At 75.2% G+C, this 57,671-nt stretch carries 37 protein-coding genes; 11 read left to right on the plus strand and 26 right to left on the minus strand.

The features are described 5' to 3' along the window. Positions 1–121: 121 nt before the first annotated feature. From ACGF5C_RS23675 to ACGF5C_RS23690, 4 genes are all read right to left on the minus strand, one after another. Positions 122–766, minus strand: a complete 645-nt coding sequence (locus ACGF5C_RS23675; protein ID WP_350711819.1) for a response regulator transcription factor — start codon at positions 764–766, stop codon at positions 122–124. Beyond that, on the minus strand, positions 757–1,884 hold the full coding sequence (locus tag ACGF5C_RS23680) for a sensor histidine kinase (RefSeq protein WP_393304874.1): 1,128 nt from the start codon (positions 1,882–1,884) through the stop codon (positions 757–759). The genes ACGF5C_RS23675 and ACGF5C_RS23680 overlap by 10 nt, the downstream gene beginning before the upstream one ends. Before the next feature lie 22 nt (positions 1,885–1,906). Further along, positions 1,907–2,719: a DedA family protein gene (locus tag ACGF5C_RS23685; RefSeq protein ID WP_393304876.1), complete on the minus strand. Its 813-nt coding sequence runs from the start codon at positions 2,717–2,719 to the stop codon at positions 1,907–1,909. Positions 2,720–2,853: 134 nt separating this feature from the next. Next, positions 2,854–6,318, minus strand: coding sequence for a BTAD domain-containing putative transcriptional regulator (locus tag ACGF5C_RS23690; RefSeq protein WP_393304878.1), 3,465 nt, complete (start codon positions 6,316–6,318; stop codon positions 2,854–2,856). Between the two features lie 171 nt (positions 6,319–6,489). Here ACGF5C_RS23690 and ACGF5C_RS23695 point away from each other — a divergent pair, with 171 nt between their 5' ends. Then, positions 6,490–7,368 (plus strand): alpha/beta fold hydrolase, encoded by an 879-nt coding sequence (locus ACGF5C_RS23695; RefSeq protein WP_393304880.1) that lies wholly within the window; start codon positions 6,490–6,492, stop codon positions 7,366–7,368. A 117-nt stretch (positions 7,369–7,485) separates the two neighbouring features. Here ACGF5C_RS23695 and ACGF5C_RS23700 read toward each other — a convergent pair whose 3' ends face one another. The 6 genes from ACGF5C_RS23700 to ACGF5C_RS23725 form a co-directional block, all read right to left on the minus strand. After that, entirely contained in the window at positions 7,486–9,057 is a 1,572-nt protein-coding gene (locus ACGF5C_RS23700; RefSeq protein WP_393304882.1) for a protein kinase, read from the minus strand. Positions 9,058–9,188: 131 nt separating this feature from the next. Further along, complete coding sequence (locus tag ACGF5C_RS23705; RefSeq protein ID WP_393304884.1) at positions 9,189–9,392, minus strand: hypothetical protein; 204 nt, start codon at positions 9,390–9,392, stop codon at positions 9,189–9,191. Between the two features lie 2 nt (positions 9,393–9,394). Then, positions 9,395–10,450 (minus strand): LacI family DNA-binding transcriptional regulator, encoded by a 1,056-nt coding sequence (locus tag ACGF5C_RS23710; RefSeq protein WP_393304886.1) that lies wholly within the window; start codon positions 10,448–10,450, stop codon positions 9,395–9,397. Positions 10,451–10,622: 172 nt separating this feature from the next. Further along, the gene (locus ACGF5C_RS23715) at positions 10,623–11,471 is read right to left on the minus strand and encodes an SAM-dependent methyltransferase (protein WP_393304887.1); all 849 of its coding nucleotides are present in this window, start codon (positions 11,469–11,471) and stop codon (positions 10,623–10,625) included. Between the two features lie 109 nt (positions 11,472–11,580). Next, complete coding sequence (locus ACGF5C_RS23720; protein WP_393305015.1) at positions 11,581–12,462, minus strand: helix-turn-helix domain-containing protein; 882 nt, start codon at positions 12,460–12,462, stop codon at positions 11,581–11,583. Positions 12,463–12,601: 139 nt separating this feature from the next. Further along, the gene (locus ACGF5C_RS23725) at positions 12,602–12,841 is read right to left on the minus strand and encodes a DUF397 domain-containing protein (protein WP_350684094.1); all 240 of its coding nucleotides are present in this window, start codon (positions 12,839–12,841) and stop codon (positions 12,602–12,604) included. A 265-nt stretch (positions 12,842–13,106) separates the two neighbouring features. Here ACGF5C_RS23725 and ACGF5C_RS23730 point away from each other — a divergent pair, with 265 nt between their 5' ends. After that, a complete protein-coding gene (locus tag ACGF5C_RS23730; protein WP_393304889.1) occupies positions 13,107–13,757 on the plus strand; it encodes a GGDEF domain-containing protein in 651 nt (216 codons plus the stop codon). Between the two features lie 31 nt (positions 13,758–13,788). Here ACGF5C_RS23730 and ACGF5C_RS23735 read toward each other — a convergent pair whose 3' ends face one another. After that, the gene (locus ACGF5C_RS23735) at positions 13,789–14,811 is read right to left on the minus strand and encodes a phosphotransferase enzyme family protein (protein WP_393304891.1); all 1,023 of its coding nucleotides are present in this window, start codon (positions 14,809–14,811) and stop codon (positions 13,789–13,791) included. A 70-nt stretch (positions 14,812–14,881) separates the two neighbouring features. On the opposite strand from ACGF5C_RS23735, the gene ACGF5C_RS23740 reads away from it, so the two are divergent. Beyond that, positions 14,882–15,376, plus strand: a complete 495-nt coding sequence (locus ACGF5C_RS23740; RefSeq protein ID WP_393304893.1) for a flavodoxin family protein — start codon at positions 14,882–14,884, stop codon at positions 15,374–15,376. Between the two features lie 44 nt (positions 15,377–15,420). On the opposite strand, the gene ACGF5C_RS23745 is transcribed toward ACGF5C_RS23740, so the two are convergent. Then, positions 15,421–15,903, minus strand: a complete 483-nt coding sequence (locus tag ACGF5C_RS23745; RefSeq protein ID WP_393304895.1) for a type II toxin-antitoxin system PemK/MazF family toxin — start codon at positions 15,901–15,903, stop codon at positions 15,421–15,423. Between the two features lie 90 nt (positions 15,904–15,993). Between ACGF5C_RS23745 and ACGF5C_RS23750 the strand changes: the two genes are divergently transcribed. From ACGF5C_RS23750 to ACGF5C_RS23765, 4 genes are all read left to right on the plus strand, one after another. Then, a complete protein-coding gene (locus ACGF5C_RS23750) occupies positions 15,994–16,596 on the plus strand; it encodes a DUF4291 domain-containing protein (RefSeq protein WP_393304897.1) in 603 nt (200 codons plus the stop codon). A 169-nt stretch (positions 16,597–16,765) separates the two neighbouring features. Beyond that, on the plus strand, positions 16,766–18,256 hold the full coding sequence (locus tag ACGF5C_RS23755; RefSeq protein ID WP_393304898.1) for a glycerophosphodiester phosphodiesterase family protein: 1,491 nt from the start codon (positions 16,766–16,768) through the stop codon (positions 18,254–18,256). 90 nt (positions 18,257–18,346) lie between these two features. Beyond that, the gene (locus ACGF5C_RS23760; RefSeq protein ID WP_393304900.1) at positions 18,347–18,862 is read left to right on the plus strand and encodes an NUDIX hydrolase; all 516 of its coding nucleotides are present in this window, start codon (positions 18,347–18,349) and stop codon (positions 18,860–18,862) included. A gap of 96 nt (positions 18,863–18,958) precedes the next feature. After that, positions 18,959–20,230 (plus strand): hypothetical protein, encoded by a 1,272-nt coding sequence (locus tag ACGF5C_RS23765; protein WP_393304902.1) that lies wholly within the window; start codon positions 18,959–18,961, stop codon positions 20,228–20,230. Between the two features lie 13 nt (positions 20,231–20,243). Here the strand turns inward: ACGF5C_RS23765 and ACGF5C_RS23770 are convergent, their stop codons facing one another. From ACGF5C_RS23770 to ACGF5C_RS23835, 14 genes are all read right to left on the minus strand, one after another. Next, on the minus strand, positions 20,244–21,530 hold the full coding sequence (locus tag ACGF5C_RS23770; protein ID WP_393304904.1) for an RNA-guided endonuclease InsQ/TnpB family protein: 1,287 nt from the start codon (positions 21,528–21,530) through the stop codon (positions 20,244–20,246). 56 nt (positions 21,531–21,586) lie between these two features. Then, on the minus strand, positions 21,587–27,094 hold the full coding sequence (locus tag ACGF5C_RS23775; protein WP_393304906.1) for an amino acid adenylation domain-containing protein: 5,508 nt from the start codon (positions 27,092–27,094) through the stop codon (positions 21,587–21,589). Then, entirely contained in the window at positions 27,094–30,213 is a 3,120-nt protein-coding gene (locus ACGF5C_RS23780) for an amino acid adenylation domain-containing protein (protein ID WP_393304908.1), read from the minus strand. The genes ACGF5C_RS23775 and ACGF5C_RS23780 overlap by 1 nt, the downstream gene beginning before the upstream one ends. A gap of 55 nt (positions 30,214–30,268) precedes the next feature. Next, positions 30,269–30,457 (minus strand): MbtH family protein, encoded by a 189-nt coding sequence (locus tag ACGF5C_RS23785; protein WP_393304910.1) that lies wholly within the window; start codon positions 30,455–30,457, stop codon positions 30,269–30,271. 2 nt (positions 30,458–30,459) lie between these two features. Continuing rightward, complete coding sequence (locus ACGF5C_RS23790) at positions 30,460–31,410, minus strand: TauD/TfdA family dioxygenase (RefSeq protein WP_393304912.1); 951 nt, start codon at positions 31,408–31,410, stop codon at positions 30,460–30,462. Positions 31,411–31,439: 29 nt separating this feature from the next. Continuing rightward, a complete protein-coding gene (locus tag ACGF5C_RS23795; RefSeq protein WP_393304914.1) occupies positions 31,440–36,905 on the minus strand; it encodes an SDR family NAD(P)-dependent oxidoreductase in 5,466 nt (1,821 codons plus the stop codon). Between the two features lie 14 nt (positions 36,906–36,919). Continuing rightward, the gene (locus tag ACGF5C_RS23800) at positions 36,920–40,426 is read right to left on the minus strand and encodes an amino acid adenylation domain-containing protein (protein ID WP_393304916.1); all 3,507 of its coding nucleotides are present in this window, start codon (positions 40,424–40,426) and stop codon (positions 36,920–36,922) included. Beyond that, entirely contained in the window at positions 40,423–42,732 is a 2,310-nt protein-coding gene (locus tag ACGF5C_RS23805; protein ID WP_393304918.1) for a lantibiotic dehydratase, read from the minus strand. The genes ACGF5C_RS23800 and ACGF5C_RS23805 overlap by 4 nt, the downstream gene beginning before the upstream one ends. Continuing rightward, positions 42,729–45,854, minus strand: a complete 3,126-nt coding sequence (locus ACGF5C_RS23810; RefSeq protein ID WP_393304920.1) for a thioesterase domain-containing protein — start codon at positions 45,852–45,854, stop codon at positions 42,729–42,731. The genes ACGF5C_RS23805 and ACGF5C_RS23810 overlap by 4 nt, the downstream gene beginning before the upstream one ends. Then, complete coding sequence (locus tag ACGF5C_RS23815; protein ID WP_393304922.1) at positions 45,851–49,321, minus strand: AMP-binding protein; 3,471 nt, start codon at positions 49,319–49,321, stop codon at positions 45,851–45,853. The genes ACGF5C_RS23810 and ACGF5C_RS23815 overlap by 4 nt, the downstream gene beginning before the upstream one ends. Positions 49,322–49,658: 337 nt before the next feature. Further along, entirely contained in the window at positions 49,659–50,063 is a 405-nt protein-coding gene (locus ACGF5C_RS23820) for a DUF2267 domain-containing protein (protein WP_393304924.1), read from the minus strand. An 87-nt stretch (positions 50,064–50,150) separates the two neighbouring features. Beyond that, complete coding sequence (locus ACGF5C_RS23825) at positions 50,151–51,584, minus strand: hypothetical protein (protein WP_393304926.1); 1,434 nt, start codon at positions 51,582–51,584, stop codon at positions 50,151–50,153. After that, positions 51,581–52,399 carry a sugar phosphate isomerase/epimerase family protein gene (locus tag ACGF5C_RS23830; RefSeq protein ID WP_357462128.1) on the minus strand — a complete coding sequence of 273 codons (819 nt, stop codon included), beginning with the start codon at positions 52,397–52,399 and terminating at the stop codon, positions 51,581–51,583. The genes ACGF5C_RS23825 and ACGF5C_RS23830 overlap by 4 nt, the downstream gene beginning before the upstream one ends. Then, a complete protein-coding gene (locus tag ACGF5C_RS23835; protein ID WP_393304928.1) occupies positions 52,396–53,436 on the minus strand; it encodes a zinc-binding alcohol dehydrogenase in 1,041 nt (346 codons plus the stop codon). The genes ACGF5C_RS23830 and ACGF5C_RS23835 overlap by 4 nt, the downstream gene beginning before the upstream one ends. A gap of 116 nt (positions 53,437–53,552) precedes the next feature. Between ACGF5C_RS23835 and ACGF5C_RS23840 the strand changes: the two genes are divergently transcribed. Genes ACGF5C_RS23840 through ACGF5C_RS23855 form a run of 4 tightly spaced genes read left to right on the plus strand, consistent with a single transcriptional unit; the run spans position 53,553 to position 57,516 of the window. Beyond that, complete coding sequence (locus ACGF5C_RS23840; RefSeq protein ID WP_393304930.1) at positions 53,553–54,947, plus strand: ABC transporter substrate-binding protein; 1,395 nt, start codon at positions 53,553–53,555, stop codon at positions 54,945–54,947. Beyond that, positions 54,944–55,906: a carbohydrate ABC transporter permease gene (locus ACGF5C_RS23845; protein WP_393304932.1), complete on the plus strand. Its 963-nt coding sequence runs from the start codon at positions 54,944–54,946 to the stop codon at positions 55,904–55,906. The genes ACGF5C_RS23840 and ACGF5C_RS23845 overlap by 4 nt, the downstream gene beginning before the upstream one ends. After that, on the plus strand, positions 55,906–56,772 hold the full coding sequence (locus ACGF5C_RS23850) for a carbohydrate ABC transporter permease (protein ID WP_393304934.1): 867 nt from the start codon (positions 55,906–55,908) through the stop codon (positions 56,770–56,772). Before ACGF5C_RS23845 ends, ACGF5C_RS23850 begins: the two co-directional genes overlap by 1 nt. Before the next feature lie 48 nt (positions 56,773–56,820). Further along, positions 56,821–57,516, plus strand: a complete 696-nt coding sequence (locus tag ACGF5C_RS23855) for a phosphoesterase PA-phosphatase (RefSeq protein ID WP_393304936.1) — start codon at positions 56,821–56,823, stop codon at positions 57,514–57,516. Positions 57,517–57,671 lie beyond the last annotated feature (155 nt).

Here is a 57,671-nt window from a genome sequence, read left to right on the forward strand (position 1 = left end):
GTGTGGCCCGCCGTGCCCGGCGCAGGGATCAAGCCTGACCGCCCGGAGCCGGGCACGGCGGGCCACACCCCCACACCCCACCACCACGCACCGCAAGACAAAGGCAGGAGGAGAGAAGAACTCAGACCCCGAGATACCGAAGCACCGCGAGCACCCGTCGGCTGTAACCCCCCGCCCGCGACAGCTCCAGCTTGTCGAAGATCGTGTTGATGTGCTTCTCCACCGCGCTCTGCGACACGTGCAGTCGCCCGGCGATCGTGGCGTTGGTGTGGCCCTGCGCCATGTGGTGCAGCACGTCCCGTTCGCGCGGTGTCAGCCGCGCCAGCGGGTCGGTGCGGTCGGCGCCGGCCAGGACCTGCCGCACCACCTCGGGGTCCAACGCCGTCGCGCCCTCGGCCACCCGGTCCAGGGCGTCGAGGAAGTCGTCCACCTGGGCGACCCGGTCCTTGAGCACGTAGCCGACGCCCTCGGGGCGGTCGGCGAGCAGCCGGGTGGCGTACCGCTTCTCGACGTACTGGGAGAGGACCAGGACTCCGGTGCCGGGCCAGCGCCGCCGGATCTCCAGGGCGGCCCGCAGCCCGTCGTCGGTGTGGGTGGGCGGCATCCGTACGTCGGTGACGACGACGTCGGGCCGGTGCCGGGCGACGGCGGCGACCACGTCGTCGGCGGTGGCGACGGCGGCGGCGACCTCGTGGCCCTCCTCGGTCAGCAGCCGGGCCAGGCCCTCACGCAGCAGCGTGGAGTCCTCGGCGAGCACTATCCGCACGGCAGCTCCACCGACACCGTGGTGGGCCCGCCGGCCGGGCTGTCGACCCGCAGCCGCCCGTCCTGCGCCGCGACCCGTCGCGCCAGGCCGGACAGCCCGCGCCCGGCGGGGTCGGCCCCGCCGACGCCGTCGTCGTGCACCGTCATCCGGACGAACTCCTTCCCGGCCCCGATCTCGACGGTGATCAGGGTAGCGGCGGCGTGCTTCGCCGCGTTGGTCAGCGCCTCGCACGCGACGAAGTACAGCACGGTCTCGACCTGCCGCTGCGGGCGTACCGGCAGGTCGCAGCGGACGCGGACGGGAACGTCGGAGCGCTGTGCGACCATCTCCAGCACCTGACCGAGGTCGGCGTCGTCGAGCGCGGACGGGTACACCCGCCAGGCCACCTCGCGCAGCTCCGCGACGGCCTGCTGCGCGTCGGCGTGGGCCTGGGCGAGCAGCGCGGCGGTGCGCTCGGCGTCCCGGCTGCGGCGGGCCCGGCCGAGCAGCATGCCGAGGGCGACCAGGCGCTGCTGGAGACCGTCGTGCAGGTCCCGCTCGATGCGCTGCCGTTCGGCGTCCACGGCGGCGATGACGCCGGCGCGGCTGGCGGCCAACTCCCGGACCCGGTTCTCCAGCAGGGTGCGGGCGTTCGGGCCGAGCAGGCGCCGGGCGAGCCGGACGTCCAGCGCGGCCACGCTCACCACGGCCTGCACGTTGACCAGGAGCAGCGCCGCGCCGACGACGGCCTGCAGCAGCGCGTCGGTCACGCCGAGGTCGCCGCGGAACACGGCCCGCACCACGATCGACGCCAGCACCACGCCGACGGCCAGTACCCCGTACGCGAGCAGGCCGAGCGCCCCGGGCAGCAGGCGGGCGGCCAGGTAGCCGACCTCCCGCCGGCCTGCCGCCCCGGGCGGAACCTCGACACCGTGGAACCGGGCCAGCCGGTCCCGCTCGTACCGCGCCAGCGTCGCGGCGTACCGGCGGATCGCGGTGCGGACGCGGCGGCGGGCCGGCGGCACGGCCGCGGCGCCGGCCACGGCGACGGCCGCGCCGAGGAGCAACAGCGCCTCGGCGGCGGCCGTGAGGATCCCGAGGGCGACCCCGAGGGGGATCCGGGTCGGGCGTGGCGTCACCGACCGGGGCGCCTCCACCGGCTCAGCGCACCCCGTCGCGGTCCCACGGGGCGGGCTGCCCCTCGGAGTGGGCGCTGCGGTAGATGGTGCCCCGCCCGGCCGGGTCGGGCGCGTGGTGCAGTGGGGCGGGTCCGGGGGTCGGCTCCGGCTCGACGGCCGCTGCCGCGCCCCGCCGGGCGCGGATCACCCGGGAGACCACAAACCAGCCGACGGCCGCCACGCTGGCGACGATGACCACGTTCTGGAGCACGCCGACGTACCCCTCGACCAGGTGCCAGTTGTCGCCGAGCAGGTAGCCGGCCATCACGAAGGTGGTGTTCCAGATCAGGCTGCCGAGGGTCGTGTAGACCGCGAACGTCCACACGGGCATGCGCTCCACGCCGGCCGGGATGGAGATCAGGCTACGGAAGATCGGGATCATCCGGCCGAAGAAGACGGCCTTGACCCCGTGTCGCAGGAACCACGCCTCGGTGCGGTCCACGTCGCTGAGCTTGACCAGCGGCAGCCGCTCCGCGATCGCCCGGATCCGCTCCCGACCGAGCGCGGCGCCGATGTAGTACAGCGCGAGGGCGCCGAGCAGCGAACCGAGGGTGGTCCAGAAGATCGCGCTGACCACACTCATCCGCCCCTGACCGGCGACGAAGCCGGCGAGCGGCAGGATCACCTCGCTGGGGATCGGCGGGAAGAGGTTCTCCAGGGCGACGGCCAGGCCCGCGCCGGGACCGCCGAGCCGTTCCACCAGGCCGGTGACGTAGCCGACGAGGCCGTCCTCCGGTGGTGCGGCCTCCCCCGTGGCGGTTCCGGTGGCGAGCAGGGCGTGCGCGGTACGAATCATGGCCCCCACGCTACGAACTCATCCTGAGAGCCGACCATGGGGCCGGCCGCCCGGTTCCGTCGGGCGACCGCACCGGGCGGGGTGCGGAAAACCGCAGGGGCCGCACCCCGCGGACCCCGGCGGTGGCCGCCGTCCTAGCCGGCCGCCCGTGCCGCGACCGCGCGGGCGGTCCGGCGGTGCGCGGCGGCCTCGTCGGGACGGCTCAGCGCGGCGGCGAGGTCGCCGAGGTGGTGGGCCACCGGGCCGAGGGTGAGGATGCCGCTGCCGGCTCCGGCCAGCTCGTCGGCGGCCGGCGCCAGTTCGGCGTACGCCCACCGCATCGTCGCGCCGTCGCCGAGGGCGAGGGCGGCGCGGGCGGCGAGGCAGAGCCGGGCCTCGCGGAGCAGGTCGTGCGGTGACTCCGGGAGAGCGTGCAGCGCGGCGGCGGCCTCGCCCCGGTGGCCGGTGGAGAGCAGCACCAGGGGCCGGGCCCAGGGCTCGTACGGCCCGAAGTCCCCGTCCGCCCAGTCGTGCCGCCCCGGCCCGCTGGCTCCCCGCTCCCCCGGTGCGGGTGACAGGCGCAGGCACAGCAGCGCGAGGGCGAGCAGGCCGTGTTCCATGCCGGGCATCCCGCTGCCGGTGAGCGTGGACTGCGCGGCCCGGTACGCGGCCTCCGCCCCTTCCGGGTCGCCGCCGACCGCCAGCCGCAGGGCGGCGTACCACCGGGTGAAGACGCCCACCAGCGGCAGGTCGTACCGCTCGGCGAGGCGGTCCGCGGCGTCGGCGTGCGCGTCCGCGACCGTGAGGTCGGCGAGGGCGCAGTGCGCCTGCAGGAGGACGAGGTGGCCGAGGACCTCGAAGCTCACCAGCTCGTGCCGGGCGGCCAGGTCGACCAGTTCGGCGCCGATGCGGGCGCGCTCGGCGGCGAGACCGGCCCGGCCGAAGGAGTGCAGGAAGCGGGCGTTGAGCGCGTGCGCGAGCAGCGCCGGGTGCGACAGCTGCCGGGCGATGGCCTCCGCCTCGCACGCCGCCCGGTGACCCCGGTCGGTGGTCGTGCCGCGCAACTCCAGGGCGAGGGTGCTCAGCAGCCGGCTGCGCCGTTCCGGCTCGTCGTCGCCGAGCGCGGCCAGCGTGCGCTCGGCGGCCCGGGCGACCTGGCGGGAGAGGTGCTCGTCGTCGTTGCGGGTCCAGATCGCCGGGACGTCAAACGCGGTCAGCACGCTCGTGGCCAGGCCCGGATCGTCGAGCCCGACGGCCGTGGTGATCGCCGCCGACCGGAGCCGCCGCGCCTCGTCGAGGTGGCCGGTGACGGCGAGCGCCCGGCCCAGTCCCATGGCCGCGTCCAGCCGCCCGCGTACGTCGTCGCCGCCCGCACGGTCGTGGGCGGCGACCGCTTGCCGCCACAGGCGGGCCGCCTCGTGCGGGTGGAAGCGGCGTTCGGCCTGCTCTGCCGCCGCCCGGGCGTAGCGCGCGGCGCGGGGCGCGGTGGCGCGGCTCGCCGCGCGGGCGAAGTGGTGGGCGAGGGCGGCGACGTCGTGCGGGTACAGCCGCTCGATGGCGTCCCCGGCGGCGGCGTGCCAGCGGGCCCGGCGCGGCGCGGACAGGTCGCCGTAGAGCGTGTCCCGCACCAGGATGTGGGTGAACCGCAGCCGCCCGTCGGCGTCGTGCTCGCCGAGGAAGCCGGCCGCCACAGCGCGGTCCAGGGCGTCCAGCACCGGCGCGGGGTCGCCGGCCAGCGCGGCCAGCACGTCCGGGTCGACGTCGCGGCCGAGCACCGCCGCCTGCCGCAGCACGGTCTGCGCCGCGTCCGGCAACCGGGCCAGGCGGTGCCGGATCACGTCCCGCACCCCCGCCGGGACCTGGTGCAGCGCCGACTCGCCCTCGGCCGCGAGCAGCCGCGCCAGTTCCCGGACGAAGAACGGGTTCCCGCCGCTGCGACGGTGGATCAGGCGTACCACCGCGGCGTCCAGCGCGTGTCCGGCGATGGCGCGGGCCAGGTCGCCCGTCGCCGGCTCGGGCAGGCCGCCGAGGTAGACCCGGACCGGTTCGGCGCGAGCCACGCGGGCCAGCGCGGCGGTCAACTCCGGGGTGATCTCGGCGGCGCGGTACGTCCCCACGACCAGTAGCGGGCCGGCGACCGGGTCCGGCTCGCCGACCAGGGCGGTCAGCAGGTCCAGGGTGTCGGCGTCGGCGCGGTGCAGGTCGTCGACGACCAGCAGCACCGGCGCCCGGCCGGCCGCCGCCGACACCACGGCGGCGGTGGCGCGGTGTACCCGGAACCGGGCCGCCGCCGGGTCCTCGCCGGGGCCGATGGCGTACGGACCCGGGCCGGTGCCGTACGGACCCGGGCCGGTGGCGTGCGACCCCGCGTCGACAACATGCCACCCCGGGTCGGGGCCGCCGGGGGACGGCGCCTCCCGCCGGCCGGTGGCGTGCGGCGCCGGGTCGGGGGCCCCGGTGAGCGCGTCGGTGATCTGGGTCCACGGCCAGGCGGCGGGAGCGCCCTCGTATTCGGGGCTGTGGCCCCACGCCGTCGTCCAGCCGCCGGCGGCCAACTCCCGGGCGAGCGCGTCGGCCAGGGCCGTCTTGCCCGCGCCCGCCTCGCCCGAGACGAGGGCCAGCGCGGGGACGCCGCCCCGGGCGACGTGACCGGCGGCCTGCCGCAGGAGGGTCAACTCCTCGTCACGGCCGACGAACGGGCGGCGGTCGTCGCGGTCCCGGGCGCCGGTGGGCGCGGTCCCGCGCGGCGCCGCCGGGCGGTCGCGTCCCTGCTCGGTGCCGCCGCCAGCGGGCGGCACGGCGTCGGCCCGCGCCGGCGGGGGCGCTTCGGGCGGGATGAGTTCCGGCGCCTGGGCGAGGATGTCGGCCTCCAGTTGCCGCAGCCGGGGGCCCGGGTCGACGCCGAGTTCCGCCACCAGGGTGTCGCGGGCCCGCCGCAGCGCGGCCAGTGCCTCGCCCTGGCGACCCGACCGGTACAGGGCCGTGGCCAGCAACTGCCAGGCGTCCTCCCGCAGCGGGTGACCGGTGGCGTGGGCCCGCAGCCCGGTGGCCGCCTCGGCGGCCCGGCCCAGGGCCAGCAGCGCCTCGGCCCGCCGCTCGACGGCCAGCATCCGCAGCTCGTCGAGCCGGTCGATCTCGGCACGGGCCCAGGGCTGTCCGGCGAACTCGGCGTACGCGGGGCCGCGCCACAGGGCGAGCGCGCCGTCCAGGCAGGCCAGCGCCGGGCCGGGCCCGCCCGCCGCCAGCAGCTCGCCCGCCTCGGCGACCGCCGCCTCGAACCGCCAGGAGTCCACCGCGTCGGGCGCGGCACGCAGCGCGTACCCGGGCGGATGGGTCACCAACAGCCGGGCCGGCTGCCGGGGTGGCCGGCCCGGTTCCAGCGCCCGGCGCAGGTCGGCGACGAACGTCCGGATCGCCCCCACCGCGCCGTCCGAGGGCTCCTCCCACAGGTCACCGACGAGCCGGTCGACCGGCACGACCCGGCCCCGGGCGACGAGCAGGCGGGCCAGCACCGCCCGCTGGCGGGGGCCCTTCAGCGCGACGGGACCGAGGTCGTTCACCGCCTCCACCGGCCCCAGCACGCCGAAGGCCACCGCGGGTGCCGTCGACTGCCTGGTCATGGCACCAATCTAGGCACGCCCGACCGCCGGCTCTCCCACGGCCGGGTCCGCGCGCCACTCACCCGTTGCTGACCGGTCGCTGACCGGCCCCGGGCAGGCTCGACGCCGGACGACGTGGTCCCCGCAGACCACCGCTCCCGCCACCTCACCGGTACCACAGGAAGGAACACCGTGAACCCGACCATCAGGGGATTCGACTACCGGCGCGTCACCGTCGCCGACGGCGTCACGCTCACCGCGGCCGTCGCCGGCTCCGGCAGCCCGGTCGTGCTGCTGCACGGCTTCCCACAGACCCACCTCATGTGGCGGCACGTCGCCGCCGACCTCGCCGCCGACCACACCGTGATCTGCCCGGACCTGCGCGGCTACGGCGACAGCGACAAGCCCGCCGACCCCGACGGCACCGCGTACGCGAAGCGGACCATGGCCGCCGACGTCGTCGCGCTGGCCCGCGCGCTGGGGCACGACCGCTTCGCCCTGGCCGGGCACGACCGGGGCGCGCTGGTCGCCGTCCGCGCCGGCCTCGACCATCCGCGGGCGGTCACCCACCTCGCCGCGCTCGACGTGCTGCCGACCCTCGACATGTGGGACGTCCTGCACGGCACGACCGCCGCCGTCGGCTTCCACCTCTACCTGATGGCCCAGCCGCCCGGCCTGCCCGAACAGCTCATCGGTGCCAGCCCGGACGTCTTCTTCGGCCATTTCCTCGACGCCTGGACCCGGGACCCGGACGCCCTGCCCGCCGACGTGCGGGCCGCGTACCTGCGGGCGTCCCGGGAGGCCGTCACCTCGATCGTCGCCGACTACCGCGCCTCGGCCGGCGTCGACGTCGAGCACGACCGGGCCGACCGCGCGGCCGGCAACAGGCTGCGCATGCCGGTGACGGTGCTGCAGCAGGACTGGGGCGCGGCCCTCGGCTACGACGCGGCCGGGCTGTGGCGGGCGTGGGCACCGGACCTGGAGCACCGCACCGTCTCCTGCGGCCACTTCATGGCCGAGGAGTCGCCCGCCGAGGTCGTCAAGGCCCTGCGCGCCCTCCTGGTCAGGTGACCGGCCGGTGGCCGTACCGGGTTGGGGCGGCCCGGTGACCCAGCGCACCGACGGCCGGCCCGGGGTCCGTGGTCCGGGGGTCGGCTGAGCGGGGCGTCGGGATCGGCTGGGCGCGGCTCAGTCGTCGTCCTCGTCGTCGCCCGGCGACCCGGTGTCCACCCGGTCGAGCAGGGCATCGAGGCGGGCCGCCGTGTCGGGCGTGAGCCGCTGCTCCTCGACCGCCTCGGCGATCCACTCCCGCAGGTCCTCGACCCGCTTCGGCCGGTCCTTCGGCTTGCCGCGGCTCAGGTCGGCGAGCTTGTCCCGCAGCTGCTCGACCGTCTTCCGGTCGATCTCGCCCCGGGCCTGTGCCTGCACGAGCGCGGCGGCGAACTCGGCCGCGAGCTGGCGCATGCCGATCGGGGCCGACTGGGCGGTCGACGGCGGGGCGGAGGGGGTGGCCTCCGGCGTCGGCGACGTGGTGCTCGGCTCCTCGGCCGGCGTGACCGTGGACGGGGCGGCGGTCGGCGGTGGATTTCCGTTGTCGTCGAGGGCGAGCACCCCGACGAGCCCGACGAGCAGCGCGACGCCGGCGGCGACCAGCACCGCGATCGGCCGGCTCCCCCGGGCCCGCGAGCCGGTGGCGGGGACGGGACGCGGGCCGGCAGCCACGGGTCGGCCCGCCGGCACGCCGGCCCAGCCGCCCGCCGCCGGCACGCCGGCCCGGCCGGCAGTCACCAGGGACCCCGGCCGGCCGGTGGAGGCTGCCGAGGTGGGTAGCGAGCGGTCGACCAGCGTGGGCGGGTGTGCCGGCGGGACCGCGCCCGCCGCCGGGGCGGGCAGGGCCGGCAGGACCGCGGTGTGCGGGTCGGCGGGCGCCGCGCCGGCGAAGCGGGCGGCGAGCTGGGCCGAGGTGGGCCGGCGGGCCGGGTCGGCGGCGAGGCAGGCCAGGGTCAGGTCGGCGACGTCGGCGGGCAGGCCGGGGATCCGCAGGGGCGGCACGGGCGTGTGCCCGGCGTGCAGCTCCAGCGCGTCCTCCCAGGTCTGCACGGGCAGCGGGGCCCGGCCGGTGAGGGTGCGGTAGAGCAGCGCGCCGAGGGCGTAGACGTCGCTGGCCGGGTTCGGCGGGCCGGGCCGCATCCGCTCCGGCGCGAAGTAGGCGGGCGTGCCCATCAGCAGCTCGCCGGTCTGCCCGGCCAGCGGGTGGTCCGGGCCGGCGAGCGCGGCGATGCCGAAGTCGAGCACCTTGGCGCCGGTCTCGGTGAGCATGACGTTGCCCGGTTTGATGTCGCGGTGCACCACGCCGATGCGGTGGGCGGCGGCGAGCGCGGCGGCGACCTGACCGGCCAGCCGGACGGCGTCCGGCCAGGCGAGCGGGCCGTCGGCGAGCCGGTCGGCGAGGTTTCGCCCCTCCACCAACTCCATCACCAGGTACGGCACGACCGCGCCGCCGGCCAGGCTCGCCTCGCCGTAGTCGTACACCTGGGTCACGTGGGGGTGGGTGAGCCGCGCGGCGGCGCGGGCCTCGCGCTGGATGGTGGCCCGCAGCTGCGGGTCGGTGCCGAACTCCCCGGCGAGGGCCTTGACCGCGACGGGGCGGTGCAGCACCTCGTCGTCGGCGCGCCACACCTCGGACATCCCGCCGAGGCCGATGCGCTCGCGCAGGACGTACCGGTCGTGCAACCGAAGGGTGGGCGAGAACGGCGACATAGCCGTTCAGTCTGCCTGGCCCGCCGGGGCGGCCACCACCCGCCATGCCCGGTTACACGCCGGCCGTCCCGATGGTGCCGCGGCGACCGGCCGCTCGGGTGGCGCACACCACCCGGGCGGCCGGCGGCGGGTCAGGAGCAGCGCTGCGGCGCGGGCAGCGACGGCGGCTGGATCCGGTCGGCGAGCCGGCGCAGGGCGCCGGCGGCGGCCAGCCGGGTGGGGGCGAGCCGCGCGGTGCGGGGGCGCTCCGCGCGGACCGGTGCGTCCGGCCGGGCGGAGTTGACGTGTCGGGTCACCGCGTCGATGGCGACGACGAAGCCGGTGGGCTGTTCCATGGTCAGCTCCTCGGAACGGGTTCGGTGGAGGTCCGGACGACGAGTGCGGTGGGCAGCAGGACGTGGCCGTCCGCCGAGTCGGCAGGCGGGTCGAGCAGCAGCCGGGCGGCGATGCGCCCCTTCTCCTCGGCGGGTTGCCGCACGGTGGTGAGGCCCGCCGCGGCGGCCTCGGCGATGTCGTCGAAGCCGGTGACCGAGACCGGTGGCGAGCCGGCCTCGGCGAGCGCGTCGAGGACGCCGAGGGCGAGCACGTCCGAGCCGGCCAGCACCGCCGTGGGCGGCTGCGGCGCGGCGAGCGCGGCGGCGACGGCCGCGGCGCCCGCCGACCGGCTGTTGCCGGTGGCGGCGAGCAGGGTCAGCTCGGACCAGGCGACGCCGACCTCGGCGAAGGCGTCGGCGAACCCGGCGAGCCGCGCCCGGGTGGTGGGGTGCGCGACGTCGGCCACGTCGGGGAGCCGCACCTCGCCCGGGGCCGCGCCGGGCCGGACGGCGTCGCCGAGCAGGGCGACGCGGCGGTGCCCGAGCCCGGCCACGTGCGCGGCGACCGCGCGGGCGGCGGCGCGCTCGTCGATGCCGACGTAGCGGTCGTCGGGGCCCGCGCCGTCGCGGGGCGCGGTGGTGACAACGGGCAAGCCCCGGTCGCGGAGCACGTCGACGATCCAGCCCTCGTCGCCGACGCAGTAGACGCAGAAGCCGTCGACGGCGGCGTTCTCCACTGCCCGCCGCGCGGCCGCCTCGTCGGCGGGCAGGGGCACGAGCAGCAGGCTGGTGCCGTGCCGCTCGGCCGCCTCGGCGACGCCGGCCAGGAAGCGGACCGCGAAGGGGTCGGTGAAGACGTACGACAGTTGGGACTCGAAGAGCACCCCGACGGCGCCGACCCAGCCGCGCCGCAGCGACCGGGCTGTGGGGTTGGGGCCGGGGTAGCCGAGCTGCCGTGCGGTGTCGAGGATCCGCTGGCGCAGCGCGGCGGAGAGCTGGTCGGGGCGGCTGTAGGCGTTGGAGACGGTGCTGCGGGACACGCCGACGGCGTCCGCGACGGCCTGCAGGGTCGGCTTCATCGCGTGCTCGCTTCTCTGTATCGATTCAGTCTGGATCGATACAGAGACTAGTGCCGACGGGCGGCGGCGTCAATGCGACGCAGCGATCGGCGGCGTCGACACGCCGCGACGGGCGGAGAGGAGAACGCCCCGCCCGGTCAGGCCGGGCGGGGCGGCGTCGAGGCAGCGGCGGTCAGGGCTTGCGGGCGACCGCGCCGTACATGCTGACCTCGGCCGCGGTGGGCCGGGGCAGCGGGGCGCCCTCGGCGTGCCACTCGGCGACCGAGGTGACCCCGGGCTCCACCACCTCGAGCCCGTCGAAGAACCGGGTGAACTCCGCCAGGCTCCGCAGACTGATCACGCCGTGCGGGCCGTCGCCCCGGCCGGCGGCCTTCGCCTCCCGCGCGACCTCCGGGGGCAGGTAATCGTAGGTGGCGTGGGAGGCCGCCAGGTAGCTGCCGGACGGCAGCGCCTCGAGCAGCCGGGCGACCACGGCGTACGGGTCGTCGCCGTCGGGCACGAAGTGCAGGATCGCCACCAGCATCAGCGCCACCGGCCGGGACAGGTCGATGGTGCGCAGCAGGTCGGGGTGCTGGAGGATCTTCTCCGGGTCACGCAGGTCGGCGTCGATGTACGCGGTGGCACCCTGCGGCGAGCTGCTGAGCAGCGCCCGGGCGTGCGCGAGCACGATCGGATCGTTGTCGACGTAGACCACCCGCGACTCGGGGACGGTCGCCTGGGCGACCTCGTGGGTGTTGTCGGCGGTCGGGATGCCGGTGCCGATGTCGAGGAACTGCCGGATGCCCGCCTCCCGGGCCAGGTGGCGTACGGCCCGCTGGAGGAAGCGACGGTTCTCCAGGGCGGCGGTGCGGATGGTCGGGAAGGCCGCCGCCACCGCGTCGCCGGAATCCCGGTCGGCCTGGAAGTTGTCCTTGCCGCCCAGCCAGTAGTTGTACCGGCGCGCGGGGTGGGCCACCGACGTGTCGATGCGGTCGCTCGGGTGGGTGGGGCCGGTCGTCGCGCCCGGGGCGTCGGTGGTCAAGGCTGCCTCCACGACTCTGCGCCAACCGCCACCGGTGGCGTCCGTCCACTGTCGCCGGTCGGCGATCATGGTAGCCGCACCGCCGCCCCGGACAGGGCCCCGCAGCCGGTCAACCCGGATAGAGGTCGTCCAGGATCCGGCCGAGGATCTCCGGCGTACGCTCCGGTGGCTCGGCCTCGACGCAGAGTCGCTCCATCGCCACCGCGTAGTAGTCGAGGTCGTCGCGCTTGTCGAGGTAGAGCGCGCTGGTGAGCTGTTCGATGTAGACGATGTCCGGCAGGTCCTGGTCGCCGAAGCGCAGGATCGTGAAGGCGCCGCCCGCCGCGGCGTGCCCGCCGGCCGCGAACGGGATGACCTGGAGCCGGATGTGCGGCGACTTGGTCGCCTCGACGAGTGCCGCCACCTGGCCGCGCATCACCTCCCGGCCGCCGATGGGCCGGCGCAGCGCGGCCTCGTCCACCACCGCCCAGAGCAGCGGCGGGTTCTCGCGGCGCAGCAACCGCTGGCGCTGCATGCGCAGGGCGACCCGGCGCTCGATCTCGGCCGGCGCGGCCGCCCCGTGGCCGAGCAGCACCACCGCCCGGGCGTACTCCCGGGTCTGGAGCAGGCCGGGGACGAACTGGACCTCGTAGGAGCGGATGAGTGCCGCGGCGGCCTCCAGGCCGAGGTACGACTGGAACCAGCTCGGCAGCACGTCGCCGTAGCGGTGCCACCAGCCCGGGCTGTTGGCGTCCCGGGCGAGCTTGAGCAGCGCCTCGCGTTCCTCGGGCGCGGTGACGCCGTAGAGGGTGAGCAGGTCGGCGACGTCGCGCTCCTTGAAGCCGACCCGGCCCAGCTCCATCCGGCTGATCTTCGACTCGGAGGCCCGGATCTCCCAGCCGGCGCCTTCCCGCGTCACCCCGCTGGACTCGCGGAGACGACGCAACTGGGCGCCGAGCAGCATGCGCAGCACGGTGGGCCCGGTGGCCGGGCCGCCCTCGACGGGAACCATCGTCACTGCCGCCCTCCGCATGCCGGATCATGCCCGGCCGGGAGCCCCAGCCCCGGCCGACGTGTAAGCATGCCATGAACCGTGAGTGAGGAGAACTCCTAGGTAGAGGGTCCGCCAGTACCGCAGACGGGACGAGCGCTCAGCCGATGAGGTGGTCGAAGTCGCCGTCGCGGGCCCCGAGCACGAAGGCGGCGATCTCGTCCATCGTGTAGATCAGCGCGGGTCCCTCCGGGTGTCGCGAGTTGCGCAGGGCGATGCCGGCGCCGCCGGGCAGTTGGGCCAGCTCGACGCAGTTGCCGCTCGGGTTGCTCCGGCGGCTCTTCTGCCAGTTGAGCGGGGGCAACTGGTTGGCGGGAACGCCGTTCGGTGGCTGCTGCATGAGGCGTCTTTCTCTCCGCGGGCCGCCGCTGCCGGGCGGGCGGGGCTGCGGAGAGTCGCACGGCATCGACGAGAGGGGTTGGCTGCACGTGCATCTGCTCTTGCATCTGCACCGGCCAGCGAGCATGATAACCCAGGTGCGCGGTGCCCATCCGCTCACTCTGCGTCACCAACCGCTGGGCTGCCTCCAGCGACGAAAGGGCCCCGGGACGGGGCGCGACACGCCGCGCGCCGGGGCCACGGGCATCGTGGCGATGGGAGGTCTCGTGCCGGATCCGCTCACCGTCGCGTCCGGCATCTGCGCCGCGGGGGCCCTCGTCACCACCTGGCAGCTACGCAGCCGCGCGCTGCGCGCCGAGGCCGAGATCGGGCACCTCCAGGCCGAGCTGACCGCCGAGCGGCACGCCGCCAGCCACGACCCCCTCACCGGCCTGCCCAACCGCCGCGGGTTCTACCGGATCGCCGCCACGCTGCTCACCGACGCGGCCGGGCAACCGCTGATCGCCGTGGTGCTCGACCTCGACGACTTCAAGCAGATCAACGACCGCTACGGGCACGCCGCCGGCGACCAGGTGCTGATCAGCGTGGCCCAGCGGCTCGCCGCGTTCGCCGGGGACAACCTGGTGGCCCGGCTCGGCGGCGACGAGTTCGCCGGGCTGCTCACCAGCCCGACGGTGGACCGGCGATGGATCGAGCACGCCACCCGCCGGCTCTGCGAGAGCCTCGCCGCGCCGATCCCCCTCGGCGGGCTCAGCGTCCGGGTGACCGCGTCCGTCGGGCTGGCGCCGGTCACCGGGCCGGCACAGCTCACCGAGGCGCTCGACCGAGCCGACGCCGCCATGTACCGGGCCAAGAGCCTCGGGTCGGCGAGCTCGCCCCGGCAACTCGTCGACACCGCCCACCTGGCGGAGTGCTGACCGCCCCGCCGACCGGCCCGTCGGGCGTCGGTCAGCGCCGGCGGGCCAGGTCAGCCAGCGCCACGTCGGCCAGGGTGACCAGACCGTGGGGCGACACCAGCCCTCGCACGATGTCGAGCGCCTGCCGCCGGTCGGCCTCGGCGGAGGCGGCATCGAGCACCTGGCGGGACCAGTCGCCGATGTCGTCGAGGGCGCGCACGCTCAGGAACCAGGCCAGCCGGGAGGCGTCGACGTCGACCCGACCGTAGCCGGCGAAGGCGGCGGCCTGCTGCGCGGCGGTGACGGGAGCGAAGGCCAGCACACCGCCGATGAGGAACATCAGGTCGCACTCGCGCGGGGCGAGCACGGCGTCGTCCCAGTCGATCAGCCAGACCCGGCCCCGGGGCCCGAGCAGCAGGTTGCCCAGGTGCGGGTCGCCGTGGCAGACCACCGCCGGCCCGGGCCGGTCGCGCAGCTCGTCGCCGAGCCGCTCCACCCCCCGGGCCAGCGCCGCCACCGTCCCCCGTGCCCCCGACCAGATGCGGGCCAGCTCGTCCACCAGCGGATCGCCCTGGTCGCCCGACCGGGGACCGCGCAGCCGGGCGTCGACCCCGCGCGCCGCCGCCACGATCGCCGCGTGCGCGGCGCCGCCCGGAGGCAGCAGCGCGGCCAGGTCGTCGGTCACCGCCACGGCGTGCACCGCCGCCAGCAGTTCGCCGTACGCGCGCCAGTGCTCAGCCGTCATCGCGCCACCGAGCGCCCGCGCGTCGGAGACCCACGGCACCAGGGACAGCCGGCGCCCGTCCCGGTCGCTCCACAGCCGCCCGTCCCGGGTGCGTAGCGGGACGGCGATGCCCGGCACGCCCCGCGCCCCCAGGTACGCCGACACCACCAGGCCGGCCGGACTGCCGCCGCCGCTCAGCTTGACCGCGTACCGCGTACCGTCGGCGGCCCGGGCCTGCCACAGCCGCGCGTGCCGGTCCGCACCGTGCCCCACCGCCTCGGCCCCGATGAGGTCCACCCCGAAGTCCTCGCGCGCCCACGCGCGCAGCGCCTCCGGCGCGTCGTCGGTCATCCCGACACACTGCCAGTCGCCGCACCGCCCGGCCCACCCGTTTACGGCGTCGGCAGAACGTGGTTTCGACGTGCGGTTCGGGGTCTCCACCGACGAGGGCGACGGCGACGGATGGCCAGCCATCCGGGCCAAGCTGCTGGCCGCGCAGATCCTCGTCCTCGCCACACCGATCTGGCTCGGCCAACCGTCGGCCGTGTGCAAGATGGTCCTCGAGCGCCTCGACGCCGAACTGTCCGAGACCGACACCGAGGGCCGGCTGCTCACCTACAGCAAGGTGGCCGTCGTCGGCAACGAGGACGGCGCGCACCACACCATCGGCCAGGTGCAGCAGGCCCTCAACGAGGTCGGGTTCACCTGCCCGGCGGCCGGCGCCACCTACTGGGTGGGCGAGGCACTGCACAAGGTCGACTACATCGACGCCCGGCCGAAGCCGGACACCACCGGCCGCACCACGAAGGCCCTGGCACTCAACAGCGCACACCTCGCCCGGCTGCTGGCCGAGCAGCCGTACCCGCCGCCGAATGTGAAGGGCGCCGGGGTCGGGCCCAGCCGGGAGCCGGCCTGACCGTCAGCGCCCAGCGGCCGTCGGCACCGGCTGAAGCCGAGCGGTCAGCGCCAGCCGTAGCCGGCGCGCAGGGCCTGCCCGACCCGGTCGAAGCGGGCCCGGTCCAACACCGCGCCCTCCCGACGGATGCTGTCCTCCCGCATGGTCAGCACGCGGTCCAGGCGCACCCAGCTCGACCGGTTGTCCCGGTCCCACTCGCCCGGACCGAGCGCGAGCCAGTTCCGCTGGCCGTCGCGCTCGCCCTGGCTGGAGAGCATCAGCCCGAACAGGGTCCGGCTGTGCCGGCCCACCACCAGCACGGGACGATCCTTGCCCTGGCGCGGGTCGTCCTCGTACGGCACCCAGGTCCAGACGATCTCGCCCGGGTCGGCGTGCCCGTCGAGCTCCGGCGCGTACGCCAGCACGCGGCGCTGCAGCGCGGCGACCTGGCGGCGCCGGGCGACCTGCGCCGGGGCGGGACCGGGCCGCCGGGGCGACGGGATGACACCGCCGATGCGCGCCGCGACACTCCTCAGAAGACCTGCCACGAGCGGCAGCCTATCCCGCGCCGCGCCGCCCGGCCGGGCCGGGAACAATCCGGTGGACCCAGGCCCCGGTGGTCGATCAGGATCGCCGGCATGACGGTCCCCGCCCACCAGATCCGCGCCGACTTCACCGCCGACACCGTGACCGTGTACCAGGCGTACCCGCCGGAGATCGCCCGCGCGGCGCTGGCCGCCGGCCGCTTCGTGCCGCCGTTCAAGCGGGAGCGGATGACCTGGGTCAAGCCGTCGTTCCGCTGGATGATGTACCGCTGCGGCTGGGCCACGAAGCCCGGCCAGGAACGGGTGCTGGCCGTTGAGATCACCCGGTCGGGCTTCGAGTGGGCCCTGGCCCACTCGTGCCTGAGCAGCTTCGACCGCGACCGCTACCCCGACCGGGAGACCTGGTCGCGGCGGCTGCGCGCCAGCCCGGTGCGGGTCCAGTGGGACCCCGAGCGGTCGCTGCGGCTGGCCCCGCTGCCGCACCGGTCGCTCCAGGTCGGGCTGGCCGGCGAGGCGGTGCGGCGGTACGTCGACGAGTGGCTGGTCGCCCTCACCGACGCGACCCCGATGGCCCACGCGGTACGCGCGGCGCTCGACGCCGGCGACGACTCGGCCGCCGAGGCGCTGCTGCCGCCAGAGCGCCCGTATCCGCTGCCCCCGGACGTGGCCGCCGTCGTCGGCGCGACGATCTCCTGAGGATTTCGCACCGCCTCGGCGCCCTGCCCGCCGCCTGACCGTCCCTCATTCGTTACTCGGCGGCGGCTCGTGGCCGGCTGGTCGGAGCGACCGACCTTCACCGGATCGTCAGGCGGCGTCAACGCCTGGTACGCGCAGCGCGGCTGGTCCGGCCCTAGGTTCGGTGATCATGAACCGATCCCCCGTCAACCACGCCGTACGCGTCGCAACCGCGCTCTCCCTTGTCGCTGCCGGCGCTGTCGCCGGAGCAGCGCTCACGACCGGCCGGCCGGCACCTGCTGCCCTCGCCGTCGCCGCCAGTGGCGTAGGCACTCCTCCCCCGGCGCTCCTCTACGGCGGGCCGGGCCGGGGTGGCGGCACGCCGGCCGAGCGCGCCTATCATGACATCCTCGACCACAGCCCGAAGGCCAAGATCCTCACCGCCGCGCACCGCGGCCAGTGGCGTGACGCCCCGGAGAACTCCCTGCCTGCGATCGCGGCTGCCTACGAGGACGGCGCTGAGATCGCCGAGATCGACGTACGGCTGACCAAGGACGGTGTCCCCGTGCTCATGCACGACACCACCGTCGACCGCACGACGAACGGAACCGGCGCCGTCGCCGACCTCACTCTCGCCCAGGTCAAGGCGCTCCGCCTGAAGCAGGGCCTCGGCGGCGCCCAGGCGGCGGTCACCGACGAGCAGGTCCCGACTCTCGCCGAGGCCATGGAGGTCGCGAAGACGCGTGGTCTCGTCAATCTCGACAAGGGCTGGCCGTTCCGCGAGGAGATCTGGAAGGTGCTCGTCGAGACCGGGACGGTCCGCAACGGGCTCTACAAGAGCGCTGCGCCGGTGGCTGAGGTCCAGCGGTTCCTGGCCGGCCACGACGGCGCGCTCTACCTGCACATGATCGGCGACGCCAATCTCGCCGACGTCGCGGCGTTCGGCGACGACCAGCCGGTCGGCTACGAGGTCAACTTCGACAGCCAGTACGACGTCGTGGCACGCAAGCCGTTCCTCGACCGGCTGGCGGCGAACAGCAGGGTCTGGCTCAACTCGATGTGGAACGGTCTGGCGGACCACTTCACCGACGAGGCCTCGCTCATCGATCCTCGTCGAGGCTGGGAGGGGCTGGTCACCAGCTTCAACGCCACCGTCATCCAGACCGACGACGTCGAGACGCTCGAGCGGTGGCTGCAGACCGGCGACGGCGACCCGCTGCCGAACGGTAGTGTCCGGGTCCAGGCCGAGGACTTCCTTCCGGGCGCGGGCGTGGGCTACCACGACCTCGACGCCGGTAACCGCGGCGGGCTGCCGATGCGCCCCGGCGAGGACGTGGACATCAGTGACGCCGACGGCAACGTGCGGCTCTCGTGGCTGCGCGGCGGCGAGTGGCTGACCTACGCCATCGAGGTGCCTCACAGCGGCAGGTACGCCGTTTCGGCACGGGTATCCTCGCCGTACTCCCCGGCCGGCACGTACACGCTGTCGTTCGACGGAGGCCCGGAGAGCGAGCGGGTGGCGGTCCTGAACACCACGAGCCACAACAAGCAGGTGCTCCAGCCCAGTGGCGTCGTCCGGGAACTCGCGGCCGGTCGCCACACCGTGCGGGTGAGCCTGCCGGCCGACGCCTACCAGAACTGGAACCTCGACTACCTCCAGTTCGACCCGGTCCGTCCCTGAGGCGGCGGGTGACGTGCGCCGCGCGGAGGGCTGTGGCGAAGGTTGACCAGCCCGCCCTCCGCCAGCACGCGTCGCGGGCATGATGGACGAATGATCGAACTGCCGCGGGATCTGCCGGTCGTGGAGCGCAACGCGGTGCGGGTGGTGGTGCTCGACGCCGACGACCGGGTGCTGCTGTTCCACACCCGCGACCCGGACCACCCCCGCCTCGGCACGTGGTGGGAGTTGCCCGGCGGCGGCGCAGACCCCGGTGAGACGTACCTGGACACGGCGGTGCGGGAACTGCGCGAGGAGACCGGGATCGTCGCCACCGCCGCGCAGATCGGCCCGCCGACGTGGCGACGGCGGGCCAGCTTCGTGCACCGGCAGCGGCGGCACCTCCAGGACGAGGTGGTCGTCCCGGTCCGGCTCGCCGGACCCGGGCCGGACGTGGACGAGGCACACCGGCTCGACTACGAGCGGGAGGACTACTTCGGCTTCCGCTGGTGGCCGGTGCCGGAGGTGGTGGCGAGCCGGCAGCGGTTCTACCCGGGCCGGCTGCCGGAGTTGCTGACCCCGTTCCTGGGCGGCGAGGAGATCGAGGAGCCGTTCGAGCTGTGGTCTTGAGCCGGGCCCACGCCGCGCCGTGACGCGGGCGGGGCCACCGGGCGCGGACCACCGTCGGGTGGTGACGGCGGCGTCGGGAGCGGGCACAGTGGAGCGGTGACGATCGACATCCGCACCCCCCTGGCCCGGTACGCCGACCGCCTGCACGCCGTGATCGGCGACGGGCACCACGTCGCCTCCCCGCTCGGCGCGTGGCTGCTGCTGGCGCTCGCCGCGCCGGCGACCACCGACGCGACCCGCGCGGCGCTGGAGGAGGCCCTCGGCACGGACGCGAAGACGGCCGCCGAGGCGGCCCGCGCCCTGCTTGAGGCGCCGCACCCGCTGGTGCCGTCGGCGACCGCGTTCTGGCAACGACCGGGGTCCGGAACCGCCGGGCTCGACGGGTGGCGGGCGACGCTGCCCGGACCGACCGCCACCGGGCCGCTGCCGGAGCAGGCCGGGCTCGACGCGTGGGCCCGCGAGAACACGTTCGACCTCATCGAGTCGTTCCCGCTGACGGTCACGCCGGAGGTGCTGCTGATCCTGGCAAGCGCCCTGGCCACCCGGGTGTCCTGGGCGGACCCGTTCGAGGTGGCGCCCGCCGACGCCCTCGGGCCGGGCAGTGCCTGGGCCGGCCGGCTGGGCCGGGCGCTGCGCACCCCGGAGTACGGCCACCGGTGCTGGATCGCGGACACCGCGCGGGCCGGCACCGTCGCCGTGCACGCCGCCGCTGCCCGGCCGGCACGGACCGCCGACCGCGTGGCCGGGCTGCTGGTGATCTCGGTCGCCGCCGCCTCCGACGTGCCCGCCGGGGACGTCCTCGCCGCCGCCCACGAGGTTGCGGCGGTCGCCGCCGCCACGCCGGAGGACCACCCGCCGGCGTCCCGGCGTTCCCTGTACGACCTTCCGCTGGGCGACACTCCGCTGTGGACGCTGCGGGAGGAGCCGACCCACACGTTCGCGCCGGGCGGCCGGGAGGAGCGGGCGACGGCGGTGCTACCCTGCTGGTCGGCGGAGAGCCGGCACGGGCTGACGGCACCCGAGCTGGGCTTTCCCGCCGTCGCGCGGGTGTTCGGCGAGCTGCTGGGCGATGCGGGGCTGAGGTTCGAGGTGGCGCAGGCCGCGATGGCCCGCTACGGCCGGTACGGCTTCGAGGCGGCCGCGGTCACCGGCTTCGCCACACTCGAGAGCCTGCCGCCGGAGGGGGTCGTCCGGGTCGCCGAGCTGCGCTTCGGCCACCCGTACGCCGTGGTGGCGGTCGCCACCGACGGTCGGGCCGGCGGCGGCGCGGCCGGCCCGTGGGACGGGGTGCCGGTCTTCTCGGCCTGGGTCGCCGACCCGGAGGACGTGCCCGAGATCGAACTCGCCGACCGGTACGACGGCGATTGACATCCTCCCCCGCCTAAAGGCAGAGGAATCCCACCCTCACGGGTTGGGGTTCCTGGTTCACCGCAGACCGCACGGAAGGAGATCCTTCGTGTCTGACGTCCGCTCCGCAGGCGTTTTGCGTCTCGACCAGCCCGGCCGCGACGGCGATGTTCTGCGCGGCGTTGACGTCCCGGTCATGCCGGGTGCCGCAACCCGGACACGTCCAGTGGCGTGTGCCGAGAGAGAGTGTGGCGAGCAGGTGCCCACACGCCGAACACGTCTTCGACGACGGGTACCAGCGATCCACCACCGCGAGGGTGCGACCGTGGCGGTGCGCCTTGTAGGCGAGCAGGGTGCGGAACTCAGCCCAGCCGGTACGCGAGATGGATCTGGCCAGGGACCGGTTGCGGACCATGTTCGCCACCGCCAGATCCTCCACCGCGATGGCAGCGAACCGGCGCACCAGGGCGGTCGACTGCTGGTGGAGGAAGTCCCGGCGGGCGTCGCGTACCCGCGAATGCGCCCGCGCGACCTTCCGTTTGGCTTTGGCGCGGTTGGCGGAGCCTTTCTGTTTGCGGGCCATCATCCGCTGGTACCGCTTGAGTCGGCGTTCGCGCCGTTCCATGTGTTTCGGGTGGGGGATGCGCTCGCCGGTGGACAGCACCGCGAAGTCGGTCAGGCCGAGGTCCACGCCCACCGCTTCGCCGGTGGGTTCGGGTGCGGCGGGTGTGTCGACGTCGACGGCGAACGTCACGAACCAGCGGCCGTCCGGGTCACGCGACACCGTCACCATCGTCGGATCCAGTACCGTCACGTCCACGCCTGGCCACGACCACACGAACCGCAGCACACCCGGTGTCTTCCCCAGCGACAGGTTCCCGCCGGGCAGGCGGAACGCCGACCTGGTGTAGGAAGCGGACTGGCGGCCGTGCCGCGACTTGTAACGCGGATACCGGGCCCGCTTGGCAAAGAACGCCGTCATGGCGGTGTGCTGGTGCCGCAGGGTCTGCTGCAACGGCACCGACGACACCTCACCCAGAAACGCCAGATCAGGCTGCTTCTTCATCTCCGTCAACGCCCGATCCGTCTCCGCGTAGGAGGTGGACTTCCGTTCGGCGCGCCAGCGGGCGTGACGGGCGGCGAGAGTGCGGTTCCACACCACTCGGATACAACCGAACGTGCGGTTCAGCACCGCCGCCTGCTCCGGGGTCGGATACGCCCGACACCTGTACGCCGTCCGCACACGACCAGTCATACCAGAAAGGACAGACATGGCTGACAACACGTCCGCCATTCCTCCCCGCCCTGAAGGACGGGGCATCCTGGCGGTGACCCGGTGACCCGGGGGCCCGGCCGACCGGGCCCCCGGGGAAACACTCACGCCGCGACCGGCACCTTCTCGCCGTCGCGCTCGGCGGCACGGGCGGCGAGCCGCTTCTCCCGCTCCTGCGCGCCGATCAGGTCGTCGGGCAGCGAGTCCTCCACCTCGATGTCGAACCGGCGCAGCAGCCGGATCGCGAAGCCGCCGAGGGTGATCAGCACCAGCGCCACGCCGAAGCAGACGTACGCGAAGCCGATGCCGCGGCCCGGACCGGTGCCGATCACCGCGCCCACCGACCCGGCGAGCGACCCGCCCGGGGCGAGCATCGGCTCGAACAGGGCGGTCGCGCCGGGGGCGATCAGCGCGAACCCGATCGGCAGGGTCGACCAGGAGATGGTCTGGTTCAGGCTGAACACCCGGCCGTGGAAGCGCTGCGGCACCTTTACCTGGACGATGGTGGCGTAGATCGACTGCGCCGTGGTCATCGCCATCGCCAGCCAGAACGCGCCGACGCAGATCATCGCCACCGAGGCGTCCAGGCCGATCAGCATGCAGCCGACGGCCGTGCCGAGGTTGCCGATCAGCACGCCGATCATGCGCCGGTGCCGGGGGCCGCCCCAGAGCGACATGAGCACGCCGCCGGCGACCGCGCCGAGCGCCTCGGCGAGGGCCACCTGGGCCACCTGCGTCGCGGTGCCGAAGGAGAGCACGAGCGGCGTGGTGAGCACCAGGGCGGGCGCCAGGAAGATGTTGCCCAGCGCGAAGTAGCCGAGCATCAACCGGAAGCCCCGGTGCTGCCAGGAGTAGCGCATGCCGTTGGCGATGGCCACCAGCAGCCGCTCCTTGGGCCGCCACCCGAGCAGGTCGGGGAAGCGGACCACGGCCAGGGTCAGCACCGCCACCACGTAGCTCGCCACGTCGATGAGCAGGATGCCCTTGAGCTCGATGGCGGCCAGCAGGCCGGCGGCGAAGACCGGCATCAGCAGCATGGCGAAGCCGTTGGTGAGCTGGGTGATGCCCATCGCGTGGCCGAGGTAGCGCTTCGGCACGAGCTGTGGCACCGCCGACTGGAACGCGATGCGTTGGAACGACCCGGCGACCTGGCTCAACGCCACCAGCAGGTAGATGTTCCACAGCTGGAGGTTGTCGGTCCAGAGCAGCGCGGCCAGCACCAGTTGGATCGAGCCGGCGCTGCTGCTGGCGACCATCATGATCTTCCGGCGGCTGACCCGGTCGGTGATCGCCCCGGCGATCGGCAGCATCAGCACGCCGCAGATCAGGGCGAGCGCCCAGAGCAGCCCGAGGTTGGCCACCGAGCCGGTCTGCGTGAACAGCCAGATCGGCAGGGCGAACGCGGTCAGCGCCGACCCGGTGGTGGAGACCAGCTGCCCCGCGGTGACCGCCACGAACCTGGCCATGGACGGCTTGACCACCGTCTTCTCCGGCCGGTCGTCGACGCCGACGCGCTGGTGGTCGGCGACCCACCAGCCGGCGTCCTCGCCCCGGGCGGCCGGGGTGAGGGCCGAGACGTCGCCGGCCACGACCGCCGGGTGGACCCGGGTGACGATCTCGGCCAGTTCCTCGGCCCGGTACTTCAGGAAGAAGTGCCCGGCCTGGTCGAGCACCACCAGGCCGAGGGTGTCGCTGAGGGACTGCCACTCGGCGTACCGCTCGGTGTGGTAGTCGGTGACCGGGTCCTCCGAGCCGACCACCGAGATGATCGGCACGCGCAGCTTGGCCGCCTGCCGGTCCAGCAGGCCGGTGAAGTACTCCTCCGAGGCCCGGGAGTCGGCCCGCATGTTGCTGATGATCCGGTCCGCCTGCTCCGGGTCCAGCTCGTCGGTGTCGACGCCCATCGACTTGAGCCAGCTCGCGTAGTGCCGGTTGCTGCGCAGCTGCTCCATCCGGTTGCGCAGGGTGGCGAACGCGCCCTTCGGTCGGGCGAACGGGAACATCGCCCCGATGTAGAGCGCCTCCAGGTTTCGCCCGGCCGCCTCGACCTTGCGGGCCACCTCGGCGACGATGGCGCTGCCGACGCCGCAGTGGCCGTACAGGGCGATCGGCCCCTCGACGCGTTCCAGGATCTCCTCGGCGACCCGGCTGGTCAGCTCGTCGAACGGCAGGCCGTCCTCGCTGAGGCCGACGTCGTGGCCGGGGATGGCGAGGGACCACAGCGCGTGCCCGGCCGGCAGCGCGTCGGCGAGCGGCTGGTAGACGATCGCGCTGCCGCCGCCGTAGGGGACGCAGACGTACGACAGCACGCGCTTGGCCGCCGGGATCGGCTTGGTCAGCTCGTAGAGCAGCCGGCGCGGCCCGTCGGCCTCGGCGCTGCCGGACATGAAGGCGGCCAGCTCGCGGATGGTCCGCTGCTGGAACAGGTCCATCACGCCGACCGGCCGGCCGCCGTGCTCCGCCTTGCGGATCTTCGCCACGACCTGGGTGGCAAGCATCGAGTGCCCGCCGAGGTCGAAGAAGTCGTCGTCGATGCCGAGCGTGTCGACGCCGAGCACCTCCGACCAGATCCCGGCCAGCAGCCGCTCGGTGTCGTCGCGCGGCTCCACCAGCGCCACGGACGCCTCGCGGGTGACCACCGGCGCGGGCAGCGCCCTACGGTCGAGCTTGCCGTTCGGCGACAGCGGCAGCGCGTCGAGGGTGACGAACGCGCTCGGCACCATGTACTCGGGAAGTGTCTCCTTCAGCGCCGACTTCAGCGTGGCGTGCTCCGCCCCGCCGACCACGTACGCGGTCAGCCGCTTGTCGCCGGGGCTGTCCTCGCGGACGATCACCGCCGCCTCGGCCACCCCCGGCTGCTCGCGCAGCGCGCTCTCGATCTCGCCCAGTTCGATGCGCAGGCCGCGCAGCTTGACCTGGTGGTCGATGCGGCCGAGGAACTCGATGACGCCGCCCGTGCCGCCCGGGGCGGTGCGCCAGCGGGCGAGGTCGCCGGTGCGGTACAGCCGCGCCCCGGGCTCCGTGGAGAACGGGTCCGGCACGAACCGCTCGGCGGTCAGCGCCGGCCGGCGGTGGTAGCCGCGGGCCAGCCCGACCCCGCCGATGTGCAGTTCGCCGGCCACCCCGACCGGGCACTCCTCGCCGCGCTCGTCGAGCACGTGCAGCCGCAGGTTCGCGATCGGCCCGCCGATCGGCACGCTGGTCAGCCCGGCCAGCAGGGCCGGGTCGCAGTGCCAGGAGCTGACGTCGATGGCCGCCTCGGTCGGGCCGTACAGGTTGTGCAGCCCGCACCACGGCAGCCGGGCGGTGAAGTCGACCGCCGAGGCCAGCGGCAGTTCCTCGCCCGAGCAGATCACCCGGCGCAGCGCCGTCGCCGCCTCGACGCCGTCCTCGGCGAGGAAGACGGTCAGCATCGACGGGACGAAGTGGGCGGTGGTCACCCGCTCGGCGACCAGCAGGTCGCGCAGGTAGCCGGCGTCCTTGTGCCCGCCGGGCTTGGCGAGCACCAGCCGGGCGCCCTCGCGCAGCGGCCAGAAGAACTCCCACACCGACACGTCGAAGCTGGCCGGGGTCTTCTGCAGCACCGCGTCGTCGGCGCCGAGCCCGTAGGTCTTCTGCATCCAGTCGAGCCGGTTGACGATGCCCCGGTGGGTGTTCGGCACCCCCTTCGGGCGGCCCGTGGAGCCGGAGGTGTAGATGACGTACGCCAGGTGCCCGGGGCCGGCGACCGGCGACGGGTCGTCCGCCGGCTGGTCGGCCCACACCCGCTCGTCGTCGAGGGCGAGGAGCGTGGCGCCGGTGTCCGGCAGCACGTCGCGCAGGTGCTCCTGGACCAGCACCACCGGCGCGGCGGCGTCGGTGACCATGAAGGACAGCCGGTCGGCCGGGTACTCCGGGTCCAGCGGGAGGTAGGCCCCGCCGGCCTTGAGCACACCGAGCAGCCCGGCGACCAGTTCCACGGACCGCTCCGCGCAGACCCCGACCAGGGTCTCCGGGCCCACGCCGGCGGCGCGCAGCCGGTGCGCGACCCGGTTGGCGGCGGCGTTCAGCTCGGCGTACGTGACGTTGCGGCCCTCGAAGGTGACGGCCACCGCGTCGGGGGTCCGGGCGGCCCGCTCCTCGATCGGCCCGTGCAGCGTCTGCGCGGCCGGGAAGTCCGCGGCGGTGTCGTTCCATCCCGCCAGCAGGTCCCGCTCGTCGCCGGGGAGCAGGTCCAGCGCGGAGATCGGGGTGTCGGGGGCGGCCACCACCGCGCGCAGCAGCGTGCTGAGCCGCTGCGCCATCCGCTCCACCGTGTCCCGGGTGAACAGGTCGGTGTTGAAGACCAGCTTGCCGTAGAGCCCGTCGAGGACCTCCACCGCGTGGAACTCGAAGTCGAACCGGGTGGCCCGCAGCTCCATCGGTGTCCAGTCGAAGGTGACGTCGGTGGCGTCGGAGACCTCGTTGAACCGGCCGATCTCGTAGTTCTGCAGCACGAACATCGCCTGGAACACCGGGGATCGGCTCACGTCGCGGGGCAGGCCCAGCTCGTGCACCACCCTGGCGAACGGCACCTCGCCGTGCTCCAGCCCGTCCAGCACGCTGCGCCGGGTGCGCTCCAGCAGCTCGGCGAAGGTCGGGTCGCCGGCCAGCTCGGCCCGCAGCGGCAGCATGTTGATGAACATGCCGACGACGTTCTCCAGCTCCGGCGCGGAGCGGCCGGCCACGGACGCCCCGACGGCGAAGTCGTCCTGCCCGGCGTGCCGGGCCAGCAGCACCTGGTACGCCGCGAGCAGCGTCATGAACAGGGTGCCGCCGTAGGAGCGGGTGAGCGCGTTCAGCCCGTCGGCGGCGGCCCGGTCCAGCCGGAACTCGACGAAGTCGCCGGCGTACGTCTGGGTGGCCGGGCGGGGCAGGTCCAGCGGGAGTTCCAGCGGGGTGATGCCGGCCAGCCGCTGATTCCAGTAGTCGAGGTGTCCGCGGGCCTGCGGCCCGTCCAGCTCCTGGGCCTCCCAGTGGGCGAAGTCGCCGTACTGGATCGGCAGGGCCGGCAGCTCCGCGCCGCGGTAGAGGGTGATCAGGTCCCGCAGCAGCACGTCGACCGACCAGCCGTCGCCGATGATGTGGTGCTTGCCGAGGAACAGCACGTGGTCCTCGTCGGCCAGCCGGATCAGCAGGGCGCGCAGCAGCGGGCCCTCGGCCAGGTCGAACGGCTCGGCGGCGGCGGCGTCCACCAGCGCCTGCGCGGCGGCCTCGTCGGGGGCGTCCACGATGGTCAGCGGCACCTCGACGGAGTCCGCGACCACCACGGTGGGCCGTCCGTCGGCGTCGGCCGGGAACCGGGTGCGCAGCGACTCGTGCCGCCGGCTCAGGTCGGCCAGCGCCCGGCGCAGCGCCGCGACGTCGAGCGGCCCGCGCACCCGCAGCGGCACCGCGATGTGGTACGCCGCCTCGCCCGGAGCGAGCTGGTCCATGAACCAGACCCGCTCCTGGGCGTACGACAGCGGCACCTCGGCGTCCGGCGGACGCGGGGTGATCCGGGCGGTGGGCGTGGCGGCCTGCCGCTTGCGCAGGCGCTGCGCGATGAGCGCCTGGCGGGCCGCGTCCCGCGCCGGGTCCTTCAGGTCGGTCATCAGGGAGTGTCCTTCTCCGCCGCGAGCAGCGCGGCGACCTCGGCTTCGGAGAGCTCGTCGAGTTCGGCGGCGATCCGCTGCTCGATCTGGGCGGCCAGGTCGGCCACCACCGGGGTGCTGAACAGCGCCCGCATCGGCAGGTCCACGTCCACCTCGGCCCGGATGCGGGCCATCGCCCGCATGCCGCGCAGTGAGTTGCCGCCCAGGGCGAAGAAGTCGTCCAGCGCGCCGACCTTGTCCACCTGGAGGATGTCGGCGTACACCTCGGCGACCAGCGCCTCGGCGTCGGTGCGCGGGGCGACGAACGCGTCGGCGGCCTCGACGGCGGCCGGGGCGGGCAGCGCGGCGGCGTCCAGCTTGCCGTTCGGCGTCAGCGGCAGCGCGTCGAGGCGGACGAACGCCGCCGGCACCAGGTGCGCCGGCAGCTCCCGGGCCAGGTCGGCGGCGAGCGCCGCCTCGTCGGCCGCGCCGACGACGTAGCCGACCAGGGTCGGCTCGCCGGAGTCGGTGCGCACCACCACGGCCGCCTCGCGGACGTCCGGCCGGGCCAGCAGGGCCGACTCGATCTCGCCCAGCTCGATCCGCATGCCACGGATCTTGACCTGGTTGTCGCGGCGGCCGAGGTAGTCCAGCGTGCCGTCGGCCCGCCAGCGGGCCAGGTCGCCGGTGCGGTACATCCGCTGCCCCGGCGGCCCGTACGGGCAGGGCAGGAAACGCTCGGCGGTGAGGCCGGGCCGGCGCAGGTAGCCCCGGGCCAGCTGGTCACCGGCGACGTACAGCTCACCGGCCACGCCCGGCGGGACCGGGTTCAGCGCGGCGTCGAGCAGGTACACCCGGGTGTTCCAGGTGGGCCGGCCGATCGACACCGCCCCGGCGGGCAGCTCCTCCCCCGGCGCGACGCGGGCGGCCACGCAGCCGACGGTCGCCTCGGTCGGGCCGTACTCGTTGATCACGGCGACGCCCGGTTGGGCGGCCCGCCAGTCGGCGAGCTGCTCCGCGGTCAGCGCCTCGCCGCCGATGACCAGGTCGGTCGTCGGCGACAACTCGGCGTCGAGCAGCGGCAGGTGGCTGGGCGTGACCTTGAGGAACGCCGGCCGGTCGCCGACGCGGGCCGCGGCCTCGTCGATGGCGGCGAGCCGGACGGTGCCGCCGGCGGTGAGCGGGCCGAGCAGGCCGGTGACGGTCAGGTCGAACGACACCGGCGAGTGCAGCAGCGCCGTGCCGGCCAGCCCCGGGTAGGTGTCCCGGGCCCAGGCCAGGTAGGCGGTGACCGCCCGGTGCTCCACCACCACGCCCTTCGGGCGGCCGGTGGAGCCGGAGGTGTAGATGACGTACGCGGGGTGCTCGGGCCGCAGCGGGGTGACCCGGTCGGCGTCGGTCAGGTCGGCGTCGTCCCCGTCGACCGGGCCGTCGAGCACCAGCGCGCCGGCGGGCACCAGCCCGGCGGTGTCGGGCGTGGCGAGCACGAGCGCCGGCTCGGAGTCCGCCAGCAGGTAGGCGATCCGCCCGGCCGGGTAGCCGGTGTCCACCGGCACGTACGCGGCGCCGGACTTGAGCACCGCGAGGATCGCCACCACCAGCTCCACGGAGCGGGGCAGGGCCAGCGCGACCCGGGCCTCCGGCCCGGCGCCCCGCGCCACCAGGGTGCGCGCGAGCCGGTTCGCGGCGGCGTTCAGCTCGGCGTACGTGAGCGAGACGCCGTCGCGGACGAGGGCGGTGGCGGTCGGGGTGGCCGCCGCCTGCCGCTCGAGCTCGGCGACCAGGGTGGATGGCGGCACCGCGCGGGCGGTGTCGTTCCACCCCGACAGCACCAGCTCCCGCTCGGCGTCGTCGAGCAGCGGCAGGGCGGAGATGTGCTGCGCCGGGTCGGCGACGGCCGCGGCGAGCAGCCGGACGTACCGGGCGACGACCGCCTCGGCCGTGGCCCGGTCGAACAGCTCGGTGCGGTACACCAGCCGGCTGGCGTCGGTGGTGATGTCGAACGCCAGGTCGTCCTTGGTGGTGCCCAGCGGCACCGGGTCGAGGCCGGAGTCGGGGATGAAGTTCAGCGCGGTCTGGAAGATCGGCTGCACCGACGGGTCCCGCTGCGGGGCGACGGTCTCGACGATCTTCTGGAACGGGGTCGAGCCGTGCTCCATCGCGTCGACCAGCCCGCCGCGCACCCGGCCGAGCAGCTCGGCGAAGCTGGGGTCGCCGGTCAGGTCGCAGCGCAGCGCGACCGGGTTGACGAACATGCCGATCAGCGGGGTCACCTCGGCGGTGTCCCGGCCGGCGGTGGAGACGCCCACCACCACGTTGTCGTCGCCGGAGATCCGGGACAGCAGCGCGGTGAACGCGGCGAGCAGCACCATGTACGGGGTGGCGGCGGAGCCGGTGGCGAGCTGACCGACCCGGTCGAGCAGGCCGTCGGGCAGGTCGAAGCGCACCTCGTCGCCGGCGAAGCCGAGCTGCGCCGGGCGGGGCCGGTCCAGCGGCAGGGCCGTCACCGGCGGCGCGCCGGCCAGGTGGTTCCGCCAGAACCCGAGCTGCCGGTCCAGCTCCGCGCCGGTGAGCTGGTCGCGCTGCCAGACCGCGAAGTCGGCGTACTGGATGGGCAGCTCGGGCACGTCGGCGGGGGTGCCGGCGAGCGCGGCCCGGCTGAACGCCTCCAGCTCGGCGCAGAACAGCACGGCCGAGTGGCTGTCGAAGACCGCGTGGTGCGCCACGAAGAGCAGTTGGTACTGGCCGTCGGGACGCAGCGCCAGCCGGGCCCGCCACAGCGGCGGCTCGTCCAGCGGGATCGGCGTGCGGGCCACCTCGGTCAGCAGCGCCAGCAGCCGCTCGTCCCCCTCGTCCTCGGGGCAGTCGCTCACGTCGGTCTCGGGCAACTCGACCGGCTCGGCCTCCCGAACGACCTGCGTCAGCACGCCGTCGACCATCCGCAGGTGGGTGCGCAGCGACTCGTGCCGGGCGATGACCCGGTTGAACACGTCGATGGCCTGCTCCCGGGTGATCCCCGCCGGGAACCGCCACGGGTTGGAGACGTTGTAGACCGGCGAGCCGGTGTCGAGCTGGTTGGCGATCCACACCCGCTCCTGGGCGTAGGAGGCCGGGAAGGTCCACTCCTTCGGAGTGCTCATCGTTGCCATCCTTCGTTCGCGACTGCGGGGCTCCGCTTCGCTGCACTCCTCGCGCTCACCGGGTCGCCTCCCGTACCGAACGCGGACGCATGTCCGTCCACACGGTGTCGATGTGCGCGAGGCACTCCTCGCGGGTGCCGGCGAAGCCGGCCTCGTGCCAGCCCGCCGGGAGATCGCGGTCGGCCGACCAGATCGAGTACTGCTCCTCGTCGTTGCGAACGACCAGGAATCGGGTTTCGGCCATCACTACTCTCCAGCGCTCTCGGGGGTGTGCGGTTCGGCCATCGCGACGGCGATCTTGCGGGGGCCGGTGAACGGCTCCCGCCCGTGCGCGGCGGTCATGTTGTCCACCACCAGCACGTCGTCGCGCTGGTAGTCGAAGCGGACGCTGGCCGCCCGGTACGCGGCCCGCAGGTGGTCCATGACGTCGGCGGGAATCTCGCCGCCGTCGCCGTAGTAGGTGTTCGACGGCAGCCCCTCGGGGCCGAACATGGCCAGCAGCCCCTCCTGGTAGTCCTTCGGGAGGGTGCTCAGGTGGAAGAACGTGGCGTGGTTGAACCAGCGGGGGGTGTCCGAGCCGGGCCGGTGGTGCACCACGTCGCGGACCGCGCGGGTGCGCAGTCCGTCCTTGCCGAGCCACTCCAGCTCGATCCGGTTCGCCGCCGCGTACGCCTCGACCTCGGCGCGGTCGTCGGTGTTGAACACGTGCTGCCACGGGGTGCCGAAGTCGCCGTGGAAGTTGCGCACCAGCATCCAGCGGCGGCGGACGAACTCCTCGCGCACCGCCGGGTCGATCTCCGCGTACACCCGGCGCACGTCGGCGAGCGGGGTCGCGCCCTGCGTCTCGGGCGGGGTGATGCAGTAGAAGAACAGCGTCAGCGGCCAGCGGGCCTGGTACGAGTTCTCGTTGTGCAGGAAGATCTCCTCGTCCGGCGGGTAGTCCGTCGAGGTGTAGACCCGGCCGGCGATGGCGTGCCGGGGCGACGAGCGTTCGGTGTAGACCAGCGGCTCGCCGGACAGCGCCCGCACCACCCGGTCGAAGCCCTCGACGCCGCCGACGTCGAACCCGCGGAACAGCAGCCCGCCGTGCTCCACGAGGCTCGCGCGCAGTTCCGCGCGGCGGGCGGCGATCAGCTCGGTCAGCTCCCGGCCGTCGTTCTCGACGACCACCGGCAGCGTGGCGATCGTGTCGCTCATTGCTTCCTCACTCCTGTTGTCGCTCGTCGTCACGCGCGGGGTAGCCGCGGGATGGCGGGGATGGTGGCCGGCGCGGCCGGCTCGTCGGTGGGGGCGGTGGCCCGCAGCTCCTCGATCCGGGCGGCGAGACCGGCCACGGTGGGCGTCTCGAAGAGGCTGCGCATGGGCAGCCGTACCCCGGTGGCCTTGCGCATCGCGGCGATCAGCTGCACCGCGACCAGCGAGTTGCCGCCGAGGGCGAAGAAGTCGTCGTCGACCCCGACGTCGGCGACCCCGAGCCCGTCCTGCCAGACCCGGGCGATGGTGATCTCCAGCTCCGTGCTCGGCGCGGCTGAGCCGCCCCCGGCGGCGGTCGGCGCGGAGGTGGTCGCCTCCGGCTCGCCCTCCAGGCTCTCCGTGGTCACCCGGCCGGCGCGGTGGCGGATGTCCTCCACCGTCCGGGTGGTGATCACGACCTGGGCACCCAGCCCGGCGGTGAGGCTGCGCCGGAACGCCTCCGCCCCGTCCACCGGCCGGATGTCCTCGGTCGGGCCGGCGGGGGTCGCCGCGGTGTCCGCCTCCGGCGCGGCGGCCAGCCCACCGGTCACCGCGCCCTGGTCGACGCGCCGCAGCACGAAGTCGCTGATGGCCACGAGTTCCCGGCCCTCGGCGTCGCGCAGCGACAGGTCGGCGGCGACCACCTCGTCGGTGGCGCTGTCCCGGTGCCGCAGGTGGCTGTGGAACTGCGCCGGCAGCGACCCGCGCACCACGATCCGCCCGTACGACAGCGGCAGGTAGGTGCCGGAGCCCTGGCCGCGGCCGAACGCGGTCGCCACGTCCAGCAGCGCCGGGTGCAGCCCCCACGACGGCAGGTCCCCGACCGCCTCGGCGGGGGCCTCGACGCGGGCCAGCTCCTCGCCGTCGCCCAGCACGTGCTCGCGCAGCGCCGTCCAGCGCGGCCCGAAGGTCAGCATGCTGGTGCGGCCCCGGCCGAACGACGAGTCGTCGTCGACCCGGCGGCCCGCCACGGCCGGCTGGCCCGCCAGCGGGGCCGGCTCGACCGTCCAGCCCGCCGCCCCGCGCACATGGGTGCGGGCCACCCCGGCGGCGAGGCTGCGCACGGCGAAGTCGACGCCGTCGTCGGTGGGGGTCAGCTCCACCCGGTACTGGGCGACCGTGCCGTCGGGCACCGAGAACGGCTCCAGGAACACGACGTCGCGCAGCTCCACGGCGGCGTCCCCGGCCGGGGCCGGCAGCGCCGCCGTCACCGCCGCCCGGACGGACTCCAGGTGGGCGGTGCCGGGCACCACGGGCACCCCGCCGATGCGGTGCTCGTCGAGCAGCCAGTGGCTGGTGGCTGAGACGAGGCCGTGCAGCACCGTCCCGTCCGCGCCGGTAACCTTCGTGGTGAGCACCGGGTGGTCCACCGGGCTGGTGACCGTGTCCCGCCCGGCGGCCCGGAAGCCGGCCGGGGAGTTGGTCTCCACGGCCATGCCCACCTCGGCCCAGCCGCCCCAGTTCTGCGACACCACGGGCGCGCGGAAGCCGACGCCGGCCCGGGCGTACGCGTCGAGGAAGTTGTTCGCCGCGCAGTAGTCGACCTGGCCGAAGCCGCCGATCACGGCGGTGATCGAGGAGCAGAGCACCACGAAGTCCAGCGGCAGGTCACCGAAGACCCGCGCCAGCGCGAGGGTGCCGGCGAGCTTCGGCGCGAGCACCCGCTCCGCCTCGGCCCGCTCCTTGATCTCGGCCATGCCGCCGCCGGGCAGGCCGGCCGCGTGCACGATGCCGTCGATGCCGCCGTACGCCCGCTCGGCCTCGGCCCGGACCCGGGCCAGGTCGGCCGGGTCGGTGACGTCGGCGGCGAGCACCAGCACCTCCGCGCCGGCGGCCTCCATCCGGCGGATCGCGGCGATCGCCCGGCCGGCCCGGTCGCCGCCGTGCACCGCCAGGTGGTCGTCCCACTCCTCGCGGGCGGGCAGCCCGGAGCGGGCCAGCAGCACCAGCTTCGCCCGGGCGCGGGTGGCGAAGTCCTCGGCGAGGGTGATGCCGATGCCGCCGAGGCCGCCGGTGATCACGTACCGGCCGCCCTCGCGCAGCGCCCCCGGCTCGCCCTCGGCGTCGACGGTGACCTGCTCGTAGCCGGTCACCCAGCGGCGTCCGCCGCGCAGCGCCACCTCGGGCCGCTCCGGGTCGACCGGGCGGCGCAGCTCGGCCACGAGGGCCCGCTCCCCCGCGTCGGCCGGACCGGCGTCGACCAGCCGGACAGTCAGGCCGGGGACCTCGGCGGGCAGCACCCGGGCCAGGCCGGCCAGGGTGGCGTGCTCCGGCCGGGTCAGGTCGGCGCCCGTCACGTCGCCGATGCCGGCGGTGACCAGATCCAGGGTGAACGCCCCCTCCTCGGCGGTCAGGCCGGCGCCCGCCAGGGCCTGCACCAGGTGCAGCGCGCTGAAGAAGCCCCGGTCCTGGGCGGCCCAGGTGGCGGCGATGTCGGCGCCGGTCGGCGCGCCGTCGAGGGCGAACGCGTGCACCAGCCGGGCCGGCACGCCGTCCGCGGCGAGGGCCGCGACCAGCGCGTCGTAGTCGTCCCGGACGCCGGGGCGCAGCCGCCAGCCGTCGCCGTCGGCGACGAAGCCCTCGCCGGGGCGTACCGTCAGCGGCTGCTCACCGGCGGCCCGCAGCGCCGCGACCAGCGCGTCGCCGCGCGGGCCGTCGGCGAGGACCAGGCAGCGGCCCAGTGGCGCGGTCCGCGGCTCGGGGGCCGCCTGCCGCCAGACCGGCACCGCGAACCACTCGGGCAGCGGCCGGGGTCCGGTCTCGACCGGCGCGGCAGCGCCGGCCTGCACCGGGTCCGGGTCGACCCAGTAGCGGCGCCGCTCGAACGGGTACGTCGGCAGCGGCACCCGCCGCGCGTCCGGGTCGGAGCCCAGCCGCACCGGCGTGCCGGCGCACCACAGCGCCGCGGCCGTGCCGAGCAGGGTGGCCAGGTCGCCGGTGGGCTCGCCCGGGCCGGGCAGGCTGCCCAGCGGGACGAGCTTGCGCTGCGCCTCGGACGCCTTGGCCACCTGCATCCGGGCCAGGTTCGCCAGCTGGCGGCCCGGGCCGCACTCCACCAGCGACCAGGTGCCCTCGGCGAGCAGGGTGGCCACGCAGGCGCCGAAGCGGACCGGCTGGCGCAGGTGCGCCGCCCAGTACGCGGGGTCGGTGGCCTGCTGCTCGGTGATCCAGGTGCCGGTCACGTTGGACAGGAACGGGATCGCCGGCGGCCGCAGCGTGACCGTGGCCATCAGGGCGGTGAACTCGGCGAGAATCGGTTCCATCATCGGCGAGTGGAAGGCGTGCGAGGTGCGCAGCGCCTTGGTCTTGGCGTCGATCGTCTCGGCGAACGCGGCGACCGCCTCGCTAGGGCCCGCCACCACGCAGGTGCCCGGGCCGTTGACGGTGGCGATGGCCAGCCCCTCGGGCAGCCGCTCGGCGACCACCGACTCGTCCAGCGGCACGGCGAGCATCGACCCCGGCGCGACGGACTGCATCAGCCGGCCCCGGGCGGCGACCACCCGCAGCGCGTCCGGCAGGCTCAGCACCCCGGCGACCGTGGCGGCGACGTACTCGCCGATCGAGTGGCCGATCATCGCCGCCGGCCGCACCCCGGCCGACTGCCAGAGCACAGCCAGGGCGTACTCGACGACGAACAGGGCGGGCTGGGTGTAGCGGGTCTCGGTGAGCTTTTCCCCCGCCTCGGGGTCGCGGCCGAGGATCAGGTCGCGGACGTCCAGGCCCAACTCGGGGCGGAGCAGCTCGGCGCACTCGTCCACCACCGCCGCGAAGCCCGGCTCCTCGGCGTAGAGCTGCGCGCCCATCCCCGCGTACTGGGAGCCCTGGCCGGAGAAGAGGAAGGCCGGCCGGGGCGCGGGGCCCTCGACCACGCCGGCCTGCCGGCGGCGCTTGGTGCGCAGCGCGGCGACCGCGTCGGGCAGGTCGGTGGCGACCACGGCGACACGGTGCGGGTACTGCTGGCGGCCGACGCGCAGGGTGTGCGCGACGTCCGCGAGGTGCTCCGGCCCGCGGTCGGTGGCGGACTCCAGGTGCGCGGCGAGCCGCTGCACGGCCGCGTCCAGCGCGCTGGCGGTCTTCGCCGAGACGTGCAGCAGCTGCGCCGGGCGGACCCGCCGCTCCCGGTACGCCGCCGGCGCCTCCTCCAGGACCACGTGCGCGTTGGTGCCGCCGATGCCGAACGAGCTGACCCCGGCCCGGCGGGGCGTGCCGTCGGTGTCCCACTTGGTCAGCGTGTTCGCCACGTAGAACGGGGTGTCGGCGAACTCGATCGCCGGGTTCGGCGTCTCGTAGTTGATGGTCGGCGGGATCAGCCCGTGCTCCATCGCGAGCACCGTCTTGATCACGCTGACGATGCCGGAGGGCTGGCTGAGGTGGCCGATGTTGGACTTCACCGAGCCGATGCCGCACCAGCCCCGCTCGTCGGTGTCCTTCGTGTATACGGCCGAGAGGGCGGCGATCTCGATCGGGTCGCCCATCGCGGTGCCGGTGCCGTGCGCCTCGACGTAGCTGATGGTGCGCGGGTCGACGTCGGCCATCGCGACGGCCTGGGCGACCGCCTCCATCTGCCCGTCGACGCTCGGCGCGGTGAAGCCGACCTTGCCGGCGCCGTCGTTGTTGATCGCGTTGCCGAGCACCACGGCGCGGATCGCGTCGCCGTCGGCGATCGCGTCGGAGAGCCGCTTGAGCAGGGTCACGCCCGCGCCGCTGCCCCAGACGGTGCCGTTCGCGGCCGCGTCGAACGGGCGGCACCGGCCGTCGGGCGAGGTGAAGCCGTCCATGCCGAGGTAGCCGACGTGCGGCAGCTCGATGTTGACGCCGCCGGCGAGGGCCATGTCGCACTCGCCGTTGCGCAGCGCCTCGCAGGCCAGGTGGAACGCGACCAACGACGTGGAGCAGGCGGTGTGCACGGTCAGGCTCGGCCCGCGCAGGTCCAGGCGGTACGACACGTTGGTGGCCACGTAGTTCGGGGAGTTGCCGGTGGCCAGCGAGACGGTGCCGTGCGGGTTGCCGCCGACCCGCTTGTTGCGCAGCACGTAGCGGTGCAGGTAGGTGTTGCCGCCGGTGCCGGCGTACACGCCGACCGCGCCGTCGTAGCGGGTCGGGTCGTAGCCGGCGTCCTGGAGCGCGGTGTAGCAGGACTCCAGGAACAGCCGGTGCTGCGGGTCGGTGATCTCCGCCTCGCGGGCGGTCATCCCGAACAGCCCGGCGTCGAACTCGTCGTACCCGTCCACGAGCGGGGCGCGGTTGACCCAGCCCGGGTCGTCGACCTCGTCCACGGTGGCGCCGCGGGCGAGCTGCTCCTCCCGGGTCAGTTCGGTGACCGACTCGACCCCGTCGACCAGGTTGCGCCAGAACTCGTTCACGTCGGCCGCGCCGGGCAGGCGGGCGGCCAGCCCGATGATGGCGATCGGCTCGATGCCGTCGCCCTCGGGCAGCTCGGTTGCGGTCGGGTTGCTCATCAGGCTGTCCTTCGTCACGCGGTGCCGCCGGGGCGGCGGGGTGGGTTGCGGCGGGTACGGCTGCGTCGGGCGGCGGCGCGCAGCGCGGCGCGGGCCAGCTCGGGCCGGTCGGCGGCGCCGTCGAGGCTGGCGGCGAACGCCCGGATGGTGGGGTGCCGGAAGAGGTCGAGCATCTTGATCGACCGGCCGGTGGCGGCGGTGAGCCGGGCGTGCACGGCGGCCAGCGCCAGGGAGTGCCCGCCGATGTCGAAGAAGTTGTCGGTGACGCCCACCTGGTCGCGTTCCAGCACCTCGCGCCAGATGCCGGCGACCAGCTCCTCCGTGTCGGTCAGCCCGTCCGGGCCGGCCGGCAGCACGGCGCGCGGGGCCTCGCCGGCGGCGACGGTCATGGCGCCGAGCTGCGGCGTGGCCACGGTCGGCCGGGGCAGCTCGGCGGCCACCCGGTCGGTCGGCGTGTCCGGGGCGGCGACCAGCGCGCCGACGAGGGCGACCAGGTCGGCCAGCAGGTCGTCGATCCGCCCGGCGTCGAACAGGTCGGGGTTGTAGACCACCTCGACGCCGCACCGGCCGGCCCGCTCCACCACGTAGACGGTGATGTCGAACGGTGAGCCGGGCTTGGGCACCGCGACCGGCTCGGCGTCCAGGCCGGTCAGCGCCAGCCGGGGCGGGGCGAAGTTGAGCACGTTGAACAGCACCTGCACCAGCGGCGCGCGGGACGTGTCCCGCCCGACGCCGAGCGCCTCCACGATCCGCTCCAGCGGGGCGCCCGGGTGGACGGTCGCGTCGTGCAGCTCGCCCGCGCACCGGTCGACCAGCTCGGCGAAGCTGGCCCCGCCGCCGCGCACCCGCACGGGCACGGTGTCGATGAAGAAGCCCACCACGTCGTCGAAGGCGGCCAGCCGGCGGTCGGCGACGATCGCGCCGACCACGTGGTCGTCGCGGCCGGTGAGCCGGCGCAGCAGCTCGCCGAAGCCGGCCAGCAGCACCGCCGCCACGGTGGTGCCGCGCCGCTCGGCCAGCTCCCGCACCCCGCGGTCGCACGCCTCGGGCAGCCGCACCGCCGCCTCGGCGCCGGCGTAGGTGGCCACCGCCGGCCGGGGCCGGTCGCGGGGCAGCTCCAGCACCGTCGGCACGTCGCGCAGGTGCGCCACCCACCAGTCCAGGTCGGCCGTGCCGCGACGCCGGTCCCGCTCCGCCCGCCAGACGGCGTAGTCGGCGTACGTGGCGGACAGCGCGGGCAGCGCCGGAGCGCCGCCCAGCAACGCCCGGTCGTACGCCGCCGCGAGGTCGTCGTAGAGCAGCTTCTCCGACCAGCCGTCGAACACCGCGTGGTGCAGGGTGATCGCCAGGACGTGCTCGTCCGGCCCGAGCCGGTAGACGGTCACCTGCCAGGGCGGCCCGGTGGCCAGGTCGAAGGAGTGCGCCGCCCCGGCGGCGAGCATCCCGGCCAGCTCGGCTTCGGCGTCGGCGCTGCCGCTCAGGTCTACCACCGGGACGGCCACGTCGGTCGGCTCCTCGCAGACCGCGTACGGCACGCCGGCGGTCTGCGGGATGCGCCAGCGCAGCACGTCGTGCCGCTCGACGACCGCCCGCAGCGCGGCGCCGAGGGCGACCGTGTCCAGCGGGCCGCGCAGCCGGTGCGCCACCGCGATGTTGTACGGGGCGCTGGACGGCGCGAGCTGGTCGACGAACCAGAGCCGGCGCTGCGGCGGGGAGAGGGTGGGCGGGTTGCCGGTGGTCAGCCCGTCGCCGTCGGCCGGGGCGGCGGCGGTGATCCGCTCCACCAGGCCGGTCAGGGTGCGGCCGGTGAACACGTCCCGGGTGTCGACGTGCCGGCCCAGCTCGGCCCGGAGCGCGGCGACCAGGCGCATCGCGGCGATGGAGTTGCCCCCGGCGGCGAGGAAGTCGGTCTCCGGGGTGGGCGCCGCGCCGAGCAGTCGGCCCCAGATCCGGGCCACCGCCGCCTCGACCGGCTCGTCGGCGTCAACCGGCCCGGCGGGAGCCGGGGCCGTGGCCGGGGCGGCCAGCGCCCGCAGCGCCGGCCGGTCCAGCTTGCCGGTGGTCGGGCTGACCGGCAGGTCGTCACGGCGCAGCACCCGGGCCGGCAGCATCGCGGCGGTCAGCCGGGGCAGGGCGTACGCCCGCAGCCGCTCGTCGTCCGGGGCGTCAGCCGGGGTGAGGAAGGCGACCAGCTCGGTGCCGGCCGGACCGGGGACCGCCTCCACGGCGACCTGCCGCACGCCGGGCAGGCCGGCCAGCACGGCCTCCACCTCGCCCAGCTCGATCCGCTGGCCCCGGATCTTCACCTGCCGGTCGAGCCGGCCCAGGTAGACGATCCGGCCGTCCGGGTCCTGCCGCACCAGGTCGCCGGTGCGGTAGAGCCGCTCCCCCTCACCGCCGAACGGGTCGGGGACGAAACGCTCGGCGGTCAGGCCGGGCCGGCCGAGGTAGCCGTCGGCCAGGCCCGGGCCGCCGATCAGCAGCTCGCCGGCCTCACCCGGGGGCACCGGGCGCAGCTCGGCGTCCACCACGTACGCGCGGTGGTTGGGCAGCGGACGGCCGATCGGCACCGGGTCGGTCTCGGCGGCGGTCAGCTCGCCGCTGACCGCGAGCACGGTGGTCTCGGTCGGGCCGTACCCGTTGAGGAAGAGCCGACCGGGGGCCCAGCGCGCGGCCAGCTCGGCCGGCACCGCCTCACCGCCGCAGAGCACCACCCGCCAGGCCGGCAGCTCGGCCGGGTCCAGCATGGACAGCACGGTCGGGGTGATGAAGCCCCAGTTCACCTCGTGCACGGCGATGAACCGAGCCAGCCGGACGGGGTCGGCCCGGTCGTCGGCGCCGAGGAGCTGGACGGCGCCGCCGAGCAGCAGCGGCACGAAGAGGTCCATGGTGGCCGCGTCGAAGCCGAGCGAGGCGATGCCGAGGCTGCGCACGCCCGCGTCCGCGCCGGTCATCGCGGCGCAGCCGGTGACGAACTCGACCACGTTGCGGTGGGTGGTGAGCACCCCCTTCGGCCGGCCGGTGGAACCCGAGGTGAACAACACGTACGCGGGGTCGCCGGGGCGGGCCGGGCACGGGGCCAGCGGCGCCGGCCCGGGCAGGCCGAGCGCCTCGACGCCCGGCACGTCGCCGAACTCGGCCACGGCGGCGTCGCCGACGACCACGGACACCCCCGCGTCGGCGGCGATCTCCCGCAGCCGCTGGCGGGGGCCGCCCGGTTCCAGCGGCACGTAACAGCCGCCGGCCAGCAGCACCCCGAGCACGGTCGCGACGAGGTCGGGGTTGCGGGCCCCACAGACGCCGACCCGGGTCTGCCGGCCGACGCCGCGCCCGCGCAGCGCGGCGGCCACCCCGGCAGCCCGGCCGAGCAGCTCGGCGTAGGTGAGCCGGGTGTCCCACTGGCGCACCGCGACCGCGTCCGGGGTCCGGGCGGCCTGCGCGGCGATCAGCTCGGCCAGCGTCGCGTCCGGCCACGGCAGGGTCTCCCCGTGGACGGCGCTGATGGACAGGATGTCGGTCACCCGTTCTCTCCCCGGTAGCTCACTGGATCGGTGATCTGCAACCGCAGCTCGCTGACGTAGCCACGCCCCTGCGCGTCGGTCACCCAGGCGTCCGCCGGGTCCGGCAGCAGCTCGCTGACCGTCACGGTGACGTCGGGGCCACTCTTCGCGGCGGCGTCGACCATGGCGCAGAGAGACTGGGCGTGCAGCGGGGCGGTGAGGTCGACGTAGCAGGGCTTGATCTCGGTGCCCACCTTGACGAAGACCCGCTCGGGCAGCCCGAGAAGGGCCCGCCAGCGGCGGACCGCCAGGAACCGCTCGGCCTCGCCGGTGACGCCGGCCAGGCCGGTCTCCGCCACCGTCGTCCGCCAGGTCTGCCGCGCCACCACCAGCCGGTCGATGGTGACGCGGGGGGTGTGCGGGGCCGGCGCGAGGAGCTTGAAGCTGTCGAGCAGCAGCGCGCCGAGCAGGTTGGCGAAGATCTCCATCAGCGGCCAGCGGGTGCCGTCCGGCAGCACCGCGAGCCACTCGTCGCCGTCGTTCTCCACCCGCGCCTCGGTGGCACGGACCAGCCGGTCGGTGTCGGCGCCCCGGGCCGTGTCGATGCCGAACTGGCGGTCCAGGGGGCCGTTGAGGGCGTACGTGATGCGGGTGGTCATCCGCGGGAAGCTCTCCGGGTAGAGCACCCGCGCGCGGGCCCGCCCGAGCTCGGCGTCCAGCGCGGCCCGCAGGGCCGGCTGGTCGGGGTGGAACGGGGTCAGCACGGCGCTGTCGAACGGGACGTAGGCCGGGTGCAGTTCGCCGAGGACGAGCAGGAAGTCCCCCCGGTTGAGCGCGTCCAGCCCGGCGGCACTGATCTGCACGTCCGGGCTGTGGATGCGGGCGGACGGCCAGCCGGGGCGGTCGGCGGCGAACAGGGCGCGGGCCCGCCCGGCCAGGTCGGCGCTGCGCAGCCGCAGCTCGGTCTGCCCCGGGACCACCGCGTCCAGGCCGATCAGCTCCGCCCAGCGGGCGGTCAGCCCGGCGCCGGCCCGGGCGATCGGGCCGTCCGGGGCGAGCAGCAGCCCCTGGGCCAGCGCCCAGACGTCGGCCAGCCGCGCCGGCCCGTCGCCGCGCAGCTCGGCGTGCAGCTCGGCGAAGATCCGCTCGCCGGCGGCGCCCACCTCGGCGGTCAGCCAGCGGGCGGCCGTCAGCACGATCGCCAGCGGCTCGGCCAGGGCGTCCAGCACCCGGGAGCCGACCGTGAAGTCCAGGTCGCGGGCGGTCTCCTCGTAGAGCACCGTGCGGCCGGCGTACATCTGCCCGGCCTGGCGGGTGGCGGGCCGGCCGGTGACTTCGGTGAACTCGGCGTTCAGCGCGGCGAGCGCGGCGCCGAGCCGTTCGGGGTCCCCGGCCGCCGCGGCCACCGCGTCGCGCGCCGCACGCAGCCGGTCGAACGCGACCGCCACCTCGGCGCGGACCTGCGCGTCACCGATCGCGTCGATCCGCTCCGTCAGCACGCGCTCCGCCTGCGGGCTGACCGGCAGGCCGGCGTCCCAGGTCAGCAGGTCCCGCTCGACCAGCCGGTCGAGCAGCAGATATCCGTCGTCGGCGCTGCGCAGACCGGTCTCCCCACCGGCCAGCAGCCGCTCGACCAGGGTGACCGCCGGGGTGCGCCCGTCGCAGGCGGCGAGCAGCCGGGCCTCCACGGCGGTCAGCTCCGTCGGCGGGAGCAGCGGCCGGGTGACCTGCCGGTCGGACAGGCTCAGGTGCGGCGGCAGCGTCGGCGCCCACCAGCGCCGCACCGCCAGGTCGTCGGCGAGCCGGTCGGCGTACGCGATCAGCGCCCACGCCTCGAAGTGGACCTCGCGCCGGGACACCAGCGCCGGCCCCGGCCACAGCCGCGTGGTCGGCTCGTCCGGGTCGAGCCGACCCCAGCAGACCGGGCCGAAGAAGCCGATCGTCTCCGCCTTGCCGCAGTAGCGCTGCCAGTAGCGCAGCAGGCTCAGCTCGCGCTTGCGGCGGCGGACGTTGCGGACGGCCGGGTCGGTGCGCAGCAGGCCGTCCAGCGCGATGAGCATCTCCGCGTTCTGCCAGGTGACCGCCTCGCGCAGCAGCGGGTCGGCGGCGATCTCGTTGGCCACCGCGGAGCCGTCCAGCAGCGCCGTGGCGAACGCCTTCTCGAATGGCTCCGCCTCACCCTCGCCGCGGAGCAGGGCGTCGGCGGCGGCCGCCGCCTCGGGCGCGGCGAAGGCCGCCAGCCCGGCCGCCGGGAAGCCGGCGGTACGCAGGACGACGTCGCGCCACACCGACCAGCCGGTGTCGCCGAGCGGGATCTTGTGGCTCATCGGCCGCCCTCCCGCTCGTCGGCGTCCACGATGTGCAGCCGCAGCTCGCTGAAGTAGCGCCGGCCGGCCGCGTCGGGCACCCAGGCGTCCGCCGCCGTGGGCAGCATCTCGCTGACCGCCAGCGAGGCGTCGTCGCCGCCGTCGGTGCGGGCGGCCCGCACCATGGCGCAGAACATGTTGGCGAACGCCGGACTGCTGAGATCCACGAAGCAGGGCTTGGTCTCGGTGCCGAGCTTGATGTAGACCTGCTCGGGCAGCCCGAGGCGGCGGCGCCAGTCCCGGACCGCGAGGAACCGTTCCCGCTCGCCGGTGACCGTGGCGAGCCCGCTCTCGCCGACCGTCGTCCGCCAGGTCTGCCGCGCCACCACCAGCTCGCCGACCGTGATCCGGGGCGTGTACGGCGCGGGGCTGACCAGCTTGAACCCGTCGACGGCGTGCGCGCTGAGCAGCGGGGAGAACAGCTCGGGCAGCGTCCAGCGCTGCCCGTCCCGGCCGGTGGCGACCAGCCGGCCGCCGGACTCGGCGACGGTCAGGTCGACCGTGGGCAGCACCCGGTCGGGGTCGGCGCCGGGTGCGGGCGCGAAGGCCAACTGCCGGTCCGTCGGCCCGGTGAGCGCCTCGGCGACCCGGCTGGTGCGCCGGGGCCAGTCGGTCGGGACGAGCAGCCGGATCCGCCGCTCGCCGAGGTCCTCGGTCAGCGCGTCGCGCAGCCGGCCCACGTCCGGGTGCGACGGCGTGAAGACCTGGCAGTCGAAGGACGCCCAGGCGGCGTGCAGCTCGCCGAGGACCACGGTGTAGTCGCCGCGCGCCAGCGCCTCCGCGTCGGCGGCGCAGATCTGCAGGTCGGGGCTGTGCAGCCGGGCGTTGGGCCAGGCCGGCCGCTCGGCCGGGAAGGCCTCCGCGACCCGGGTGGCCAGGTCGGCCACCGGCAGCCGGACCTCCGTCGTCCCGGCCGGCAGCGCGGCCAGGCCGAACAGTCCGGCCCAGCGGTCGGCGAACTCGGCGGCGACCGCGTCGACCGGCCGGGCGCCGTCGCCCCAGAACATGCCCTGCGCCAGGAACCAGAGGTCGGCCAGGGACACCGGGCCGCCGCCCGCCTCGGCGCGCAGCTCGTCGTACAGCTCGCGGAACGCCGCGTCGTACGCCCGCTCCAGCGCGTCGACCAGCCAGCGGGCCGCCTGGAGCAGCACCGCGAGCGGGGCGGCGATCCGGTCGAGTAGCGGCTTGCCGAAGACCACGTCGAGGTCCCGGCTGGTGTCCTCGTAGCAGAGGGTGCGGCCGGCGTACATCTGGCCGGCGCGGCGGCGCGGGGGCTGCCCGGTCAGCTCGGTGAAGGTCGCGTCGAGCGCGTCCAGGGCTGCGCCGAGCCGCTCCGGGTCGCCGGCGGCGGCGGCCACGGCGTCCCGGGCGGCGCACAGCCGGTCGAAGCCGGCGCGGGCGTCCTGCCGCGCGGGCTCGTCGCCGATCTCCTCGATCCGCCGCCGCAGCGCGTCCTCCGCGTCGGGGCTCACCGGCAGCCCCGCGTCCCAGGTGATCAGCTCGCGCTCGACCAGCCGGTCCAGCAGCGCGTAGCCGTCCTCCGCCCGGCGCAGCCCGATCGCCGGGTCGGCGACCAGCTCGCGGGCCGGGCGCCGGCCGTCGGCGGCGGCCAGCAGCGCCGCCTCCACGGGGCTGAGCGACACCGGCGGCCGGCCGGGCCGGTGGACGGTGCGGTCGGCGAGGCTCAACTGCGGGCAGAGCATCGGCGCCCACCAGGCGCGCACCGCCACGTCCTGGCCGATCCGGTCGGCGTAGGCGCTGAGCGCCCAGGACTCGAACCACACCCAGCGGCGTCGGGTCAGGCCCGGGCCGGGGCGCACGTCGGCGGTCTCCGGGCGCGCCGGGTCGAGGGTGACCCAGCAGCTCGGGCCGAAGAAGCCGACCGTCTCGTTCTTGCCGCAGTACCGCTGCCAGTACTTCAGCAGGGCACGTTCCCGGTCCCGCCGCCGCACGTTGCGCGCCGGGTCGGGGCCGCCCCGCGCCAGGCCGTCCAGCGCGACCACGGCGCCCCGGTTCTGCCAGGTGACCGCCTCCCGCAGCAGCGGATCGGCGGCCAGCTCGGTGATCCGGCGCCCGGTCGCCGTCAGCGCCTCGGCGAACTCCTTGTCGTACCGCTCCGCACCGTCGCCGGTGGCGAGCAGCTCGTCGGCGGCCGCCGCGGCCTGCGGCGCGGACAGCATGGTCAGACCGTCGGCGGGAAAGCCGGTGGTGCGCAGGATGGCGTCCCGCCACACCGACCAGCCGGTGTCGCCGAGCGGCACCCGGTGCCCGCCCGCCCCCGCGCCGGCCGGGGCCGCGCCGGTCCCGACCGTCGCCACCGGCGGGACGGCAGCCGCCGGCTCCGGGTCGGCCGCCACGGCCCCGTCGAGGTCGGCGCGGATCGCGGCGAGCAGGTCGGGGAGCCGGTCGTTGAGGAAGAAGTGCCCACCCTCGATCTCGTACAGGGTGAAGCCGGCGGCGGTGTGCTCCCGCCACGCGTCGCTGTGCTCCCGGCGGACGGCGCGGTCGTGCCGGCCGCTGAACGCCACGATCGGCACCGGCAGCGGCTCGCCCGGGATGTAGCGGTAGCTGTCGACCCGGCCGAAGTCGGCGCGCAACAGCGGCAGCAGCAGCTCGACCAGCTCGGGGTGCGCCAGCAGCTCGGCCGGCAGCCCGCCGCCGGCACCCAGGCGGCGCAGCAGCTCGTCGTCGTCCACCCCGGACAGCCCGTCGAAGAGGCTCGGCGCGGTGACGTGCGGGGCGCGGGCGCCGCCGACGTAGAGCCGCAGCGGCAGCGGACGACCGGCGCGGCGAAGCTCGCGGACCACCTCGAAGCCGACCCGGCCGCCCATCGAGTGGCCGTAGATCGCGTACGGGCCACGGACCCGGTCGGCGATGGCGGACGCGACGTCCACCACCCGGAACTCCGGGTCCTCGCTGATCCGGTTCTCCCGCCCGGGCAGCTGCACCGGCAGCACCTCGACGTCCGGCCCGATCTCCTCCTGCCACCGGCGGAAGACGCTCGCGCCGCCACCGGCGTAGGGCAGGCAGAACAGTTGCACCGGCGCCGGTTCACGGCGGCCGGCGGAGACGAACCAGTTCACCGCGCACCTTTCTGAGGGGGGTCGATCCAGTACCGCTGGCGTTGGAACGGATAGGTGGGCAGCCCGGCGCGCCGGACCGAGCCCTCGGGGTGCAGCGCCGCCCAGTCCACGTCCCGGCCGGCGACCCAGGCCGCCGCCAGCTCGCGCAGCTCGCCGGGCTCGCCGGCCAGCCGGGCGTCGGTGGCGAGCAGCTCGTCCAGCGCGGCGACGGCGCCGGCGGCGTCGCCCGCCACCACGGCCGCCCGGCAGCCGAAGGCGCGCCGGCCCAGGGCGAGGGTGGCGGCCACGTCGGCGAGCGCCGGGGCGGCCCCGGCGAGGTGCTGCCGCAGCCGGGTCAGCGCCGCCCGCAGCGCCGCCGGGGTCCGCGCCGACACCGGCAGCAGGTACGCGGGCGCCTCCGCGCCGTCGACCGGCTCGGCCGGGGGCGGCTGCTCGACCACCACGTGCGCGTTCGTGCCGCCCAACCCGAACGAGCTGACCCCGGCGACGCGACGGGTCACCTCGGGCCAGTCCCGCGCCTTGGTCGGCACGTAGAACGGACCGCCGGCCAGGTCGATCTCCGGGTGCGGGCGGGTGAAGTGCAGGTTCGGCGGGATGACGCCGTGCTGCACGGCGAGTACGGCCTTGATCAGCCCGGCGATGCCGGCGCCCGCGTCGAGGTGGCCGATGTTGGTCTTCACCGAGCCGAGCGCGCACGTCTCGGCGGGCCCGGTGCCGGCGTACACCTCATGCAGCGCGGCGACCTCGATGGCGTCGCCGAACGGCGTGCCGCTGCCGTGGGCCTCGATGAAGCGGACCTCACCGGGAGCGACCTCCGCCGCGGCGAGCGCGCCGGCGACGGCGGCGGCCTGCCCGGCGGGCCCGGGGACGGCGAACCCGGCGCGGTCGGCGCCGTCGTTGGTGACGGCCCAGCCGGGCAGGATCGCGTAGATCCGGTCGCCGTCGGCCTGGGCGTCGGCGAGCCGGCGCAGGGCGACCACACCGGCGCCGGAGCCGAAGCCGGCGCCGGCGGCGGCCTCGTCGAAGGCGCGGCAGCGGCCGTCGGGGGAGGCCAGACCGCCGGGGGTGTGCCGGTAGCGGGGCCAGGTGACGTTCACCCCGCCGGCCAGGGCGATGTCGCACTGGTAGTCGGCGAGGCTCTGCGCGGCGAGGCAGACCGCGACCAGCGAGCTGGAGCAGGCGCTCTGCACGGCGACCGCCGGCCCGGTCAGGCCCAGCCGGTAGGCCACCTGCCCGGGCAGGTGGTCGGTGAACTGTCGGCCGACGAGCCGGGCCTCCCAGTCGTCGGGGTCGACGTCGCCGACCACGGCCGGGTTGTCCATGAGGTGGAACAGGAAGTACCGGTTGGCGGAGGTGGCGGCGTAGACGCCGACCAGCCCGGGGAACCGGGCCGGGTCGTGCCCGGCGTCCTCCAGGGCCTCCCAGGCCGTCTCGAGGAAGAGCCGGTGCTGCGGGTCGGTGCGGGCCGCCTCGTCGGCGCCGAAGGAGAAGAACTCGGCGTCGAAGTCGGCCACCCCGTCCAGCCGGCCGGCCGCCTTGACGTGCCGGGGGTCGGCGCGCAGGCCGGGGCCGATGCCGAGGGCGGCCAACTCCTCGTCGCTGTGGTCGTGGATGGAGTCCACGCCGGCGCAGAGGTTCCACCAGAAGGTGCCGACGTCGGGCGCGCCCGGGAACCGGCCGGCGAGGCCGACCACGGCGATCTCGTCGCCCGTGTACTCCCGGGCGGCGGTCGCCGGGGCGACCGGGGCGGGCACGGCCGGCGCGCGGACCGGCTCCGGCGGGGTGTCGACCAGCCGGGCCTGGGCGGCCACGGTCGGGTGCTCGAAGAGCCGCAGCATCGGCAGCCGCACCCCGAACCGCTCGGCGAGCCGCTGCTGCACCCGACCGAGCAGCAGCGACTGGCCGCCGACTTCGAAGAAGCTGTCGGAGCGGCCGACGGCTGGGCGGCCGAGCACCTCGCACCAGATGTCGTGCACGATCCGCTCGGTGGGTGTGGCCGGCGCCTCCCCGGCGGGCACGTCCCGGGCCGGGTCGGGCAGCGCCCGCTCGTCGATCTTGCCGGTGACGGTGAGCGGGAACTCGTCGACCACCACCACCGCGCGCGGCAGCGCGTACTCCGGCAGCCGTCGGGCGAGGGCGTCGCGCAGGGCCACCGGGTCCAGCGCGGCACCGCCCGGCCGGGCGTACGCGAGCAGCTCGCCGTCGCGCGCGATGGCGCGGACCGCGGCGACGCCCGGCTGGTCGGCGAGCACGGCCTCGATCTCGGTCAGCTCGACGCGGAACCCGCGCACCTTCACCTGCCGGTCGAGCCGGCCGAGGCAAACGAGGTCGCCGCCGGACAGCCGCGCGCCGAGGTCCCCCGTCCGGTACGTCGGCACGCCGTCGGGGTCGACGGCGAACCGGTCGCTGTCCTGGCCGAGGTAGCCGGGGGCGAGGTGCCGGCTGCGCACCACGATCTCGTCGCCCTCGCCGAGGCGCAGCTCGTACCCGGGCAGCGCCGTGCCGATCGGCAGCGGCCCGGTGGCGGCGGGGTCGGCGTCGGCGAGCGGCAGCGCGTACCGGGCGGCGAAGGTCATCTCCGTGGCGCCGTAGCCGTTGACCAGCACGCAGTCGGGGGCGAAGCGGTCCCGCCCGCGGGCCGCGTCGGCGTGGGTGGCCTGCTCGCCGCCGAGTAGCACGGCCCGCACCCGGTCGAGGCGGGGGCCGGGGGTGTCGAGCAGGAAGCGGTAGACGGTCGGGGTGGAGTGGTAGACGGTGACCCCGTGCCGGGCGAGCTGCTCGACGGCGTGGGCGAGGCCGTGCCGGCGCAGCTCCACCGGAACGACGGCGGCCCCGGCGAGCAGCGCCGGGTAGAGGTCGGGGATCGCCGCGTCGAAGCTGAACGAGGCGAGCAGGCTGAGCCGGTCCTCCGGGCCGATGTGGAGGGCCGCGATCTGGTTGTCCACCACGTGCAGCAGGTTGCGGTGGGTCTGGCCGACCGCCTTCGGCACGCCGGTGGAACCGGAGGTGAACAGCACGTACGCCAGCGCGTCCGGGTCGACGGGCACGGGCCGCAGCGGCGCGGCCGAAAGGTCGTCGACGGTCAGCACCTGGACGGCCGGCCGGTCGGCGGTGAGCCGGCGGGCCAGCCCGGCGTGCTCGACTCCACACAGGACGGTGTCGACCTCCGCGGCGGCGAGCATGTGCCGCAGCCGCTGCTCCGGGAAGCCCGGATCCAGCGGCACGTACGCGCACCCGGCGGCGAGCGTGCCGAGGATGGCGGTGATGGTCGCGGGCCCGTGCCCGGTGAGCAGGGCGACCCGGTCGCCCGGCCGGCACCCGGCCGCGGCGAGGGCGGCGGCGTGCCCGCCGGCGGCGCCGGCGAGCGCGGCATAGCTGAGCGGGGCGGCCTCGCCGAGGACGGCCGGCTGATCGGGCTGGCGGGCGGCGACAGCACCGAAACGATTGACTACCGTCGGTTCTGCCATGTCAGCGCGCGGTGGCGGACCCGCTCATGGACAGCGCGCAGCGTTCGACAAACGCAACCATCGATCCCCCCCAGGACTTCACAATGGAAGCAGCATAAGGCTCGATGCCTGGCGGGAAAGATCATCGTTTAGAGTCCAGCCGAACAGTCGACGGACACCTCACGCAACGGATGGGGAAAACCGTCCGATCATCCCTCTAGCGCATAGAGGAGTTTCCGTCTACTTGCGAGCCGGCCGGTGATTCTTCGGCCAAACGGCACGTGAACCTTCAGTCTTCCTGCGATCCGGGTCGATGTCCACAGACGACTTTGTGAACGGCGGATGACAGGCTGGGTCGTCAGCTGTCATATGGCGGGCGGGGGATCGGCTGGCTCGTGCCGTCGAAGTCCCCGGGCAGCCGGGCGACCATGTCGCGGAACTCGTCGACGGTGACCGCCTCCCGCAGGGTGGCGAAGACGGCGCCGGTGCCGACCCGGGCGGTGGCCTCGTCCACCCCGGCCCGCTCCCCCACGCGGCGCAGGAACTCCGCCGGTCCGAGGGGGGCCGGCCGGCCGTCGGCGGGGTCGGGCACGGCCAGGTAGCCGTCCAACTCGTCGGGGAGGTGCCCGGCCAGGTCGCCCGACCGGCCGCCGGTCATCCGCTCCACCATCGTCTGCAGCACGGCGCGGGCGATCGCGGCGGACTGCGCGGTCGACAGCCCCGCCCGGCGGGACACCGCGTCGACGAATAGGGGAAACCGCACGGCGCCCTCCTGTCGTCACCGGCCCCGCGCATACCCGCGCCCGCCGCCGGCAAACGGCGCCCCCGCCCACCGGGTCGGGCGGTGGACTCAGCCGGCGGGGTCGTCGGCGAGGACGTCGAGCAGCAGCGCGGCGGTCCAGCCGAAGGCGGGCGAGCCGAGCCCGGCGCCGGTGTCCGGGTGGAAGTACTCGTGGCAGCCGGAGCGAGCCGCCAACTCGATCATCGAGTCGCGCAGGCCGGCCGCCAGGTCGGGACGGCCGTGGGTGAGCAGCCCCCGGCGCACCAGCCAGTTGACGTTCATCCAGCTCGGCCCGCGCCAGTAGCGCAGCGGCTCGAAGTCCGGCGCCGTGCGGTCGTGGCTGGGCAGCGGCCGGTCCATCCGGGCGGCCAACCCGAACCGCGGCGAGCACGCCTCGGCGACCAGCGCCGTGGCCTGCCGGGCGGGCAGGTCGGGCAGGATCAGCGGGACGAGGCCGAGCACCGTCCGGGCCGGCACGAGGCGGTCGGCGCGCAGGTCCCGGGGCTGGAATGTACCGGTCGTGGGGTCGTACAGCCGGCGCACCAGGGCCTCGGTGATCCGGGCGGCGCGCTCCCGGTGCGGGCCGGGGTCGGCCCCGACCACCGGCGCGATCCGGGCGAGCGCGTGCTCGGCGGCGCCCATCGCCGCGTTGAACAGCGGACACTCCACGAGGAACGGATGGTGGGCCGCCAGTTCCGCGTCGCGGTAGCGGTGCTGCCGGTAGGACGCCACGATCGCGACGTAGCGCGCGTAGTCGAGGTCGGTGGGGCGGTGCGCCGCGTCGGCGTGCGCGGTGTCGTGCCGGCGGTACGCGCGCATGACGGCGGCGTCGGCGGGAACCGCCGCCATCGGCGCGTCCCAGGCGGGGCTGTTGTCCAGCCCGGACTCCCACGGGTGGACGATGCAGGCCAGCCCGCCCCCGCCGACGTCCCGGCGGGTGGCCAGGTAGCGCTGCTGCGCCACCAGCCCGGGATAGAGCCGGCGCAGCGCGGCCCGCCCGTCCGTCGAGGGGCACCGGCGGTACGCCAGCCACGCGGCGGGCGCGTGCACCGGCGGCTGGACCAGCCCGGACGTGGCGACGGCCGGGGCGCCCTCGGCGAGGGCCGAGTCCCAGAACTCCGGCCCCGGAAAGTACGAGCCGACCCGCAGCGCCGGGTTGAACACGATGTGCGGCACCCGCCCGTCAGCCCACTGGGCCCGGAACAGGCTCGCCAGCTCCCGCCAGGCGCGGTCGGAACGGACGTGGGCCCAGCCGAGCGCGATGAACGCCGAGTCCCAGCTCCACTGGTGCGGGTAGAGGGTGCGCGAGGGCACGGTGTGGTCGTGCTCCCAGTTGCCGTCGAGGGTGGCGACGGCGAGCTGGCGCAGCGCCCCGCCGTCCCGGGCCCCGCCGTCCCGGGCCCCGCCGTCCCGGGCCCCGCCGTCCCGGGCCCCGCCGTCCCGGGCGCGGCAGTCGGCGGCCGTCCCGGTGTCCGGGCCGCCGTCCGCGGTGTCGGTGCTCATGCCGCCGCCTGCCGGGGCTGCGCATGTCGGAGCACGGCGGCGGCCTGGTGCAGGGCCCGGACCGGATCACCCCGCAGCCGGCACTCCAGCGCCAGCCAGCCCCGGTAGTCGATCTCCAGCAGGGTGCGCACCAGGGCCGGCCAGTCGAGGTGGCCGGCGCCCGGCTGGTAGCGGTTGGAGTCGCTGACCTGCACGTGCCCGAGATAGGGCGCGGCGGCGCGCAGCGCCCGGTGCACGTCGTCCTCCTCGATGTTCATGTGGAAGGTGTCCGCCACCACGCGCACCGAGGGCAGCCCGACGGCCGCGCAGAGGGCCACCGCGTCGTCGAGCCGGTTGACCATGTGGTCCTCGTACCGGTTCAGCGGTTCCAGGAAGAGGGTGACCCCCTCGGCGCGGGCGTGCTCGCCCAACTCGCCGAGGGCGTCGAGGAGCACCTGCCGGTCACCGGCGGGCGAGCGGGGCGGCTCGAACGGCGGCAGCCGCCGGGAGAACATCCCCCACGCCGCCGGGGTCATCGCGCCGACGCCGCCGAGCTCGGCGATCACCGAGAGCTGCGAGCGCAGGTTGCGCACCGCGTCGCGGGACCGCTCGGGGTCGAAGTCGCCGATGAAGTGGTCCATCTCGACGCAGACGGTGGGCATGACCACCCCGGCCGCCCGGGCGCGACGCAGCTCGGGCAGCCGGCGGGCAAGGCCGAGGTCGCCCCGGCCGCGCAGCTCGATCGCGTCGTAGCCGAGCGCGGTGGCGAGCGCGTACTTCTGGATCAGGTCGGTGCCCGGCAGGAGCTGCTCCTGACAGGCCAGTGGGATCGTCAAGGGAACCTCAGCACCACTTGGAGGGCGTCACCGTCACCGCGGTCGAGCAGCGCCAGCGCGTCGGCCACCGCGCTGGCGTCCACGACGTGGCTCACCAGCGGCAGCGGGTCGACGCTGCCCTCGGCCACCAGGTCCATGAAGGTGTGTGCGACACGGGCTCCGGTCCACCGGCCGGCCATGGCGGGCGCCGGGGTCGGCCCGGAGACCTGGGCCGCCACCAGCTGGATCCGGTTGTGGTGGAACTCCTCACCCAGGCCGAGCCCGTCGGCCTGCCCCTGGTAGAAGCCGGCGGCCACGACGCGGCCGGCGTGGGTGGTGGAGCGGATCGCCTCGTGCAGCGCCGGGTAGGCCCCGGACAGCTCCAGGCAGACGTCCGCGCCCCGGCCGCCGGTGGCCCGACGCAGCACGGCCGCGGCCGACTCGGCGCCCGCGTCGACCGCGATGCGCGCGCCGAGGCGGGTGGCGTGGGCCAGCCGGGCGGGCACCCGGTCGACGGCGACCACCCGGGCGCCGGAGAGGGCGGCGAGGCGGGTGGCGAGCAGCCCGATGACGCCCTGCCCGAAGATGCCGACCCAGTCGCCGAGGTGCAGGTCGCCGGCGAGCACGGCGGTGAGGGCGATCGCCCCGGGGCGGGCGAAGACGGCCGCAAGCGGATCCAGCCCGGCGGGCAGCGGATGCACCGCCTCGGCGGCCACGACCGCCTCGGCGCGATGCCCCCAGATGCCCCACACCGCCTCCCCCGCCCGCCGGTCGGCCACGTCGGGCGCGACCTCGACGACCTCGCCGACCTCCTCGTAGCCGAAGCCCACCAGCGGGTACGGCACGGAGGTCTGCCGGGGCACGAACATCCGGCTGACGTCGTCCCAGTCCTTGCTCAGCCGGGGGTTGCTGCCCCGGTAGAGGGTGAGCTCGGTGCCGGCCGAGATGCCGGAGTAGCAGGTGCGAACGCGGACCTGACCGGGCCCGAGCGGATCCGGGGGGCAGGGCTCGAGGCTGATCCGTCGAGGCCCGGCCAGAGAGACAACCCAGTTGACCATGAGTCACATCCCGGTAGCACTGGGTTCCATCGTAGGCACAAAATCGGTATATGTCTTGTAATTGATCAATCGAAGGCGTTGAATCCCTTGTATACCCTTCGAGAGGAGTGCCATCGATGTCAGCACCTCCGATGCGGATACTCGCCGCCACCCTGATCATGGCAGTCACCGGGGCCGGCCTGCTGGCCTGCGGCGACGAGGAAACCGACAGCGACAGCAAGAAGATCACCGTGTGGAGCCTGGAGGACGTGGCCGACCGGGTCACCGCCACCAAGGCGATCATCGCGGACTTCACCGCCCGGACCGGGATCACGGTCGACCTGGTCACCGTTAACGAGGACCAGTTCCCCTCGCTGATCGCCTCCAGCGCCGCCGCCGGCGAGTTGCCCGACGTGGTCGGCTCGGTGTCGCTGGCCGGGGTACGCACCCTCGCCGGCAACGAACTGCTGCACCCCTCGGCGAACGCGGAGGTCGTCGAGGCGCTCGGCCGGCAGACGTTCTCGCCGCGCGCGCTCGAGCTGACCGCCGACGACGGCAAACAGCTCTCCGTGCCCAGCGACGGCTGGGGTCAGCTGCTCGTCTACCGCAAGGACCTGTTCGACGCCGCCGGGCTGCCCGCCCCCGACACGTACGAGAGGATCGCCGCCGCCGCCACGAAGCTGAACACCGGCGGCGTCGCCGGCATCACCGCCGCCACCGCCCCCGGCGACGTGTTCACCCAGCAGACCTTCGAGCACCTGGCGTTGGCCAACAACTGCCAGCTCACCGACGACTCCGGGGCCGTAAGACTGGACTCCCCCGAGTGCGTCGAGGCGTTCCGGTTCTACGGCGACCTCATGCGCACCAGCTCCGTGAAGGGCGCGCAGGACGTGGACACCACGCGGGCCACCTACTTCGCCGGCAAGGCGGCCATGCTCATCTGGTCGCCGTTCATCCTCGACGAGCTGGCCGGGCTGCGCAACGACGCCAGGCCGACCTGCCCACAGTGCCAGGCCGACCCGACGTACCTGGCGAAGAACAGCGGCTTCGTCACCGCGATCAAGGGCCCGAACGGCGCCGCGCCGGCCCAGTACGGCGAGATCAGCTCGTGGGCCGTGCTCGACGGCGCCGCCGGCGACTCGGCGAAGTCCTTCGTGGAGCACATGCTCGGCGACGCCTACCCACGCTGGTTCGGCATGTCCCCCGAGGGGCGCTTCCCCGTCCGCAAGGGCACCGCGGCCGAGCCGGAGAAGTTCCTCACCGCCTGGAACGCCAGCCAGGCCGGGGTGGACGCCAAGAAGCCGCTCGCCGACGTGTACGGCGAGGAGGTGCTCGCCGGCCTGCGGCGCAGCCCGGACACCTTCCAGCGCTGGGGCCTCACCCAGGGCCAGGGCAAGCTGGTCGGCGCGATCCTCGGCGAGCTGCCCGTGCCCAAGGCGCTGAACGACGTGGTCGCCGGCAAGACCGACGCCGCCGCGGCCGCCGGCCGGGCGAAGAAGGACGTGGAGGCGATCAAGGCGGGCGTCAATTGACCACCGCCGCGCCGGGCACCGGCCGCTCCCCCACCCGGGATCGGCCGGCCCCGGCCCCCCGCCGGCGACCGCTGACCCTGCGCCGCCGGGAGGCCCGCGCCGGGCTGGCGCTGGTCGCCCCGACCCTGCTCGTCGTCGTCGCGGTCATCGGCGTCCCCATCGTCTGGACCGTCGTGCTGGCCTTCCAGCGGGTACGCCTCGCCACGCTGCGCCGCACCGGGCTCTTCGGCGAGTTCACGATGGACAACGTCGAGCGGGTCCTGAACACCCCGGGCTTCGCCGACACCCTCTGGACCACGCTGGTCTACAGCGTGGCCAGCACCGCCGGCTCGATCCTGCTCGGCCTGGTGGCGGCGCTCGTCGTACGCCGGCCGTTCCGGGGCCGCACGCTCGTGCGCGCGTCGATGCTGCTGCCGTACGTGGCGCCGGTGGTCGCGGTCACCTTCGTCTGGCAGGTGATGCTCGACCCCCAGCTCGGCGTCGTCAACGACTGGGGTCGGCGCTTCCTCGGCTGGGACACCCCGGTGCCGTTCCTGTCCCAGGAGTCGACGGCCCTGGCCACGGTCATCGCGTTCGAGGCGTGGCGCTACTTCCCGTTCGCGTTCCTGTTCCTGCTCGCCCGGCTCCAGGCGGTGCCCGGCGAGCTGGAGGAGGCCGCCCGGGTGGACGGGGCCACCCCCACCCAGCGGTTCCGGCACATCCTGCTGCCGCAACTGCTGCCGGTGATCGGCCTGCTGGGCGTGCTGCGGTTCATCATGACGTTCAACAAGTTCGACGACGTCTATCTGCTCACCGGCGGGGCGGCCGGCACCGAGGTGGTCAGCGTCCGGGTCTACGAGTTCCTGACCGCGCGGACGGACATCGGCGCGGCGGCGGCGCAGGCGGTCGTGCTCGCGGTGGTGCTGATCGTGTTCGTGCTGGTGTACCTGCGCTTCTTCGGTGGACGGAGGGTCGACTGATGGACCGGGACCGGATCGAGACGGTGGGCCTGCGCTGGCTGCGCCGGCTGGTGGTCGCCACGTTCCTGCTGGTCACCGTCTTCCCCTTCTACTACATGCTGGTGCTCTCGGTGCGCCCCATCGAGCGGCTGCTGCTCGACCCCGGCTCGCTGGTGGTGGGCCTCGGCGAACTGACCTTCGACACGTACGCCGAGGTGGTCAGGGCCGCCGACGACGGCGGCCAGGGCTTCCTCACCTTCATGCGCAACAGCGGCCTGGTCGCCGTCGCGGCGACCCTGCTCACGCTGGCCGTGGCGATCCCCGGCGCGTACGCCGTCGCCCGGCTGCGGTTCTTCGGCCGGCGGCAGGTCGACTTCCTCTTCCTGGCGGTCTACCTCTTCCCGTCGATCGTCATCGCGATCCCGCTCTTCGTGGTCTTCACCCGGGCCGGGCTGCGCGGCTCGCTGCTGGGCCTGGTGCTGGTCTACATCTCGCAAACCCTGCCGGTCTCGGTCTACATGCTGCGCAACTACTTCGAGACCATCCCCGTCAGCCTGGAGGAGTCCGCGGCCATCGACGGCGCGGGGCGGCTCGGCATCATCCGTCGGGTCAGCCTCCCACTGGCGGCGCCGTCCATCATGGCGGTCGCCCTGTACGACTTCATGATCGCCTGGAACGAGTTCCTCTTCGCCCTGCTCTTCCTGGTCGACAAGCCGAACCGGTGGACGGTGTCGCTGGGGCTGGCGCAGCTGGCGGACGGGGTCGAGGTGCCGAAGACGGTACTGATGGCCGGTTCGGTGATCCTCACCCTGCCCATCGTGATCCTCTTCTTCGCCAGCGAACGGCTGCTCACGGAGGGGCTCACCAGCGGCGCCGAGAAGGGCTGAGGCGGGGCGGGGTTGCCGCGCGGCGGCCGCCGGCCAAGGATGTCCCGGGTGGAAGCCTCCCCCGACACCGACACCGGCGTCCCGCCCGCTGCGGCCCCGCCCGGCGTCGGCCTGACCGGCGCGGCGCCGGACGGCGCGGCGCCGGACGGCGTCGATCCGGTTGACCGGAGCCCCGGCCGCCGGGCGGCCCGGCTGGTCACGGAGGTCCTCGCGCCCAGCGTGCTGGTCACCGTCATGCCGCTGGTGGTGGCGGCCCGCGCCACCGGCAGCCTCGGCGGCGTGCTGCGCTGGGGCGGCGCCGCCCTGGTCTTCTGCGCGGTGATCCCGGTCGGCGTGGTGCTGTACGGCGTACGCCGGGGCTGGCTGACCGACCGGCACATCGGCGACCACACGCAGCGGCTGCGCCCCCTGGCCCTCGGGCTGGCCTCCGTCGCGGTCGGCATCGCGCTGCTGGCCGCCCTCGACGCGCCCCGGCTGCTGGTCGCGCTGATGGTCGCCACCCTCGTCAACGGGGCAGTCGTCACGGCGGTCAACCGCTGGTGGAAGCTCAGCGTGCACGCCGCCACCGCCGCCGGTTCGGTGGCCGTCCTCGTCCTGGTCCTCGGTCCCGCGCTGCACGCGCTCTGGTCGCTGGTCGTCGCGGTGGCCTGGTCGCGGGTGCGCCTGCGCGACCACACGGTGCCCAGGTGGTCGCCGGGACGGCCGCCGGCGCCCCGCTCACCGCCGCGACATTCCTCGCGCTGACCTGACCCGCGCCGGCCGGCGCCACGGGCCGGGCGTGGCGGCGCGCGCCGTAAAGCGGTCGCCCGGCCGCCCGCTCGGCGGATGCTGGACCCGCCGGCCCCGGACCCCTGCGCGGCGCACCCGCCCTCCGGCACCTGCCGCGCGGTGCACCCGCC

Origin of the sequence: Micromonospora sp. NPDC047620 (genome assembly GCF_043205005.1) — a bacterium.
Lineage (GTDB): Bacteria > Actinomycetota > Actinomycetes > Mycobacteriales > Micromonosporaceae > Micromonospora.

Bases quoted from the DNA above. Each gene is read 5' to 3' on its own strand.
- ACGF5C_RS23685 (WP_393304876.1), bottom strand. From the start codon at position 2,719: ATGATTCGTACCGCGCACGCCCTGCTCGCCACCGGAACCGCCACGGGG.
- ACGF5C_RS23690 (WP_393304878.1), bottom strand. From the start codon at position 6,318: ATGACCAGGCAGTCGACGGCACCCGCGGTGGCCTTCGGCGTGCTGGGG.
- ACGF5C_RS23700 (WP_393304882.1), bottom strand. From the start codon at position 9,057: ATGTCGCCGTTCTCGCCCACCCTTCGGTTGCACGACCGGTACGTCCTG.
- ACGF5C_RS23705 (WP_393304884.1), bottom strand. From the start codon at position 9,392: ATGGAACAGCCCACCGGCTTCGTCGTCGCCATCGACGCGGTGACCCGA.
- ACGF5C_RS23710 (WP_393304886.1), bottom strand. From the start codon at position 10,450: ATGAAGCCGACCCTGCAGGCCGTCGCGGACGCCGTCGGCGTGTCCCGC.
- ACGF5C_RS23720 (WP_393305015.1), bottom strand. From the start codon at position 12,462: ATGGTTCCCGTCGAGGGCGGCCCGGCCACCGGGCCCACCGTGCTGCGC.
- ACGF5C_RS23725 (WP_350684094.1), bottom strand. From the start codon at position 12,841: ATGCAGCAGCCACCGAACGGCGTTCCCGCCAACCAGTTGCCCCCGCTC.
- ACGF5C_RS23735 (WP_393304891.1), bottom strand. From the start codon at position 14,811: ATGACCGACGACGCGCCGGAGGCGCTGCGCGCGTGGGCGCGCGAGGAC.
- ACGF5C_RS23750 (WP_393304897.1), top strand. From the start codon at position 15,994: ATGACGGTCCCCGCCCACCAGATCCGCGCCGACTTCACCGCCGACACC.
- ACGF5C_RS23755 (WP_393304898.1), top strand. From the start codon at position 16,766: ATGAACCGATCCCCCGTCAACCACGCCGTACGCGTCGCAACCGCGCTC.
- ACGF5C_RS23760 (WP_393304900.1), top strand. From the start codon at position 18,347: ATGATCGAACTGCCGCGGGATCTGCCGGTCGTGGAGCGCAACGCGGTG.
- ACGF5C_RS23770 (WP_393304904.1), bottom strand. From the start codon at position 21,530: ATGCCCCGTCCTTCAGGGCGGGGAGGAATGGCGGACGTGTTGTCAGCC.
- ACGF5C_RS23775 (WP_393304906.1), bottom strand. From the start codon at position 27,094: ATGACCGACCTGAAGGACCCGGCGCGGGACGCGGCCCGCCAGGCGCTC.
- ACGF5C_RS23780 (WP_393304908.1), bottom strand. From the start codon at position 30,213: ATGAGCACTCCGAAGGAGTGGACCTTCCCGGCCTCCTACGCCCAGGAG.
- ACGF5C_RS23785 (WP_393304910.1), bottom strand. From the start codon at position 30,457: ATGGCCGAAACCCGATTCCTGGTCGTTCGCAACGACGAGGAGCAGTAC.
- ACGF5C_RS23790 (WP_393304912.1), bottom strand. From the start codon at position 31,410: ATGAGCGACACGATCGCCACGCTGCCGGTGGTCGTCGAGAACGACGGC.
- ACGF5C_RS23795 (WP_393304914.1), bottom strand. From the start codon at position 36,905: ATGAGCAACCCGACCGCAACCGAGCTGCCCGAGGGCGACGGCATCGAG.
- ACGF5C_RS23805 (WP_393304918.1), bottom strand. From the start codon at position 42,732: ATGAGCCACAAGATCCCGCTCGGCGACACCGGCTGGTCGGTGTGGCGC.
- ACGF5C_RS23815 (WP_393304922.1), bottom strand. From the start codon at position 49,321: ATGGCAGAACCGACGGTAGTCAATCGTTTCGGTGCTGTCGCCGCCCGC.
- ACGF5C_RS23825 (WP_393304926.1), bottom strand. From the start codon at position 51,584: ATGAGCACCGACACCGCGGACGGCGGCCCGGACACCGGGACGGCCGCC.
- ACGF5C_RS23835 (WP_393304928.1), bottom strand. From the start codon at position 53,436: ATGGTCAACTGGGTTGTCTCTCTGGCCGGGCCTCGACGGATCAGCCTC.
- ACGF5C_RS23840 (WP_393304930.1), top strand. From the start codon at position 53,553: ATGTCAGCACCTCCGATGCGGATACTCGCCGCCACCCTGATCATGGCA.
- ACGF5C_RS23850 (WP_393304934.1), top strand. From the start codon at position 55,906: ATGGACCGGGACCGGATCGAGACGGTGGGCCTGCGCTGGCTGCGCCGG.